Raw genomic sequence first — 56668 nt, forward strand, 5'->3', positions numbered from 1 at the left:
TCGGCATCGGGGTACTCGGGCTGCTGCGCCGCGGGCAGGTCTCGCCAGGTGTTGCCAGCGCTTGCGCTGGACTTAGCGTTCACGGTCACCTACACAACACTACGGGGTCGCGCGCGGCGTGCTCTCCCGGTGCCCAGCGATTGAGACGCGCCACGCTCGTGCCGAGACGGTCCGGCAGGCGGTGTGAGCTGCGGGTCGGCCGTCGGAGCAGGTGCTCTGGGGCGGTGGGCGGGCCGCGCCGTGGCGGACGCAGTCTAGGGGGATCACTGGACCGCCGCGGGGCCCGGCCGCGTCGGCCGTGTCGCCCTCGTAAAGGCGGCCGAAGCACGGACGCCGCGCGCGGACGCGTCGCGCTGTCGCCCGTCCCCCGGTGTCGGGTAATGTGCGGCGCATGTTCGCGCACTCGCACCAGACCTGGTGGTGGACCGCTCATCCGGCGGCCCACTGACTGCGCGTACGCAAGACTTCGCGAAGGCCGCCCGAGGGGCGGCCTTCGGCGTTTTCCGGGGTCGTTCCTCTCCGATGTGAGAAGGAACAGGACCGATGAACCTGCTCGACCTGCTGGACGATCCCCGCCCGTTCGCCCTGCTGTGCCGCCGTACCCCCGGCCGCTCCACCGAGGAGGCGGGCACGGTGGAGGTGCTGCTCGGACCCGTGGCCGAGTACGACCGGCTCGCCGACCTGCCCGACGAGGCCCTCGCGCTCATCCCCTTCCGCCAGATCCGTGAGCGCGGCTTCGACGTGCGCGACGACGGCACACCGCTCGCGGCACTGACCCCCGAGGAGAGGCACGAGCTGCCGCTGGAGCGGGCCCTGGCCCAGTTGCCGGAGCACGACGTGCGCGTCGAGGGCGGCGGCTTCGACGTCGGCGACGAGGAGTACGCCGGGATCGTCGGGCGCGTGCTGCGCGAGGAGATCGGACGCGGCGAGGGCTCGAACTTCGTCATCAGGCGTACGTACGAGGGGGAGATCCCGGGGTTCGGCAAGGCGGACGCGCTGGCCCTCTTCCGGCGGCTGCTGGTCGGCGAGCGGGGCGCGTACTGGACGTATGTCGTGCACACCGGGAACCGGACGCTGGTCGGGGCGAGCCCCGAGGTGCACGTGCGGATGTCCGGCGGGACCGTGGTGATGAACCCGATCAGCGGGACGTACCGCTACCCCGCGGGGGGACCCTCCGCCGAGGGTCTGCTCGGCTTCCTCGCCGACGGCAAGGAGATCGAGGAGCTCTCCATGGTCGTGGACGAGGAGCTCAAGATGATGTGCACGGTCGGCGACATGGGCGGGGTCGTGATCGGACCGCGGCTGAAGGAGATGTCCCATCTCGCGCACACCGAGTACGAGTTGCGGGGCCGGTCCTCGCTGGACGCGCGCGAGATCCTGAAGGAGACCATGTTCGCGGCGACGGTCACCGGGTCGCCGGTGCAGAACGCGTGCCGGGTGATCGAGCGGTACGAGCCCCTCGGCCGGGACGGTGTCGGACGCGGCTACTACGCGGGCGCGCTGGCCCTGCTCGGGCGGGACGCGGGCGGCGCCCAGACCCTCGACTCCCCCATCCTCATCCGGACAGCCGACATCGACGCGGGCGGGCGGCTGCGGGTGCCGGTGGGCGCCACGCTGGTCCGGGGCTCGGACCCGGCGGGCGAGGTCGCGGAGACGCACGCGAAGGCGGCGGGGGTGCTGGCCGCGCTGGGGGTCGTGGAGAGGAGCCCGCGCGCGCCGGGCGTACGGCCGAAGCTGGCCGACGATCCGCGGGTGCGGGCCGCGCTCGACGGCCGGCGGGCCTCGCTCGCGCCGTTCTGGCTGCGGATGCAGGAGCGGACCGGCTCCCTGGAGGGCCATGCCCTCGTGGTGGACGGGGAGGACACCTTCACCGCGATGCTCGCGCACGTGCTGCGGTCGTCGGGGCTGGAGGTGAGCGTGCGGCGGTACGACGAGCCGGGGCTGCGGGAGACGGTCCGCGCGCACGCGGGTCCGGTGGTGCTCGGTCCCGGCCCCGGTGACCCCTCCGACACGGACGACCCCAAGATGCGGTTCCTGCGCGGCCTCGCGTCCGAGGTGATCCGGGAGCACCGGCACGGAGTGCTCGGCGTGTGCCTGGGCCACGAGCTGATCGCGGCGGAGCTGGGCCTGGAGACGGTCCGCAAGGAGGTCCCGTACCAGGGCGCGCAGACCACGATCGATCTGTTCGGGCGGACGGAGACCGTCGGCTTCTACAACAGTTTCGTGGCGCGGTGCGACGACGAGGCGGCGGCGGAGCTGGCGGCGCACGGCGTCGAGGTCGCCCGAAGCGGTGCCGGGGAGGTGCACGCGCTGCGCGGGCCCGGGTTCGCTGGCGTCCAGTTCCACCCGGAGTCGGTGCTGACGCTGAACGGGACCGCCGTCGTGCGGGAGCTGATCGCTCAGCTGCGCGGCACCGGCACGCTGTCCGAGCGGCGGCCGGCTGTGTAATCGAGGACGCTGCGCACCGTGCTGTCGAGGATGTCGCACACCGGGCCGTCGATGATCCGGGCCGACGGCGTCCGCGGTGCGGTACGCCGAACGCCGCCACGGGTGGGACGTGGCGGCGCGTCGGGGGCGGTGCGGGTCAGCCGAAGAAGACGCCGACCTCCTCGTACAGCTTCGGGTCGACCGTCTTCAGCTTGGCCGTGGCCTCCGAGATCGGGACCCGGACGATGTCCGTGCCGCGCAGGGCGACCATCTTGCCGAAGTCGCCGTCGCGGACGGCCTCGATGGCGTGCAGACCGAAGCGGGTGGCGAGCCAGCGGTCGAAGGCACTGGGGGTACCGCCGCGCTGGACGTGGCCGAGGACCGTGGTGCGGGCCTCCTTGCCGGTGCGCCTCTCGATCTCCTTGGCCAGCCACTCCCCGACGCCGGAGAGCCGGACGTGGCCGAAGGAGTCGAGCGTGCCGTCCTTGAGCACCGCGTCGCCGTCCTTGGGCATGGCACCCTCGGCGACGACCACGATCGGCGCGTACGAGGCCTTGAAGCGTGACGTGACCCAGGCGCAGACCTGGTCGACGTCGAAGCGCTGTTCGGGGATGAGGATGACGTTCGCGCCGCCCGCGAGCCCGGAGTGGATGGCGATCCAGCCGGCGTGACGGCCCATCACCTCGACGACGAGGACGCGCATGTGCGACTCGGCGGTGGTGTGCAGGCGGTCGATCGCCTCCGTCGCGATGCCGACCGCCGTGTCGAAGCCGAACGTGTAGTCGGTGGCGGACAGGTCGTTGTCGATGGTCTTGGGGACACCGATGACATGGATGCCGTACTCGTCGTGGAGGCGCGCGGCCACGCCCAGGGTGTCCTCGCCGCCGATCGCGATGAGCGCCTCGACCTCCTGCTTGGCGAGGTTCTCCTTGATGCGCCGGATGCCGTTCTCCTGCTTGAGCGGATTCGTCCGCGAGGAGCCGAGGATGGTGCCGCCACGGGGCAGGATGCCGCGGACGGCGGGGATGTCGAGCCGGACGGTGTCGTTCTCGAGCGGTCCGCGCCAGCCGTCGCGGAAGCCGACGAAGTCGTAGTCGTACTCCTGCACGCCCTTGCGGACGATGCCCCGGATGACGGCGTTGAGTCCGGGGCAGTCGCCGCCTCCGGTCAGTACTCCGACCCGCATGGAAAAGTCCCTTCGCCGCGATTGCCTGAGGGGACTCACGTTAATAGTGATCCAGGTCACTTCGTCATGGGGCGGAAGGGCAATTCCATTGAAATGTGCGGGTGTTGATCACTCATCATTCACTCGATGGTGGACAACACCGTGTTTACGCCTCGTCAAGACCACGTTCTATGGCATAGCGAACCAGCTCCACCCGGTTGTGCAGCTGGAGCTTGCCCAGGGTGTTCTGCACATGGTTCTGGACCGTGCGGTGGGAGATGACCAGCCGCTCGGCGATCTGCTTGTAGCTCAGGCCCTTCGCCACCAGGCGGAGCACCTCGGTCTCGCGGTCGGTCAGCTGCGGGGCCTTGGGCTCGCCCGCTCCCGCGGCCGGCACCGGCTCGGAGGCGAGCCTGCGGTACTCGCCGAGGACCAGGCCCGCGAGCCCCGGGGTGAACACCGGGTCGCCGACCGCCGTACGGCGCACCGCGTCGGTCAGCTCCTCCGTGGACGCCGACTTCAGCAGATAGCCGGTCGCCCCGGACTTCACCGCCTCCAGGACGTCGGCGTGCTCACCGCTGGCCGACAGCACGAGGACGCGCAGCGCGGGGTTGGCTCCGACCAGCTCCTTGCAGACCTGGACACCGGGCTTGGCCGGCAGGTTCAGGTCGAGCACGAGAACGTCCGGGCCGACGGCCCGTGCACGCCGCACCGCCTGCTCGCCGTCGCCCGCCGTGGCCACCACGGCGAAACCGGCCGCGGCGAGATCACGGGCCACGGCGTCGCGCCACATGGGGTGGTCGTCCACCACCATGACCTTGATCGGGTCCTCGCCCACCTGCTGCTCCGCCTCCGTCGTGCCCGTCATGTCCGTCATCGCTGCTCCGCCTTCCCCCGTCAGACCCTCGGTCGGACCTTCGGTACCTTCAGCTCGACCTCGGTGCCCTGGCCCGGGACCGAGATCAGTTCGGCCGCGCCGCCCAGCTCGCGCAGCCGACCGCGGATCGACAGGGCCACGCCGAGCCGCCCCTCCCCCTCGGCCTGGGCGAGCCGCCCCTCCGGGATGCCCGGACCGTCGTCGCGCACGGTGACGATCACCGTGTCCGGCTCGTCCTCGACCAGGATCCACGCGCGGGCGCTCTCACCGACGTGCTTGCGCACATTGTCCAGGGCGGCGCCGACGGCCGCGGCCAGCTCCCGGGCGGCCACCGGGGGCAACGGCACCGGGGCGCCCGGCTCGGAGAGGGTCACGCGCGCGGTGGCGTACGGGGCGAGCAGCAGCCGCAGATCGACGGGGCTCCCGTCGTCGTCCGGCTCCTCGACGGCCCGTACGACCGCGCCGAGCGCGGCGTCCTCGGACACCCGCGAGACGGGCAGCAGACCGCCGGAGACCAGCGTGCGCAGCGCCACCTCCTGCTCGCCCGCCATCCGGCCCAGCTCCGCGGCCTCGCCGCCGAGGGCGCTGCCGCGCCGCTGCACCATGGCGAGAACCTGCAGGACCCCGTCGTGGATGTCCCGGGCGAGGCGCTCGCGTTCGCGGGTGGCGGCCTCGATCTCCAGGGCGCGGGCGAGGGTGAGCTCGGAGGCGCGGGCGACCTCGACGACGTAGCCGATGGCGATGGACGCGACCCAGACGAGGATCACGTTGTGGACGGTGTCGCGGGTGGGGGCGCCGCGCTCGACTAGGTTGGCGACCGCGACGAGCGTGGAGGCGAAGGCCGCCCAGCGCCAGCCGCCCTTGATGGCGAAGGCCAGGACGGAGCCCGCGGTCCATATCGACGGGAGCGTGGGGCCGCCGTCCACGATGCTGTGGTGGGTGACCGCGACCGGCGTGAGCAGGATGCCGGTGAGCGCCACGGCCAGGTCGACGGCGAGGAAGCGCTTGGTGCAGCTCGCCGCGTTCGCGACCCTGGGGAGGGTCGCCAGGGTCCAGACGAACAGGACGGCGTAGTAGCCGACGGCCACCCAGGGGTGGGCGAACCTGGCTGTCGCGGTGACGAAGAGCCCGATCGCGTACAGCATCGTCAGCACGCGGTACGCGGTGAGCGCACGCCACAGCGGCTGCTCGACCGACATCCTCATGACTCTCTCGCGCTTGGCCATGCCCCCCACCCCGCCGCCCCGACGAACGCGTCTAGGAGCCGGCCGCCCGTCCTTCTTCGGTCCCGGCCGCCTTCGCGGCCTCCCTCTGCGCCTGTTCGGCTTCCTTCTGCGCCTGCTTCTCGGCCTTCGCCGCGTCCGCGATCTGCCGCTTGGCGGCGGTCGCGTAGATGTCGACGTACTCCTGGCCGGAGAGCTTCATGATCTCGTACATGACCTCGTCGGTCACCGCGCGCAGCACGAAGCGGTCGTGCTCCATGCCCGCGTACCGGCCGAAGTCGAGCGGCTTGCCGATGCGGATGCCCGGGCGCATCAGCTTGGGCATCACCTTGCCCGGCGGCTGGATCTTCTCGGTGTCGATCATGGCGACCGGGATGACCGGGGCGCCGGTGGCGAGGGCCACGCGCGCGAGGCCGCCCGGCTTGCCGCGGTACAGGCGTCCGTCGGGCGAGCGCGTGCCCTCCGGATAGATGCCGAACAGCTCACCGCGCTCGATGACGTCGATACCGCTCTTGACCGCCGCCTCGCCCGCGCCGCGCCCGCCGGAGCGGTCCACCGGGAGCTGGCCCACGCCCTTGAAGAACGCGGCGGTCATCCTGCCCTTGACGCCGGGCGTCGTGAAGTACTCCGCCTTCGCGATGAAGGTCACCTTGCGGTCGAGGACCGCGGGCAGGAAGAACGAGTCCGAGAACGACAGATGATTGCTTGCCAGGATGGCGGGGCCCTCGGCGGGAATGTTCTCGAGGCCTTCCACCCAGGGCCTGAAGGCAAGCTTCAGCGGCCCTCCGATGGAAAACTTCATGGCGCCGTAGATCAACCGAATGCCTCCTGTGTCGTCGCTCAGACCTTATCCCGGGGGACTGTCAAAGGACCCGACGACCCTGGTCGGTGTCAGTGCGGTCGCGTACGGTGAAGTACGCCCGGATCTCCCGGGGTCGTGTTCCGCCTCCGTTCGGGTCGCCCGTCTTGTTCCGGTCCGCCCGCCTGCCTTGTCCCGTTCCGCCCGTCCTGACGAACAGGAGACCGAAGGTGCCGGTCCTTCCTGGAGCCGAGCCGTTCCGCCACGAGGGCGGAGAGGTCGGCGTCCTCCTCTGCCACGGTTTCACCGGGTCCCCCCAGTCACTGCGCCCCTGGGCCGAGTTCCTCGCCGAGCGCGGCCTGACCGTCGCGCTCCCGCTGCTGCCCGGACACGGCACGCGCTGGGAGGACATGCAGCTCACCGGCTGGCAGGACTGGTACGCGGAGGTGGACCGCGAACTGCGCGCCCTGCGGGAGCGCTGCACCAGGGTGTTCGTCTTCGGCCTCTCCCTGGGCGGCGCGCTGGCCCTGCGGCTGGCGGCGAAGCACGGGGACGAGGTGAGCGGCATCGTCGTCGTCAACCCGGCGAACAGGGTGCACGGGGCCGCCGCGTACGCCCTCCCCGTGCTCCGTCACTTCGTACCGACCGTGGGCGGCATCGCGAGCGACATCGCCAAGGAGGGCGTCACGGAACTGGGCTACGACCGGGTGCCCCTGCGGGCCGCGCACTCCATGCGGAACTTCTACCGGATCGTCGACGGGGAGCTGCCCCAGGTCACCCAGCCGCTCCTGCTGCTGCGCAGCCCGCAGGACCATGTGGTGCCGCCGGTGGACTCGGCCCGCGTGCTGAGCCGGGTGTCGTCCACGGACGTGACGGAGATCCTCCTGGAACAGAGCTACCACGTGGCGACGTTGGACCATGACGCGGACCGGGTCTTCGAGGAGAGCTACGCGTTCATCGGCCGGCTCGCGCCCGGCGTCGGCGAGCGGTCCGGCGCGGTTCAGGCGGGTCAGCAGGAAGGGACGGCCACTGGTGGCTGAGCAGGACGCGGAGCGCGGCGAGCCCGACGAGAAGGGCGTACCCGTCGGCGGGCCCCCGGGGGACGAACAGAGTGTGCCGTTCGACGAGGACGCCGCGTGGCAGGCGATCGTCGAGGGCTACGGCGAGGAGCCGAAGGATCCGCCCGGCGCGAAGCCGTTCAAGTCGGTCGAGGACCTGGCACTCCTCGATCCCGAGACGAACGGCACCTCCGCAGGCCGCGGGGGCAGGCCCGAGCAGCGCGACAAGGGCGACAAGAACGGCACGGACGACGCCGGCCGGACGGACGAGGACGGGGACCGGCCCTCCGCGGCCCAGGCTCTCGGCAGCTCGGTCTCCTTCGCGCCCGGCGTCGGCGGTCCGCGCGACTACAGCACGGCGGAACCCGCCGAGGAGGACTTCGACGAGGACGACGAGGGCCATTTCGTACCGCCCGAGCCGCCTCCGCTGCCGGCCGCCGACACCACGGCCAAGTTCGCGTGGCTCGCCGTCATCGGCGGTCCGATCGTGCTCCTGCTGGCCGTCCTGCTCGGCTGGGACATGACCTGGTGGCTCGCCACCGTGGGTATCGGCGGCTTCCTCGGCGGCTTCGCCACCCTGGTGATGCGCATGAACCCCGACGACGAGGACGAGGACGATCCCGGGCGGGGCGCGGTGGTCTGAGACAGTCCCGGCACGTGCGTCCCGGGGCGGCCGTCCCGGGACCGACGCGTCAGGGGCGGGCGCCTCAGGACCGACGCCTCAGGACCGACGGCTCGGGGCTGAGGCCTCGGAACCGAGGCCTCAGGACGCGGGCACTCTGAGGGCGGCCAGTACGGGCAGGTGGTCCGTGGCCGCCCTCAGGTCCGTCTCCGTCACGCCGGGATGGCCCAGTGGCACCCCGCATCCCAGGATCTCTACTCCCTTCGTCGCGAAGACCGCGTCGATACGGCGGTGGGGCGCGTCGCGGATCCAGGTGTGCTCGGCGCCCCAGGGGCGGGTCGCCCAGCCGTCCTGGAGGGATGCCGCGAGGCGCTCGAAGGTGCGGCCGTCCGGGCGGTCGTTGAGGTCGCCGCCCGCCACGGCGTGCGGGGTGCCGAGGGCGGCCAGGCGGTCCAGGAGCATGCCGCCCTGCTCGTGACGCTCGTCCGCGTCGAGCGACAGGTGGCAGCTCAGCACGCCCAGGCGGGCGCCGCCGAAGCGGACGACGGCCGTGGCGAAGCCCCGGCGGAACTGGCCGGGGGTGAGCGGGAGCAGGACGTCCTCGGTGCGTTCGACGGTGGCCCGCAGGGAGCACAGCAGTGCGGGGCCGGCCGCCGGGGCACCACCGGACAGGATCATCTGGCCGGAGGCCGCCGCGAGACGGGCCAGCTTCTTGCGCCAGCGGAAGAAGCGGGGGGCTTCCTGGATCAGGACCAGGTCCGGTGCGCAGGCGCTGATCACGCGCGCGAGGGCGTCGGTGTCGTCGCGCATCGAGCGGATGTTGTAGCTGAGCACCCGGATCACGGCGGAGCCGTCGGGTTCGGTGTGGGAGTGGGGCAGCGGGGTCGTCGCCATGCGGATCAAGATACGGGGGCGCTCCGCTGGGTGGGGCGGAAATCGCGGTCGGTTCGGATCTCGGCCGCGGGGGCGTCGTGGCTGGTCGCGCAGTTCCCCGCGCCCCTGCGGGGGCACGGCAGTGCGCCGCACGCAGCTGCGAGGAGTCCGGCCCGGCGCCGCCCGCGCACGAAAGATCCGCCGCACGACGGCGACCACCCCCGGCGGGGCGAATCGCGGTCGGGCCGGATCCCGGCCGCGGGGAGCGTCGCGGCTGGTCGCGCAGTTCCCCGCGCCCCTGCGAGGGCACGGCAGTGCGCCGCACGCAGCTGCGGGGGCACGGCAGCGCCCGCCGGCTTCGAGGGCGCGGCGGGCGATGTCGGGTGACTGGGTGTGGCGCGGGCGTCACATGATCGGGTCGGGCTCCCGAGCCAGGTCCGCCGCGCCCACGAGGCCGGCCTTGTTGCCGAGCTGGGCGGCGATCACATCGGCCACGGGGCGCCAGTTGCCTCCGACGAGCCAGCGCTTGTACGACTTGCGGATGGGGTCGAGGACCAGCTCACCCTCGTCCGACAGACCGCCGCCGACGATGAAGGCCGAAGGGTCGAAGAGCGAGGCGAGGTCGGCGAGACCGGCACCGGCCCAGCGGGCCAGCTCCCGGTAGGAGTCCACCGCCACCGGGTCGCCCTGCCGCGCCGCCACCGAGATGTGCTTGCCCTCGATGCCGTCGGGGTTGCCGTCGCCCAGCGCGAGCAGGATCTCCGCGTTCTCGGGCGTCGCGTTCGCCCGCTGCTTGGCGTAGCGGACGAGGGCGCGGCCGGAGGCGTACTGCTCCCAGCAGCCCTGCGAGCCGCAGCCGCACAGCAGACCGTCCGGCACCATCCGGATGTGGCCGAACTCGGCGGCGACGCCGAAGTGCCCGCGGCGCAGCTTGTTGCCGATGATGATGCCGCCGCCGAGGCCCGTGCCCAGCGTGATGCAGATGACGTTCCGGTGGCCCTTGCCCGCGCCGAACTTGTACTCGCCCCACGCCGCCGCGTTCGCGTCGTTCTCCACCACGACCGGCAGCCCCACGCGCGCCTCGACCTCGGCCTTGAGGGGCTCCTGCCGCCAGTCGATGTTGGGCGCGAAGTAGACCGTCGAGCGCTGGCGGTTCACGTATCCGGCCGCGCCGATGCCCACGCCGACGATGTCGTGTCCCGCGCGCGCGCCCTCGACCGCGGCGGCGATGGCGTCCACGATGGCCTGCGGCGTGGTGGGAGTCGGCACCTTGTGGGTCGAGAGGATGTTGCCTTCCTCGTCGACCACACCGGCCGCGATCTTCGTGCCGCCGATATCGACGCCGATGGTGAGTCCCATGAATCCCTCAGTTTCGGTCGAGCCCCGCTACGGCCAACCGTACCCGAGCGGCCTTTAGTCCAAGTCAATCCGCTCCCCCGGACCGGTGCCCTCGTCGCGAGGGCCGGTCTCCGGGGTCGTCCAGCGCCGTTCCTGTGCCTCGACGGCCGAGCGGTAGGCGGCGAGCAGCTCGGAGCCCGCGGCCGCGAGGTGGTCGAAGACGTCGGGGTTGCGCTCTATGACCGGTTCGACGGCCGCCTTGGCCTGCTGCACGACCTGGCTGACCATCTGCTGGGCGGTGCCGGAGGCGATCGCTCCGAACAGCGGTGAGTTCAGACCGGACAGCTTGTCGGCGACCGCGTCGACGAGTTTGCGCAGTTCCTCGGAGGCGGAACCCGGCGGAGGCCCGTACTGGGTGCGGCGGCGAGCCTTCTCCGCCGCGAGATCCTCGGCGCACGCCTTCGCCCAGGCGTCGGCGTCACTGACGCGCGCTTCGTCCACCGCCTCGTGCTGAGCGGCGTCGGACGTGGTGCGCTCTTCACTCATGGCGGACTCCTGCCTACGTTTCCTCCCTTCGACGTTACCCGAACAGGGGTACCCGGTTCACCGTGTGCGCGGCCACAGATCCGGGTCCGGCGCGAAACGGATCCTCAGCTCTCCCCCGCGCAGCGCCGCGCCGTCCACGGCGCAGCGGCGCAGCGCCGACGGCAGCGGCACGATCCGGCGGAACTGCCCCACGGTGACGACCAGTTCGTCACCCCTGCGGATCAGGTCCAGTTCCTCGCGTATCGCGCCGGGGAGCGGGATGTGCCACACGAGGACGCCGTCCTCGGCGAGGTGGTCGAGGACGGGCCACTCGACCGGGGTTGGCGTTTCGTTGACACCGGGCAGCGGGAGCGCGCCGAGGTCGTCGGTGCCGCGCGGGTCGCGGGCCAGGTGCGGGATCTCGTGGACGGCGTACGCCTCCCGCCACTCGTCGAGCGCCTTGCGCTGCTGGGCGGCGAGGGCCCCCAGCCAGGTGTCCGGGGTGGCGGCGGGCAGCACCCGGTTGGCGAGCAGCGTCTCGACGCGCAGGCCGCGCAGGGCGAGGCCGGTGACGGCGGTGCGGGCGGCGTCGGTGCCGGCCGGTCCGGGTTCGGCGACCACCCGTACGGTCGTGGTGGGGTCCTCGACGACCGACGCCACGGCGGCCAGCTCGACGTCCCAGCGTGCCGCCGTCTCGTACAGCCACTCGGCGGGCATCGGGACGCCGGCGAGGCGGCCGAGGACGGGCCGCAGGGCACGGGCGGCCTGGCGCTCCGCGGGGAGCAGGCGGCGCAGATAGCGGCGGAGCTCCTCGGGGAGCGCGAGCAGGGCGAGGGCCCGCGGGGTCGGGGGGAGGTCCACGACCAGGAGGTCGTAGGTGTCCGAGGTGGCCGCGTCGCGCAGGGCGCGCAGCAGGGCCAGCTCCTCCGCGCCGGGCAGCGGGGTGAGCTCCTCGGCGTCCAGTCGGGCGGCGCCGAGCAGATCGAGGGCGGCGGTCGCGCGGTCCTGGAAGGCGGTGAGGTCCTCGCGGAAGCGTTCCGTCGCGTCGGGACGCCAGGTGGTGAGGCCGGGGGCGGCTTCGACGGGCTCCGCGCCCGTGCGGGTGCCGAGCGCGGCTCCGGGGGTGTCGGTGCGGTCGGCGCTCAGCAGCAGGGTGCGGGTGCCCTCACCCGCGGCCTTCAGCGCGGTGGCCGCCGCGAGGGTCGTACGGCCGGTGCCGCCGGAGCCGGTGATCAGGATGGTGCGCATGGAAGGGAACGCTACCCGCGCCGGGCGTCCCCGCCGCCCCGCCCCGTCGCCCGTGCGCTCCCGGAGGCCCCGCGCCGACCCGCGGTCGGCGGGTGTGCGGACCCGGGTCGGTCCGGCCGCGGACCGGGTTCAGCCCGCGTCGCCCGACTCCACCCGCTTCTTCAGGCCCGCCAGGGCGCGGTCGATGATGACCTTCTCGGCCTTGCGCTTGATCATGCCCAGCATGGGGATCTTGACGTCGACCGTCAGCCGGTAGGTGACCTCGGTGGCGCCGGTGCCCGCGGGCTCGAGGAGGTACGAGCCGTCCAGGGAGCGCAGCATCTGGGACTTGACCAGGGTCCAGGAGACCTCGTGGTCACCGGTCCAGGTGTATCCCAGGGTCTGGTCGTCCTTGATGGCGCCGGCGTCCATGACGAGGCGTACCTGCTCGGCGCGGCCCTGCCCGTCCGTGCCGAGTACCTCGGCCTCCTTCACCTCGCCGGTCCAGTCCGGGTAGCGGGCGAAGTCGGCGATGACCGCCATGACGTCAGCCGGTGCCGCCTCGATCGTGATGCTCGAGCTGGTGTGTTCCGCCATCGCCGTGGCTCCTCCAGGTGCGGTCCGGTGAGGGAGGGTGGTGCGCACGTGTGTGCAGCGTGAAGGCTACCGCGCGTCGGCCGAACCATTGCCACCCCACCTGGCGTTCACCATTCCAGCGACCAGGGCCTTCCCGAACCGGCGAAGTGCCCGACGTTCACGCACTCCGTCGCGCCGATCCGCATCCGCGGGACGAGTGGCTGGTGGACGTGGCCGAAGAGCGCGTAGCGGGGGCGGGTACGGCGGATCGCGTCGAGCAGCGCACGGGACCCGCGTTCGAAGCGGCGCGCCACCGTGTCGTACACCAGATCGGGCACCTCCGGCGGGATGTGCGTGCACAGCACGTCGACCTCGCCGACCGCCTCGACCTTCGCCGCGTACTCCTCGTCGCTGATCTCGTAGGGCGTCCGCATGGGGGTGCGCAGGCCGCCGCCGACGAAGCCGAAGACCCGGCCGCCGATCTCCACCCGCTCGCCGTCGAGGACGGTGGTGCCGGGTCCGGCGTACTCCGCCCACAACGGAGGCATGTCGACATTGCCGTAGGTCGCGTACGTCGGTGTCGGGAACGCGGCGAACAGCTCGGCGTACTGCTTGCGCACCGCCTTCTCGATGACCCCGAGGCGGTCCATCCCCACACCGGCCCACAGCCGTGCCCCGAACTCCCGCGCCTCCGTGAAGCGCCGGGCGGTGCGCAGCTCGACCAGCCGGTCGGCGTTCTCCGTGCCGAAGAGGTCGGGGAAGATGCCCCGCGAGTGGTCGGCGTAGTCGAGGAAGAGCACCAGGTCACCGAGGCAGATCAGGGCGTCGGCACCGTCGCCGGCCCGGGCGAGGTCACGTGCGTTGCCGTGCACGTCACTCACCACATGAATGCGCGTCCTGCGGTTACCGCCTGGTGTGGGTGCCATGGCGATCAAGCGTAGGCCTGTGCGGCAAACGTGAACAGAGGCGGTCGGACCTGCGGTTACTGGCACGCCGAGAAGAGCGTGGACTACTGTGCGCGAAGGAACGCCAACCTGTGTGACGCAGGGAACATCTCGCCGGGACCCCCTATCGAAACAGCCGTACCGGTGGGTAACGTCCGGGCCGTCCAGTCGTACTCAGGATTTCAACAACGATCTTCCCGGGTACCTGCCCGAGCCTTGGACCGCACCGTCGCATCACACAGAGTCGTGGCGCCGGCGCCCTATGAGGAGCAGCAGTCTTGCGCGAGTTCAGCCTTCCGGCTTTGTACGAGGTCCCTGCGGACGGAAATCTGACCGACATCGTCCGCAGAAACGCCGCGCAGCATCCCGACGTCGCCGTCATCGCCCGCAAGGTGGGCGGCACGTGGACGGACGTCACCGCCACGGTGTTCCTCGCCGAGGTGCGGGCCGCGGCCAAGGGCCTGATCGCCTCGGGTGTGCAGCCCGGCGACCGGGTCGCCCTGATGTCCCGCACACGCTACGAGTGGACGCTGCTCGACTTCGCCATCTGGAGCGCGGGCGCCGTCACCGTGCCGGTGTACGAGACCAGCTCGGCGGAGCAGGTGCAGTGGATACTCGGCGACTCGGGCGCGACCGCCTGCATCGTCGAGCTGCCCACGCACGCGGCCTCCGTGGAATCGGTGCGCGAGCGGCTGCCCGCCCTCAAGCACGTCTGGCAGATAGAGGGCGGCGGGGTCGAGGAGCTGGGGCGTGCCGGCAGGGACGTCAGCGACGCGACCGTCGAGGAGCGCAGCTCGCTGGCCAAGGCCGACGACCCGGCGACCATCGTCTACACGAGCGGCACGACCGGTCGGCCGAAGGGCTGCGTGCTCACCCACCGTGCCTTCTTCGCGGAGTGCGGCAACATCGTGGAGCGGCTGCGTCCGCTGTTCCGCACGGGCGAGTGCTCCGTGCTGCTGTTCCTCCCCCTCGCCCATGTCTTCGGACGTCTCGTGCAGGTCGCGCCGATGATGGCGCCGATCAAGCTGGGCTGTGTCCCGGACATCAAGAACCTCACCGACGAGCTGGCCGCGTTCCGGCCGACGCTGATCCTCGGTGTGCCGCGCGTCTTCGAGAAGGTCTACAACTCGGCGCGCGCCAAGGCGCAGGCGGACGGCAAGGGCAAGATCTTCGACAAGGCCGCGGACACGGCGATCGCGTACAGCCGCGCGCTGGACACCCCGTCCGGCCCCTCGCTCGGCCTGAAGATCAAGTACAAGACCTTCGACAAGCTGGTCTACAGCAAGCTGCGTGCGGTGCTGGGCGGTCGCGGCGAGTACGCCATCTCCGGCGGCGCCCCGCTCGGCGAGCGGCTCGGGCACTTCTTCCGCGGCATCGGCTTCACGGTCCTGGAGGGCTACGGCCTGACCGAGTCCTGCGCGGCCACCGCCTTCAACCCCTGGGACCGGACGAAGATCGGCACGGTCGGGCAGCCGCTGCCGGGTTCCGTGATCCGCATCGCGGACGACGGCGAGGTGCTGCTGCACGGCGAGCACCTGTTCAAGGGGTACTGGAACAACGAGGCCGCCACAGCGGAGGCGCTGGCCGACGGCTGGTTCCACACGGGCGACATCGGCACCCTCGACGAGGACGGCTACCTCCGTATCACCGGCCGCAAGAAGGAGATCATCGTCACCGCGGGCGGCAAGAACGTCGCCCCTGCCGTGATCGAGGACCGCATCCGCGCGCACGCGCTGGTCGCGGAGTGCATGGTGGTCGGCGACGGGCGCCCGTTCGTCGGCGCGCTGGTCACCGTCGACGAGGAGTTCCTGGGCCGCTGGTGCGCGGAGCACGGCAAACCGGCGGGTTCCACCACGGCGTCGCTGCGCGACGACCCGGATCTCGTACGTGCGATCCAGGACGCGGTCGACGACGGCAACGCCGCGGTGTCGAAGGCGGAATCGGTGCGGAAGTTCCGCATTCTGTCCTCCCAGTTCAGCGAGGAGTCGGGCCACCTGACGCCGTCCCTGAAGCTCAAGCGCAACGTGGTGGCCAAGGACTACGCGGACGAGATCGAGGCGATCTACCGGGGCTGACCCCGGCACGTCCGGTTCAGGTGTACGGCTCTACGGCTCTCATGGCGCGGTGTCCTCGGCGAGGATCCGCGCCATGCCGCGTTCCGCGAGCGCGGTGATCGTCACGAACGGGTTGACCCCGATCGAGCCCGGTACCAGTGAGCCGTCGGTGACGTACAGGTGCGGATAGCCCTTCACCCGGCCGTAGTTGTCCGTCGCCCTGCCCAGCACGCAGCCGCCGAGCGGGTGATAGCAGAAGTCGTCGGCGAAGGTCTTGTTGTCGCCGAAGAGGTCGTAGCGGTAGATCGTCGCGTTGGCCGCGTTGATCCGGTCGAAGAGTTTCCTGGCCATGCTCACCGAGACCGCGCTCTGGGCCGCGGTCCAGCCGAGCTTCGCGGAGTCCGTGGTGGCGTCATAGGTGAAGGACGCCCGCTCCGGGTTCTTGGTGATCGCCAGGTAGAGGCTGATCCAGTGTTCCAACCCCATGGGCAGCGGGGCGATTTCGGCGAAGACGGGGTTGGAGGTGTTCGCCCAGTCGTCGATCCCCATGACGGGCATCGTGGCCTGGTTGGCCCCGACCGTGTCCCAGATGTGGTTGGCGCGGCCGGTCATGACGTTGCCGTTGGTCCCCCAGCCCGTGCCCACGCTGGCGTCCAGGGCGGGCAGGGCGCCCGTCTCCCGGGCCCGGACGAGGAGTTCGGTGGTGCCGAGGCTGCCGCCGCCCAGGAAGAGGTACGTGCAGCTGTACTGCTTGGTCTCCACCACCGCGCCGCTGGTGTCGATCCGGTCGGCGGTCAGGGTGTACGTACCGTCGGCGGCGCGCTGGACGGCCCGGACCCGTTCCAGGGTGTGGATGGTGACGTTGCCGGTGCCGAGCGCGGCGGCGAGGTACGTCTTGTCGAGGCTCTTCTTGCCGTAGTTGTTGCCGTAGATGACCTCGCCCGCGAGCGCCGACTTGGTGGCGGTGCCGGCCGCCTCCCGCTGCATGTAGGAGAAGTCGTAGACGTTCGGTACGAACGTGGTCTTCAGGCCTGCGTTCGTAGCGGCCTTGCGGGAGGTCCGGGTGAACTTGTACCACTCGGTGGACTCGAACCAGGTGGGGTCGACCGTGTTGACACCGAGCATGGTGCGGGCGCGCGGGAAGTAGGTGTTGTACATCTCGGTGGCGTCCACGCCGGGGAACTGCTCGGAGAAGTACGACTGCGGGGGTGTGACGGCCATGCCGCCGTTGACCAGCGAGCCGCCGCCGACGCCTCGGCCGACGTACACGGACATGTGGTCGTAGTGGACGCGGTCCAGGACTCCCGGGTACCGGCCGATGTCCTTGTTGACGAGGTCCAGCCACAGGAACGTGGCGAGCGGGGCCTCGGTGCGGGTGCGGAACCACATGGAGCGCTGGTCGGGGGCGCTGGTGGAACAGAAGACCTTGCCGTCGGAGCCGGCGGTGTTCCAGAGCCGTCCCATCTCGATGACGAGCGTGCGGATGCCGGCCTGGCCGAGGCGGAGGGCGGCCACGGCGGCGCCGTAGCCGGAACCGATCACGATCGCGGGGGCGTTGTCGACGGCGGCGGGTTCGGCGGCGTGGGCCGACTGGAGGCCGATGCGGGTGAGGCCGATGGCGGCGGCCGTCTGGAGGGCGGCCATGCCCAGGATTTGACGTCTTGTCAGGTGACGGTTTGTCATCTGATGACGAGTCAGGTTTTCTGTCATGTGCGCAGCATCGGCGGATTATTGGCTTCCGCCTAGGGGCTTCGCCCGGATTTCGAGGGGGTGGGGGTCGGTGTGCGTGGGGATGTGCGGGTGCGTCGGGGTTTTGCGCCGTTCCCCGCGCCCCTGAGAGGGGGTGGGGCCGCTGTGCCTGGGAATGCGCGGGAGCGCTGTGGCTGAGCGCGCCGTTCCCCGCGCCCCTGGGGAGTTGGTGGGGGCGACTGTGGATGTGTGCGGGTCCATGGGGGTTTTGCGCCGTTCCCCGCGCCCCTGAGAGGGGGCGGGGCCGCTGTGCCTGGGAATGTGCGGGAGCGCTGTGGCTGAGCGCGCCGTTCCCCGCGCCCCTGGGGAGTTGGTGGGGCCGGCGTGAAAACGTGTCGGGGGGTGGGCTACAGGAGGGCCTTGAGTTTTTCTGCCAGGAGGTCCCAGCGCCATTTCTCCTCGACCCACTCGCGGCCCCGTTCTCCCATGCGCCGGCGGAGTTCCGGGTCGGCGAGGAGGGTGATGATGCGGTCGGCCGAGTCGTCCGGGGAACCGCCGCGCACGACCCAGCCCGTCTCGCCGTCGAGGACCGCGTCGGGCGCGCCGCCCGAGTCACCGGCGACGACCGGCAGGCCGGTCGCGGACGCCTCAAGGTAGACAATGCCGAGGCCCTCGACGTCGAGGCCACCCCGGCGGGTGCGGCAGGGCATCGCGAAGACGTCCCCGGCGCCGTAGTGGGCCGGCAGCTCCGACCAGGGCACCGCTCCGGTGAAGCGGACGGCGTCGGCGACACCGGTCTCGTGCGCGAGCCCGCGCAACTCCTTCTCGTACGGCCCGCCGCCGACGATCAGCAGCACCGCGTCCGGCTCCGCCGCGAGAATGCGCGGCATGGCGAGGATGAGCGTGTCCTGCCCCTTGCGCGGGACCAGGCGGGAGACACAGACCACCACCGGGCGATCCGTGAGACCGAGCCGGGCACGGACCTCGGCGCCGCCCGAACCGGGGTGGAAGGTCTTCTCGTCGACGCCGGGCGGCAGCTGGACCATGCGCCCGGCCGCGTCCGGGCTCAGCGCGGCGGCGATCCGTGAGCGCGTGTACTCCCCCAGATACGTGATCGTGTCCGTGGAGTCGCCGATCCGCCGCAACAGCCCGCGCGCGGCCGGCAGTTGAGCCCAGCCGGCCTCGTGACCGTGCGTGGTGGCCACCAGCCGTCCGGCGCCCGCCCGGCGCAGCGCCGGCGCCATCAGGCCGAGCGGGGCCGCCGCCCCGAACCACACCGACGTACAACCGTGTTCGCGCAGCAGCCCGACGGCCCGGCGGGTGACGCCCGGCGTCGGCAGCAGCATCGTCGTGCGGTCGCGCACGACGGTGAAGGGCTGCTCGGCGTCGAAGGCCGCCGTCGCCTCGGCACCCTCCCGGCCGCGCTTCCAGGTGGAGGCGTAGACGACGAGCCGCTCGGGGTCCAGGCGCAGCGCCATGTTGTGCAGGAACGCCTGGATGCCGCCGGGGCGGGGCGGGAAGTCGTTGGTCACGATCAGGGTCTTGTGCATCGCGCCCGACAGTACCGAAACCCCCGTGCCCGTCCGCGTCCGGCACACACCCCCGCGCACGGCCCCGCTTCTTGGCTCTCGCACAGTCCGGCGCGCCATCATGTTTCCGCGCGGAACCGCGCGGGATCGGACGGACGAGGGCCAGGTGGGCATGACGGGCGCAAGGGGCGCGAGGTTCCCGTACGGACTGCTCGGAGCCTGGGGCCTGACCAGGCTGGTGCTGCTGCTCTTCGTCCTGAGGGTGTTCGTGCTGCCCGGCCCGGACGTCACCGGCGACGTCTCGGTGATCTACCGGGGCTGGTACGAGATCCTGCGCACCGGCACGTTCCCGCTCGACGACGTGACCTGGCAGTACCCGCCGGCCGCGTCGCTCGCGATCCTCTCCCCCGGGCTGCTGCCCTTCCTCGACTACCCGTCCGCCTTCTTCGTGCTGGCCCTCCTCGCCGACCTGGTGGTGTGCGCGCTGCTGCTGTACGCCGGTGTGCGCCCCGGCAGGACGCTCCGCGGCGCCTGGGTGTGGGTGGCCGGCCTCCCGCTGCTCGGACCGACCGTCTACGCCCGCTACGACGTGATGGTGACGGCCGTGGCGGTCGCGGCCCTGCTCGCGGGGGGCCGTCACCCGCGCGTGATGGGGGCTCTCGCGGGCTTCGGCGCACTGCTGAAGGTGTGGCCGGTCCTGCTGCTCGCCGGAGCCGTGAAGCGCCGCGCGTGGACCGCGGCGGCGGTGACCGGAGGCGGGATCGCCGTGCTGTTCTGGGCGGCGATGCCGGGCGCCTTCTCCTTCCTCGCCTTCCAGCGGGGCCGCGGCACCGAGGTGGAGTCGCTGGGCTCCCTGGTCTTCCACGTGGCCCGGCACTTCGGCTGGAGCGGTCAGGTGCTGCTCAACTACGGCTCGGTGGAGTTCCTGGGTCCGTACGTCGACGTGGTGAGCGCGGCGGCCCTCACGCTCAGCGCGGCCGCCCTGGGCTGGCTGCTGCTGTGGCGGCTGCGCAGCGGGCGCCTGCGGTCGCACACGCTCGCCGACGCCGCGTTCGTGGCGGTCCTGATGTTCACCGCCACCAGCCGGGTCATCAGCCCGCAGTACATGGTGTGGCTGGTCGGGATCGGCGCCGTCTGTCTCTGTTTCCGGGGCAGCCGGATGACGCCGCCGGTGGCGATGGTGCTGGGCGCGTGCGGTGCGACCGTGCTGGAGTTCCCGGTCTGGTTCTCGCACGTGGTGATCAGCGACTGGCTGGGCGTCACCCTGCTCTTCGCCCGCGACGGGCTGCTGGTGGCCGCCGCGCTGCTGGCCGCCCGCGAACTCTGGTGGGGCACGGTGACGCACCCGGCCCCGATCCTGCCCGCTCAGGCCGCCCGCACCAGGGAGCCCCTGAGCCCCTCCTGACGGCGGGCGCGGGCCAGCAGCAGCCCCGCGGCCGCGCACTGGACCGCCATGGACAGCGCCAGCGCCAGACAGATCCCGGGCAGCCCGAGCCCCGACAGCCCGAACGCGAGCGGCAGCTGGACCGCCGTGCCCAGCAGGGTCACCCGGAGCAGCAGCGGCGCTCCCCCGCTGCCCTCGAAGACCCCGCCGAGCGCGATGAAGCAGGCCATCAGCAGCAGGTACGGCCCCACGCAGCGCAGGAACAGCGCGCCCTGGTGGGCAACCTCGGGTCCGGCGCCGAAGGCCCGCATGATCCAGGGCGCGAGCGCCGACAGCAGACCCGCGGCCACCAGGCCCGCCGTCACGGAGACCGTGACGGCCTGCCGGCCGATGGCACCCCGCTCGTCCCCGCCGGTGCCGCGGATGTGCGCGGTGTGGATCGAGGCGGCCTGCCGCACCGAGTAGAACGCCATGGTCGCGACGTACATGACCTTGTACGCGACGGAGTACGCGGCCACGGCCGTCACCCCCAGCCGGGCCACGATCGCGACCAGGACCAGCGTCCCGCCCTGCCGCACGGTGAAGTCGGCGGACATCGGCAGCCCGGTCCGCAGGGTCCGGCGCAGCGCGGCAGCGGTGGCCTCGGAGGGCGCGGCGGCCCCGGCCTCACGCAGCAGCGTGTTCCCGCGCAGGGCACGCAGTCCCAGCGCGAGGGCCGCGCCGCGGCACAGGACGGTGGAGGCGGCGGCGCCCCGCACGCCGTACGCGTGGATGAGCAGCGGGTCGAGACCGAGGATCAGCCCGTTGGCGAGGAGGGCCAGGCGCATCGGGGTGCGGGTGTCGCCGGCGCCCTTCAGGATTCCGTCGACGAGGTTCTGCGCGAAGAAGACGGCGATGCCCGGCAGGGAGATCGCGAAGTAGCCGGCGGCCAGGGCCGGGGCGTGTCCGCCGCCGCCCAGCACCAGTCGGGCCAGCGGCTCACGCAGCAGGTATCCGCCGACGGCGACCACCGGGGTGACCACCGCGCACAGGGCGCCTCCCCCGCGTACGGCGGCGCGGACCGCGCCCGGATCCCCGGCCCCTCGGGCGTGCGCGACCAGGACGGTCGTACCGGAGGCGAAGACCAGGGCGACGCCGAGCAGCACGTTCTCGGTGGTGGTCGCGACGGCGACCGCGGCCACGGCGGGGCCGCCGAGGCGGGACACCCAGACGGTGTTGATGATCCCGGCGGCCACGGAGGCGAGCAACGAGAAGTAGACGGGGCGGGCGAGCGAGATGAGCTGCTTCCGGTGGGTGTTCATCCAGGACCCCCTCGATCCGAGTTACCTCGTTTCGAGGTAACTCGATAAGAGGTACCATGGGTTCTCGGACGATCGCAAGAAGGGACCGAACCGGATGCTGGAGCTGTCGATCCTGGGCTTCCTCGCCGAAGAACCGCTGCACGGCTACGAACTGAAGGAGCGCATCAAGGCGCTCAGCGGCCATGTGCGCCCCGTCAGTGACGGCGCGCTGTACCCGGCCATCACGCGCCTGGTGACAGCCGGCAAGGTCGACCAGCACACGGAGCCGGGCACCGGCGCGGCCCCGCGCCGCACCCTCTCCCTCACCGAGAAGGGCCGCGCGGACCTGCTGGAGCGACTGCGCCACCCCAAGCAGGCCGAGATCACCGACCACGTGCGCTTCAACACGCTGCTGGCGTTCCTGCGCCATCTCCCGGACCCCCGGGAGCAGGCCGCGGTCCTGCGGCGCCGACAGGCGTTCCTGGAGACGCCCGCGAGCTTCTTCTACAGCGAGGGCAGGCCCCTGCGCGCGGAGGAGACCGGCGACCCGTTCCGCGAGGGGATGCTGCGGGTGGCCCGGGCGACGGGCGAGGCGGAAAGGGCGTGGCTGACGGAGGCGATCACCCGCCTGGAGGGCTGAACGGGTCCGGGAGACCCCCTGTTCCGCAGCGGGAGACCCCCTGTTCCGCAGGACGTCCGGTCCGGGAGACATCCGGTCCGGGAGACCCCCGGTTCCGCAGGACGTCCGGTCCAGGCGGCGCCCGATCCGGACATCGGCCGGGTCCCGACGGCGGCCCCGTGCCCGACCGGGCCCCGCTCAGCCGAGCTGGGTCCGCAGATAGGTCCGCCACTGCTCGGTGAACTTCTCGGGCGTCGTGTGCAGCACGCCCCGCAGCGCGCCCTCCACGGCCCCCGCCCGCTTCCCGTGGTCGCCCACCGCCCGGTAGAACTCGTTCAGCCGCACCTCGCCCCAGCGGTCGGCGATCAGCCGGCAGGCCGTCCAGCCGCCCTCGTACGCCCGCGCCAGCCGCGCCGCGTCCCCGGCGAACCCGAAGTCCCCGTCGACCGGCAGCGCGGCCGGCAGGTGGCCGCCCAGCACCGCACGCTGCAGCTCCGGGGCGACCTGTGCCGTCGTACGCCCGCTGCCGCGATAACCGACCCAGTCCGCGTACCCCTCGGACAGCCACAGGGGCGTGGCGGCGGTCGTGTGGGCCCGGGTGGCGACGTGTGTCGTCTCGTGGGTCAGCACGACCTGCTTGCCCAGGTCGCCGAGCACGCCGTACGCCTCGGGGTTGACGATGATCCGGTCCGCGGGCGCCTTCGCCGAGCCGCCCGCCTCGCCGGTGGTGACCGCGGCGATCCCCCGGTAGCCGGAAGCCGACGCGCCGAGCAGCCCCGCCATGCCCTCCAGCGACTTCGGTACGAGGACGACGACGTGCCCCGCCCAGTCCGTGCCCCAGGCCTCGGACACGGCGGGCACCGCGCGGTCCGCGAGAGCCGCGTAGGCCCGCAGCCGCTCACCGGACTGCCCGACCCCCAGAACGAGGCTGTGCGCGCCCCGTACGGCCGTCACCGCGCCCTGCTCCCACAGTTGCCGGCCGGCCTTCTTCGAGGGCGCGTCGGAGGCGACCCGCCACCGCCCGTCGTCGTGGACCAGGCGCAGGGTGCGGTCGACCGTGACGGGAGCCCTGTCGTATCCCTCGACGCGATAGCGCAGCTCCGCGTCGGCGGTGGCCCGGTCCCCGGAACGGCGCAGATCGGTCAGGTGGTACGACCAGGCGGCCAACGGGACGGCGCGCAGCCACCGGAACTCGGTGACCGGGCCGGACGGTTCCTCGGTGGCGCGGTACGCCGCCTCGTCCCGGTCGAGGACCGCGGACGCCCGCCGGTCGAGGACCTGCTGCACCTCGGCGGCCGCGGTGTCCGGGGCCGGATGTCCGCCGCAGCCCACCAGCACGCCGAGCAGCAGCACCAGGGAACACCCCGCCCGCGACGCCCGCCCTCGACCTGCCACGTTCCCGATCGTACGGCGGTCCGGCGGCGCGGTCAGACCCGCGTCACGGACGAGATCGGCATCATGCCCACCGGGTCGTAGCGCACGGCGGCCCCGGGATAGGGCGCGTGGATCACCTGCCCGTTGCCCGCGTACATCGCCACATGACTCGCGTCCGACCGGTAGGTGACCAGGTCGCCGGGGAGGGCCTGGGAGAGCGGCACCTGGTGTCCGGCGTACCGCTGCTCCTGCGACGTGCGCGGCAGACCGACCCCGGCCCGCGCGTACGACCACTGCATGAGGCCCGAACAGTCGAAGCCGCCGGGCCCGTTGGCGCCCCACACGTACGGGCGGCCGAGCGCGGAGCGGGCCGCGGCGAGGGCCGCGGCGGCCCGGCCCGAGGAGGGCACGGCGCCTCCGAGGTCGGGGATGCCGGGGCGTCCGGAGCGCGAGGCCCGGTCGTAGGCGTCGCGCATGGCGTCGGGCAGCGAGTTGAGCAGCCGCCGCGCCTCGGTGAGTTTCCGCTCGACGGTCCGCTTGTGGTGGGCGACGGCCCTGCTGCTCCGCTCCAGCTCGGCGAGTTTCCCGGTCGCCTCCTTCCGCTCCTGGGCGAGATCGCGCATGGCGAGCTGGAGGTCCTTGAGTTCCTCCGCCTGGTGGGCGGTGATCCGGTCCAGCACGGCGGCCTTGTCGAGGTATTCGGCCGGGTTGTCGGAGAAGAGCAGCGCGAGGGAGGGGTCGAGGCCACCCGCGCGGTACTGGGCCACGGCGAGCGAACCGAGCGCGTCCCGCATCGTGTTGATGCGCTCCTGCTGGCGGGCGATCCGGTCCTGCGCCGTCCGCACCTCCTTGCGCAGCGAACCGGCGCGTTCGCCGGCCTTGTTGAATGCCTCGGTGGCCTTCTCCGCCTGGGTGTAGAGACGGTCCACCTCGGCCCGGGTGTCGTCCTGCGGTGCTGCGGCGGCCGGTACGGCACCGAGGGCTGCGGCGGCCACGGACATCACGGTGGCGGTGATGCCGGCGATGCCCGCGGCGCTTGCGCCCCGGTCGGACCCGGACGGTGCACGGCGGCGATGGGACCCCACGGTAGCCGCTCTCCCTTCCGCTGACGGTCCCCCGGAATCGGGGGAAACGCGGCAGACAGTAGCCGTGCGACTACGCAGCGGCCAAAGACCTCCGGGGGCGCGCAGCGCGGCGCCCCGCCGGAGACGCAGGTCACCGACGGGGCGTGGGGTCAGCGGGAGTTACCGCGATTCGCCCGTTTGGGCGGCTGGCCGGGGAGATTCCCGGAGCGGTTCGGAGGCCGGATCAGACCCGGACGCCGAACTGGAACGCTCCGCCGATGGTGCTCATCGACTCGTAGCGCACGACCGTGCCGGTACGCGGGGCGTGCAGCACCTGGCCGTTGCCCGCGTAGAGCCCGACGTGGTGCAGGTCGCCGAAGAAGAAGACCAGGTCACCGACCTGCAGATCGCTCTGCGAGTAGATGCGGGTGCCTATGGTGGCCTGCGATTCGGAGGTCCGGGGGATGGAGACACCGGCCTGGGCGTAGGACCAGGAGGTGAAACCGGAGCAGTCGAAGGAGCCGGGGCCGGTGGCGCCGTAGACGTACGGGGTGCCGATCTTGCTCTGTCCGGCGGAGAACGCGGCACCGGCGCGCCCGGAGGCTGCCTTGCCGGGGCTGCCGAGGACCGTGCGCTCGCTGGCGCGGGTGGCGCGCGACTGCGCCTCGTCGAGAGCCGCCTTCTCCTTGGCCGTCAGGGAGTTGAGGAGCTTCTGCGCGGAGGCGAGCTTGCCCTGGACTTCCTGCTTCTTCTTCTTGAGCTCGGCGCGGGTGTCGGAGAGGTCCTTGAGCTTCTCGGACGCTTCCTGGCGCTGCTGGGCGAGCTCGCGCTGCTTCTCCTGGACCTTCTTCAGCGCCTCGACCTGCTGACTGCTCAGCTGGTCCATCGCGGACGCCTTGTCCAGGTAGTCGTCCGGGTTCGAGGAGAGGAACAGCGCCACGGAGGGGTCGATGCCGCCGGTGCGGTACTGGGCGCTGGCCATCGAACCGAGGCCGTCGCGCAGCTCGTTGAGGTCCTGCTGGCCGCGGGCGACGTTGTCCTGCAGGGTGCTGATCTGCTTCTCCAGCTTGTCCTGCTTCTCCTTGGCCCCGTCGAGCTTCTCGGTGGCCTGCTCCGCCTGCTCGTAGAGGGCGTCGACCTTGGCCTTGACCTCGTCCTTGCTCGGCTTCTCGCTGGGCGCGGCGTTGGCGGCGTTGGCGCTGAGGGCCACGGCGGCCGCCGCGGCGGTGGTGAGCACGGTCACACGGGTGCGGCTCGGCTGCTTGGGTCGACGGTGGGACGCCACGAAGGCGAGCTCCTTCTTCCTCCAGCCGCCTGCCGAGACGCCGACGGGCGGTGCCCCTCCGCCGTCACTCCCAATGAGTGATCACCCGAGCGGAGGTTCGAGCCCAGACCCTAGTGACCTTCCTGTGATCAGTTCAAATCCAAACCTGAAAAATCTCGGTTACCGAGCGCATTCTTTGCACTCAACTCACCTGCAGTGATGCGTGATTGACGCTACGTTGTGTGAAGGTCTCGCCAAACGGGTCATCGCGCCCGGACGTCACACATGGGACGTACGAGCCCTTTGAGGCGTAGGCCGCAGATCGCCGACCAGGCGAAAACCACTTGATGAACCCGACGAAAGGCGCTCGACAGACCCCTCGGAAGGCGCTCGGCCGATCCCGCGGAAAGGCGCTCGACAGACGCTGCGGGAAGCCGCTCGGCTAACCCCGCGAAAGGCGCTTCAGGAGTACGACGGAGGCGACCGGCCGGGCGCCCGCCTTGGCGATCCCGTCGGCCACCTCACGGTCGGTGGAGACCACGATGACCGGCCGCCCCGGCGGCTCGGCGCGCACCAGCTGGCGGATCAACTCGTCCGCGGTGACGCCGGGTTTGGAGAACAGCACCCGTACCCCGCGCGGTGGCGCGAGCAGCACCGGCGCGGCCAGCTCCGCCCCGTCGAAGACACAGGTGACCTCGGCGCCGGTCTGCGCGGCGAGCTGGGAGAGCTGCCCCAGCAGCCGCAGCCGCTGCTTCTCCAGCGGCATCTGCGGATAGCCGGTCTTGGTGACGTTGTAGCCGTCGACCACCAGGTGCGCCTGCGGCAGCGCGAGCAGCTGGTCGAGGATCGCGGGATCGTTCTCGGACAGGGCGCGAGCGGCGATGTCCTTGGGGGTCATCCGTCCCGGTTCGACCGCGTCCACGGTCTCGGCGGGCCGTACGGACACCGGTGGCAGCGCGAGTTCGCGGCGCAGCCCCTGCGCCGCGTCCAGCACGGTGTCCAGCAGCAGCCGGACGCGCATGTCCTCGACGCTGCGCCCCTCGCGGGCCGCCTTACGGGTGGCCTCCAGGGCCGCCTCGGCCTCGGAGAGCCGTGTCTTGAGCCGCCGGCTCTCGCTCTCCGCGGCGGACACCTGGGCCTGCCCCTCGGCCCGCCCGGTGTCCATCTCGCCCTGCAGCTTGCGCAGCGCGGCCTCGCCCCGCTTGACGTCGCTGAGGGCACCGCGCAGCTTGCGGTGCAGCGACTCCGACTCCTTCTTCGCGGACTCCAGCTCGGCGCGCAGCCGTTCGGTCTCGGTCCGGGTGTGCGCCCGCGCCTCGGCGAGCTCCTCACGCAGTCGCTCCAGCTCCGCGCGGCTCTCCTCGTCGGCGCGCTCGGCGTCCGCCCGCAGAGCCTCCTCGCCCGCGGCGGTCACCAGCTTCACCCAGCCCGCGGGGCGCAGCACGTAGGCAGCGGCCGCCACGTCCAGCGGGTCCGCGGCCGGGGGCGGCGCACCCGAGTCGAGGGCGCCGACGAGCTCCGGCTGCGCCTCTCTGAGCTTCTCGGCGATACGCTGCCGGAAGAGCGGGTCGGTCTCCAGTGCGGCGGCCATCGCGTTGCCCGCGAACTTCGCCCGCCGGTTCGGGGCGAACCGCGCGTACTGCCGTAGCTGAACCGGCAGTTCGGCGATGGTCAGACCGCCGAACCCGTCGGAGACGATCTGTACGACACGGCGGCGCACGCCGTCGGGCAGCGGACGGTCGAGCACCTCGGCGGCGCCGTCGTCCGGCTCCCCGCCTGTGGTCTCCGCCATCCGTCACTCCATCGTCCGTGCGGGGCCCGCTCCCTCAGGAGCCGGCGCCCGGCCTGTCCACCAGTTCCACCTGATCCACCGCGTTGCACCAGCGACAGCGCACCGACTCGATGGTCTCACTGACCACCTCGCGCTCCTCCACGCTCGGCTCACCGCCCAGGTCGAGGTGCACGTACTCGACGACCTTGGACGAGCGGGTCACGTCGAAGCGCGTCAGATTGCCGCACAGGGTGCAGCGCCAGCGAGTCTCGGCGGTCGGAAGGGGAACCGTCATGTGGCAGTCGCTTTCCTTCTGGTGTCCGTGTGGCTCGTAACCCTACGGCCTGGCGGGTAGTCGACGCTCGGCCGTCCACAGCGGCGAGGCACTCTGTGTGCATCGGTCCGGTTACGTCATGCTCTGCAACATGATCGGCAACTGGAGGACGACGGTCGGCAGGACGGTGCGGGCCCAGTCCGCGCCCGTGGCGTACGGGCTGATCGTCCTGTGCTGTGTGATCTTCGTGATCGGCCCGGCGTCGGGGTTCAATCCGACGTACGGCACCGGTGACGAGCTGCTCGTCGCGCAGCGGGCCTACTTCCGGCGCTGGGGCGTGGTGCCCACCGACCTGCTCAGCGGGACTCCGGGCGCCCTGCTGACCCCCGCCACGGCCCTGTTCATCCACGGCAGCTGGCTCCACCTCCTGGGCAACATGCTCTTCTTCTACGTCTTCGGGGCCATGACCGAGGAACGCATGGGCCACTTCGAGTTCGCCCTCTTCTACGTCGGCTGCGGCTATCTCGCGCTGGTCGGCTACGCGGTCGCCAACTCCACCTCCGAACAGACCCTGGTCGGTGCCTCGGGAGCGATCTCCGCGGTCCTCGGAGCGTTCCTCTACCTTTTCCCCAAGGCCCGGGTGACCAGTCTCTTCCCGTTCCTCTTCTTCCTGCCGCTGCGCTTCCCCGCCTGGATCGTGCTGCCGTTCTGGGCGGCGCTGCAGTGGCTGGCGGCGGGCCGCAGCCCCTCGGGCCCCGGGGTCGCCTATCTGGCGCACCTGGTGGGCTTCTCGCTGGGCTTCCTCTACGCGTGGGTGCGCTTCCGGCGGCCGACTAGAGTGAAAGTCCCAGCAGCGGCCCCCGAGGGAGAAAACCAGCCGTGATCACCGCGATCGTGCTCATCAAGACCAGCGTGGACCGGATCCCCGAGATCGCCGAGTCGATCGCCGCGCTGGACAGTGTCAGCGAGGTCTTCTCCGTCACCGGCACGTACGACCTGATCGCCATGGTCCGGGTCAAGGCCCACGACGACCTGGCCGACGTCATCCCCGGCAGCATCAGCAAGATCCCGGGGGTCGAGGGCACCGACACGCACGTCGCGTTCCGCACGTACTCGCAGCACGACCTGGAGGCGGCGTTCGCGATCGGCCTGGACTCCTGACCGGCCTGGCTTCCTGACCGGCCTGGACTCCTGACCCCGCCCCCCACGCCGCTCCGTACCGCCGCGGGTCCTCCGCGGCCGCCGGGGTCAGACTGCGGGCACGCAGCGACCGCCCTCGGTCCGGTAGCGCCACTGCGCACCGTCCCGCACGAGCTCCTTCACGGCGCGCACGAAGCGCTCCACGTGCTCGTCCGGGGTGCCCGCCCCGAAGCTGACGCGGATCGCGTTGAGGGACTTCTCGCCGGGCGCGGCCTCGGGGGCCCCGCACTCGCCCTGGGTCTGCGGGTCGCTGCCGAGCAGCGTGCGCAGCAGCGGATGCGCGCAGAAGAGACCGTCACGCACCCCGATGCCGTACTCGGCGGAGAGCGCCGCCGCGAAGTGCGAGCTGTTCCAGCCCTCGACGACGAACGAGATGACGCCGACCCGCGGCGCGTCGTCGCCGAACAGGGACAGCACGCGCACGGCGGGCACCTCGGCGAGTCCCTCCCGGACCGTGCGGATCAGGTGCCGCTCGCGGGCGACGATCCGGTCGAAGCCCTCCTCGGTGAGCGCCTTGCACGCGGAGGCGATGGAGTAGGCGCCGATGACGTTGGGGGACCCGGCCTCGTGCCGTGCCGCGCTCTCGTGCCACTCGACGTCGACGCCACCGTCCGCGCGCCGGGCGACCTTGCGGCTGGCGCCGCCGCCGGCGAGGTAGGGCTCGGCCTCCCGCAGCCAGTCGGAGCGGCCGGCCAGGACACCGGAACCGAAGGGCGCGTACAGCTTGTGCCCGGAGAAGACGACCCAGTCGACGTCGAGGTCACGGACGGACACCGGGTGGTGCGGGGCGAGCTGGGCGGCGTCCAGGACGATCCGGGCGCCGTGGGCGTGCGCCGCCGCGGCGAGCTCGCGCACCGGCCACAGCTCTCCGGTGACGTTGGAGGCGCCGGTGACGCAGACGAGGGCCGGTCCGTGGGGGTCGCGGTCGGCGAGGGCGCGCTCCAGGACCGCGACGGCCTGCCGCGGGGTGCGGGGCGCGTCGAGGTACGTGACCCGCGCGTCCTGCCACGGCAGCAGCGAGGCGTGGTGCTCGGTCTCGAAGACGAAGACCTGGCAGTCGGCCGGAAGGGTGGCGGCGAGCAGGTTGAGCGAGTCGGTCGTCGACCGGGTGAAGACGACCTGGTCGTCCTCGCGGCAGTCGAGGAACTCCGCGACGGTCCCGCGGGCGTTCTCGAAGAGGTCGGTGGACAGCTGGGAGAGGTAGCCGGCTCCGCGGTGCACGCTGCCGTAGTACGGGGCGTACGCGGCGACGTCGTCCCAGACGCGCTGGAGGGCCGGGGCGCTGGCGGCGTAGTCGAGGGCGGCGTAGGTGACCTCGCCACCGGTGACGAGCGGGACGGTCACATCACGGCCCAGAACGGGCAGCGGGGCACAAACGGACTGGTCGGCGGCAGCGGTGGAGACAGACATGGCGCACTCCTGTGAGAGGCAGGCGGAAGCACCGCGCGAGCGGGGGCGTACGGAGGTACGCGCGCGCGGCTCGGCGCAGGTGAGGGTGAAAAGGGGTGTGCGGAGGCGGGGCTCTACGCCCTAGCGCATTCGCTTGCTCACAGAAGGCTCCCTCGAACGACCAGGACCCCTGGGATTCTCGAGGGGTCCGCGCTTGCCGTAGACCTCGCTGCCTACGGCCTGGTCTTCACCCGGGGCACCCCGCCACGGACGGAGGGTTGCCGGACAGCCGGCCGGGGCCTCATGGCTGTCGCTCATGACCTGATACCGCATCCTGCCACACGATCTTCCGGACGCAACCCCGGCGTCCATATGGCGGAACGACCTCGCCCTCGAACTCCGGACGCCCCGACCCCCTCAGGGGCGCGGGGAACTGCGCGACCAGCCCCCACCCACCCGCACCCGGAAAACCACCACGCTCGGGGTCCGGGACAAAGCCCCGCGGACGGAACACACAGAGACGACGTGGGCGGGCGGGGCCCGGCCAAAAGGCCGCGCCCCCGCCGGCCCCCGCCCAGGAGTCACGCGTTGGTGGCCGTCACCCAGCGGTCGAGCGCGGCGCGCGCCGCGCCGGAGTCGATGGCCCGAGCCGTCCTCACCATCGCGGCACGGAGCTGGTCCACCAGGGACGCGTCCGTCGGGGACAACGCCACCAGCGCCGCCGCCGCGTTCAGGACCACGGCGTCCCGTACGGGCCCCCTCTCGCCGTCCAGGACACGGCGGGCGACCTCCGCGTTGTAGGAGGCGTCGGCACCCCGCAGGGCCTCCACGGGCACGAGGTCGAGCCCGACGTCCCGCGGATCGAACCGCTCCTCGGTCACCTTGCCGTCCCGCACGACCCAGACCTTCGACGTCGCCGTGGTGGTCAGCTCGTCCAGCCCGTCGTCACCTCGGAAGACCAGCGAGGAGTTGCCGCGCTCGGCGAAGACGCCGGCCATGATCGGCGCCATCCGGGCGTCGGCGACACCGACCGCCTGCGCCCTCACCCGCGCGGGGTTGGTCAGCGGACCCAGGAAGTTGAAGACCGTCCGGATCCCCAGCTGTCCGCGCGCCGCAGCCACATGACGCAGCGCCGGATGGAACTTCACCGCGAAGCAGAAGGTGATCCCGGCCTCCTCGGCCACCTCGGCCACCCGCTTCGGCGTCAGTTCCAGATTGACGCCCAGCTTTCCCAGCACGTCCGAGGCACCGGACGCCGAGGACGCGGCCCGGTTGCCGTGCTTGACGACCTTCGTGCCGGTACCGGCCACCACGATCGACGACATCGTGGAGATGTTCACCGTCTTCGCGCCGTCACCGCCCGTACCGACGATGTCGACGGTCTCCCCCGGCACCTCGATCACCTTGGCGTGCTCGTACATCGTGCGGACCAGGCCGGTGATCTCCTCGACCGTCTCGCCCTTGGCCCGCAGCGCCACCACGAAGCCGGCGATCTGGGCGTCCGTCGCCTCGCCGCTCATGATCCGGTCCATCGCCCAGGCCGTGTCGTCCGCGCTCTGGTCCCGGCCGTCGAGCAGGCCGTTCAGCACCGCGGGCCAGGAACGGCCCGCCGCGATGTCGCCTCCAGCGGGGGTCACAGCACTCATATGCCGCTCCTGGGTTCGTAGACAGGTACAAGCAGGGTCCACCCTATCCAGCCCAGGCACGGCGAAGAGCCCCCGTCCATGGGACGGGGGCTCCTGCCGTGGCGATCAGTGGGACCGGTGAGGACCGGTCGGAGGATCAGTGGTGGCCGTGGCCGCTCGTGATCTCCTCGTACTCCTCGACCGTGGGCTTGGGGATCTGGCTGTGCTCCCCGTAGAAGCCCTTGCTGAGCTTGGCACGCAGCCGCTGCGCGCCGTTCACCTTGCGCTCGACACCGTTCTCGTCGACCACCGGGCCGATCTCGGCGGGCTGGTACTGCTCGTGCGCGGTGAGCGTGTGCAGGGCCTCCTGGCCGAGCGGCTCGTGCACCTCGATGAACTCACCGTGCGGCAGGCGCTTGATGATGCCCGACTCGCGGCCGTGCAGCACCTTCTCCTTGTCGCGGCGCTGGAGACCGAGGCAGATCCGCTTGGTGGCGATGAAGACGAGCACCGGCACGACGAAGAACGCGATCCGGACGAACCAGGTGATCGAGTTGATCGACAGGTGGAAGTGCGTGGCCCAGATGTCGTTGCCGCCACCGACCAGCAGGACGAAGTACCAGCTGATCCAGGCCGCGCCGAAGGCGGTACGGGTCGGGACGTTGCGCGGGCGGTCCAGGATGTGGTGCTCGCGCTTGTCGCCGGTGACCCAGGACTCGATGAACGGGTAGACCGCGATCGCGACCAGGACCAGCGGGAAGACCACCAGCGGGATGAACACACCCAGGACGAGCGTGTGACCCCAGAAGTTGATCTCCCAGCCCGGCATGACACGGATCAGACCCTCGGAGAAGCCCATGTACCAGTCGGGCTGGGCGCCCGTGGACACCATGTCCGGACGGTAGGGGCCCATGGACCAGATCGGGTTGATCGAGGCGATCGCCGCGATGGCCGCGATGACACCGAAGACCAGGAAGAAGAAGCCTCCGGCCTTGGCCATGTAGACCGGCAGCAGCGGCATGCCGACGACGTTCCTGTTCGTCTTTCCGGGGCCCGCGAACTGCGTGTGCTTGTGGTAGAAGACCAGGATCAGGTGGCCGACGACCAGGCCGAGCATGATGCCCGGCAGCAGCAGCACGTGCACGGAGTAGAAGCGGGCCACGAAGTCGCCGCCCGGGAACTGACCGCCGAAGAGGAAGAACGAGAGGTACGTGCCGACGATCGGCACGGACAGGACCGCGCCCTCCATGAAGCGGACACCGGTGCCGGAGAGCAGGTCGTCCGGGAGCGAGTAACCGGTGAAGCCGGTGAACATGCCCAGGACGAACAGCAGGAAGCCGAACAGCCAGTTGACCTCACGCGGCTTGCGGAACGCACCCGTGAAGAACACGCGCATCATGTGCACGAACATGCCGGCGAGGAAGATCAGCGCCGCCCAGTGGTGGATCTGCCGGATCAGCAGACCACCGCGCACCTCGAAGGAGATGTGCATGGTCGAGTTGAACGCCTCGGACATCAGCTGACCCTGCAGCGGGACGTAGCTGCCGTGGTACTCCACCTCGTTCATCGACGGGTGGAAGAACAGCGTCAGATACACACCCGTGAGGATGATGATGAGGAAGCTGTACAGGCAGATCTCACCCAGCATGAACGACCAGTGGTCGGGGAAGATCTTGCGCATGTTGGCCTTGGCCAGGGAGTAGATCCCCAAGCGGCCGTCGGCCCAGTCGGCCACCCGCTCACCGGCGGGCGCCTTCTCGCGCGAGCGCGAGTCGGAGGTGGTGGTAGTGCTCATCCGCGCTCCCAGAAGGCAGGACCGACGGGCTCGTCGAAGTCGCCGAGCGCCTCGAGGTAGCCCTCGTCGTTCACACCGATGCGCAGCTGCGGCAGGGCATGACCGGCCGGGCCGAAGATCACTCGGGCACCGTCGGAGAGGTCGAAGGTGGACTGGTGGCAGGGGCAGAGCACGTGGTGCGTCTGCTGCTCGTACAGGGAGATCGGGCAGCCGACGTGGGTGCAGATCTTCGAGTACGCCACGATGCCCTCGTGCGACCAGGCGAGCTCGCGCTTGTCCTTGATGTTGTCCGGCTGGAGCCGGACGATCATCACGGCGGCCTTCGCGATCTCCTGCTGGAAGTCCTCGTCCTTCTCCTCCAGGCCCTCGGGCTTGACGAAGGTGAGCGAGCCGACGGCGATGTCGGAGGGACGCAGCGGCTCGTTCGTGTTCATGTTGACGAGCAGCTTGCCCTTGGACCAGATCGTGTGGCGCAGCTTGGTGCCCGGCAGCGGACCGAGGTCGCGCAGCAGCATGACGCCGGAGAGCGGGAACAGGGCCAGCGCGCCGAACATCGTGGTGCGGATCAGCTTGCGGCGGCCGAGCGCGGACTCCTTGGCACCCTGCTTGAAGTCGGCCAGGACCTTGGCCTTGACCTCGGGCTCCGCCTCGATCGGGTGACGCTCGTCGGCGATCTCCACGTCGGACATCAGGGTGCGGGCCCAGTGGACCGCGCCCGCGCCGATCGAGAAGAGCGCCACACCGAGCGTCATGCCCAGCGCGAAGTTCAGCGCGCTGATGTGCCCGAGCGGGAAGACGAAGATCGACTTGTCGTTCGGGATCGTCACGTACGAGGCGATGAAGGCCACCGTGGCCAGCATCGACAGCGTGAACAGCATCGCGACGACGCGCTCGGACCGCTTGGCGGCCCGCTCGTCGATGTCCTGGATGCGGTGCTCGTGGGGCGGCAGTCCCGGGTCCGCGAACGGGTTGTCCTCGTTCGCGACGGCTACTGCGCCGTGACCGTGCTCGTCGGCCCGCTCAGCGGGCAGGTTCTCTTCTGGAATGTCTTGGCTACTCATGACTTCTTGGCCTTTGCGGTCCGAGCGGCGACCCAGACGGCGACGGCGACCAGCGCGCCAAGACCGAAGATCCAGCCGAAGAGGCCTTCACTGACCGGCCCGAGGCCGCCCAGCTCGAGACCACCAGGGCTCTCGGTGTTGTCACCGTTGACCGCGTCGAGGTACGCGATGATGTCCTTCTTGTTCTTCTCCGACAGCGTGGTGTCGGGGAAGGAGGGCATGTTCTGCGGGCCGGTCTGCATGGCCTCGTAGATGTGCTTGGGGTCGACACCCTCGAGGCTCGGCGCGAACTTGCCGTGCGTCAGCGCGCCGCCCTTGCCGGTGAAGTTGTGGCACTGCGCGCAGTTGGTGCGGAACAGCTCGCCACCCTTGGCGATGTCCGCGCCCTCCGGGCTGACCTGGCTCTTCGTCGGGACCGTGGGACCAGCGCCCAGCGAGGCGATGTACGCCGCGAGCTGGTCGATCTCGGCCTGCGAGTAGATGACCTTCTTGCGCGGGATCTGCGCGCCCGGCTGCTGGGCCGGCATGCGGCCGGTGCCGACCTGGAAGTCGACCGCCGCGGCGCCGACCCCCACCAGGCTCGGCCCGTCGGAGGAGCCCTGACCGCCGGTTCCGTGGCAGCTTGCGCAGCCCACGGAGAAGAGCTTCTTGCCCTCGTCGATGGCAAGGGACTGGGCGGTGGTGTCGGCCTGCGCCTTGCTCGCGGGTGCGAACGCGGCGTACAGCCCCCCGGTGGCCGCCAGCGCGAGGAGTAGGACGACGACCGCCGCCAGCGGATGGCGTCGTCGTGCGGAGAGCTTTTTCACGGATTACCCCGGTGTCAGGATCTTCTGCGTCGATGCTTCTGGATGTTTCGGGCTGCGGGCCCGATTACTTGATCATGTAGATCGTGGCGAAGAGGCCGATCCAGACGACATCGACGAAGTGCCAGTAGTAGGACACGACGATGGCGGCGGTCGCCTGCTCGTGAGTGAACCTCTTGGCCGCGTAGGTGCGGCCGAGGACCAGCAGGAAGGCGATGAGGCCGCCCGTCACGTGCAGGCCGTGGAAGCCGGTGGTCAGGTAGAACACCGAGCCGTACGGGTCGGAGGAGAGCGAGAGCCCGTCCTTCTTGACCAGTTCGGTGTACTCGAAGATCTGACCACCGATGAAGATCGCACCCATCACGAACGTGACGGTGAACCACATCCGGAGCTTCTTCACGTCCCCGCGCTCGGCGGCGAACACGCCGAGCTGGCAGGTCAGGGAGGAGAGCACCAGGATCGTGGTGTTCGAGGCCGAGAACGGGAAGTTGAGATGGCCGGCCATCTCCTTCCAGTGATCCGGTCCGGTCACCGATCGCAGGGTGAAGTACATCGCGAAGAGGGCCGCGAAGAACATCAGCTCGGAACTCAGCCAGATGATGGTTCCGACGCTGGTGAGGTTCGGTCGATTGACCGACGGGTGCGCGTGCCCGGTTTCTACTGTCGTTGCTGTCGCCACGACCGACATTATGTCGGTCGCTTATCCCGCCCTCACCCCGGGGGGTGCCGTTCGGGGTGTCTGTGGGGTGTGTCCAGCCCGTATGGCCCATCGAAGCCCTGTCCGAACCGGTGTTGACGAGGTGTTTGAAGGAGTAGCATCCGCGCCATCGGTACCAGGAGTTCCCGACCAATGCGGTGCTTCTCAGATGCGTGGAGGAACAATGCAGCCGACCGCCACGGTGCTGGTCTACAGTGACGACTCCAACACCCGGGGGCAGGTGCGGCTGGCGACAGGCCGCAGACCGGCCTCCGACGTTCCCCAGGTCGAGTTCATCGAGTGCGCGACGCCCGCCGCCGTCCTGAAGGAGCTGGACAGGGGCGGCATCGACGTCTGTGTGCTCGACGGCGAGGCGGTCCCGATGGGTGGCATGGGAGTCTGCCGGCAGATCAAGGACGAGATCTTCAACTGCCCGCCCGTGCTTGTGCTCATCGGGCGCCCCCAGGACGCCTGGCTGGCCACCTGGAGCCGCGCGGACGCCGCGGTGACCCTGCCGGTCGACCCGGTGGAGTTCGCCGCCTCGCTGGCCTCGCTCCTGCGCCGCAAGGCCCTGCTCGGCGCCTGAGGTCCCGGCCTGCGGCCCGCCGCGGCGGCTGCGGGCCGCCTGGGGCCCGGCACGCCTCTTCCCGCGCCCTGGACGGGGCGCGGGACCGCGGCGCCGTCTCACACGGACTCGGGACGCAGACGCGCCTTCTCCGCCACCGGCGGGCCGTCGGGGGTACCGCCCACCAGGGCACTGCCGCTGCGCCAGTTCGCCCAGGAGACGTTCCAGTCGCCGAAACCGTTGTCGAACGCCGCCATCTGGGCCCCGTTGGAGTTGACGACCTTCACGATGTCGCCCACGCGCACGTGGTTGAAGAACCACGCCGCGTTGCTGGTGCTCATGCCGGTGCAGCCGTGGCTGACGTTGGCGTACCCCTGGGAGCCCACGGACCAGGGCGCCGCGTGCACGTACTCGCCGCTCCAGGTGACACGGGTCGCGTAGTACACGGGCAGGTCGTAGGAGTCGGAGGAACCCTCGGCGATACCGACGGTGGTACCGCGCATCCGTACGACGTACTCCTTGCTCAGCACCACCTTGACGCCGTTGCGCGTCTCGAAGCCGGGCTTGCCGGTCGTGATGGGGATCTTGTTGATCGGCGCGCCGTTCTTGTACACCGTCATGATGTGCGTGGCGGCGTCCGTGAGGGCGACGAGCTGGTCGCCGGTGGTGAACGTCAGGGGCTTCGCGTCGCCGCCCCAGAGCCCCGCGCCGACCTTGACGCCCTTGAGGTTGCTGTGCGCCTGGATGGTGGCGTGGGCGGGCCAGTACTCCTTGGGGCGGTAGTGCAGGGTCTTGTCGTCCACCCAGTGCCAGGCGCCCTCCGTGGCGGGCGTCGAGTCCACCCGCAGGGCCCGCTCGACGATCGTGCGGGCGGCCTTGTCCTTGACGGGGGCGCTGAGTTGGGCGGTCACGGGCTGTCCGACGCCGTACTCGCCCGCGTCGGGCCCGAAGGTGACGCCGAGTGTCTTCTTGGCCTTGGGCGTGATGGTGTCGAAGCCGATGGACTTGCGGCCCTGTGCGCCGTCCTCGTCCTCCGTGCTCACCTGCACCGTGTAGTGGGCGCCCGCCGCCAGCGCCGAGGTGCTGTGCCAACGGGTGCCGTCGGCGGCCAGCTCACCCGACACGTACCGGCCCGTCGCGTCCGTGGCCGTCACATCGGTGATGCGCTCGTCGTCATCATTGACGGTGATTTCGAGCGGCTTGTCCGGGTCCACCTTGCTGCTGTCGCCTTCGACCGGACCGTTGAAGGAGATCAGGCCCGCCGCGTCGTACGGCTTGGCCGCCAGTGGATGACTGTCTGAGCCGCAGGCGGTGGTGGCCGCGCCGAAGGCAACCACCAGCGTGGCGCAGCTGACGACCGTGCGGATTCGCGGTGAGTGGTTCATGGGTTCCACGCTATGAATGGCCGGCCGCGACGGCACGGCGGGTGAGCCGACCGGGGGACATGAGGCGTGACACGCCGAGGAGCCCGGACCCTCCTGACGGAGTGTCCTGGCTCCCTGGTGTAAAGGCGTGTCCCGCGCGGGGCGCGGATCGCGTGTCCTACTGGGTGCGGTCCGGGCCGTGGTAGAACTCGAAGACCCAGCCCCACAGGCCGATCAGCAGGAGCGGGGCCGAGAAGTACAGCAGCCACCAGCCGAAGACGACGCCCATGAAGGCGAGCGCGCCACCGATACCGAGCGAGAGCGGCTGCCAGCTGTGCGGGGCGAAGAACCCCACTTCACCGGCCTCGTCCGCGACGTCGGCCTCCTTGTTGTCCTGCGCCAACTGGTCGACCCGCCGGGCCGTGAAGGCCAGGTAGTAGCCGATCATGACGCTCAGGCCGAAGCCCAGGAAGAGCGCCGTGGTGCCGGCCGGCTCCTTCGACCACAGGCCGTACACGATGGCCATGATCAGGATGAAGACGGCCAGCCAGAGGAACATCTTGCCTTGGACCTTCACTTGCCGGCCTCCTTGCCGCCAGCCAGGGCCGCCGAACCGTGACCGGCGTTCTCGAGCTGGTCGAGAGCGGCGATCTCCGGGTGGTGCAGGTCGAACGCCGGGGATTCACTGCGGATCCGCGGCAGGGTGAGGAAGTTGTGGCGCGGCGGCGGGCAGGACGTGGCCCACTCGAGCGAACGGCCGTAACCCCACGGGTCGTCGACCTCGACCTTCTTGCCGTACTTGGCGGTCTTCCACACGTTGTAGAGGAACGGCAGGATCGACAGTCCGAGCAGGAACGAGGAGATCGTCGAGACCGTGTTGAGGGCGGTGAAGCCGTCGGCCGCGAGATAGTCCGCGTAACGGCGCGGCATGCCCTCGGCGCCCAGCCAGTGCTGGACCAGGAACGTGCCGTGGAAGCCCACGAACAGCGTCCAGAAGGTGATCTTGCCGAGCCGCTCGTCGAGCATCTTGCCCGTCATCTTCGGCCACCAGAAGTGGAAGCCGGAGAACATCGCGAACACCACGGTGCCGAACACGACGTAGTGGAAGTGCGCCACCACGAAGTACGAGTCGGAGACGTGGAAGTCCATCGGCGGCGAGGCCAGGATGACGCCGGTCAGACCGCCGAAGGTGAACGTGATGAGGAAGCCGGTGGCCCACAGCATCGGTGTCTCGAAGGACAGCGAGCCCTTCCACATCGTTCCGATCCAGTTGAAGAACTTCACGCCTGTCGGTACGGCGATGAGGAACGTCATGAAGGAGAAGAACGGGAGCAGCACGCCACCGGTGACGTACATGTGGTGCGCCCACACGGTCACGGACAGACCCGCGATCGCGATGGTCGCGCCGATCAGGCCCATGTAACCGAACATCGGCTTGCGCGAGAACACCGGGATGACCTCGGAAATGATTCCGAAGAACGGCAGCGCGATGATGTACACCTCTGGATGGCCGAAGAACCAGAAGAGGTGTTGCCAGAGCAACGCTCCGCCGTTTGCCGCATCGAAGACATGTGCCCCGAATTTTCGATCCGCCTCCAGGGCGAACAGAGCCGCCGCCAGGACGGGGAAGGCCAGCAGCACCAGAACCGCGGTGAGCAGCACGTTCCACACGAAGATCGGCATCCGGAACATCGTCATGCCGGGAGCGCGCATGCAGATGATCGTGGTGATGAAGTTGACCGCACCGAGGATCGTGCCGAAGCCGGAGAAGGCCAGACCCATGATCCACATGTCGGCGCCGACGCCCGGAGAACGGACCGCGTCCGACAGCGGCGAGTACGCGAACCAGCCGAAGTCGGCCGCGCCCTGCGGAGTGAGGAAGCCGCCGACGGCGATCGTCGAGCCGAAGAGGTACAGCCAGTACGCGAACATGTTCAGCCGCGGGAACGCCACGTCGGGCGCGCCGATCTGCAGCGGCATGATCCAGTTCGTGAAACCGGCGAACAGCGGCGTCGCGAACATCAGCAGCATGATCGTGCCGTGCATCGTGAACGCCTGGTTGAACTGCTCGTTCGACATGATCTGCAGACCGGGACGCGCCAGCTCGGCGCGCATGAGCAGCGCCATGACGCCGCCGATGCAGAAGAACGCGAACGACGTGACCAGATAGAGCGTGCCGATCGTCTTGTGGTCAGTGGTGGTGAGCCACTTGATCACGACGTTGCCCGGCTGCTTGCGCCGCACCGGCAGCTCGTTCTCGTACGAGTCGTCGGCTTCCGCGGCACCCTGGGGTTCGTTGAGGATGCTCACAGGTTGTTCGTCTCCCGGTTCTTCTCGTGACCCGTCTGCTCAATGCCGGCCGGGATGTAACCGGTCTGCCCCTCTGCCGCGAGCTGCTTGAGGTGGGCCTCGTAGCGCTCCGGCGAGACGACCTTCACGTTGAAGAGCATCCGGGAGTGGTCGACGCCGCACAGCTCGGCGCACTTGCCCAGGTAGGTGCCCTCCCTGTTGGGGGTCACCTGGAAGGAGTTGGTGTGGCCCGGGATGACGTCCTGCTTCATGAGGAACGGCACCACCCAGAAGGAGTGGATGACGTCACGCGAAGTGAGGACGAAGCGGACCGTCTTGCCCTTGGGGAGCCAGAGGGTCGGACCGGGGTTGTTCGTCTGCGGGTTCCGCTCACTCGGAGTGCCGGCCTCGTAGACACCGCCGGCGTTCACCGGGAAGTCCTTCTTGAACCGGTCCGGAATGGCGTCCAGGTTCTTGTCGGTCTTCGCGTCACCGGTGACACCGGGGACGTTCTCGATGTAGTTGAAGCCCCAGCTCCACTGGTAGCCGACCACGTTGACCGTGAGGTCGGGCTTCTTGTCGAGGCTGAGGAGCTTCGTCTCGTCGCGGGCGGTGAAGTAGAACAGCACCGAGACGATGATGAGCGGGACCACCGTGTACAACGCCTCGATCGGCATGTTGTACCGGGTCTGCGGGGGAACTTCGACCTTGGTGCGGCTGCGCCGATGGAAGACGACGCTCCACAGGATCAGACCCCAGACCAGCACGCCCGTGGCGAGCGCGGCCGCCCACGAGCCCTGCCAGAGGGAGAGGATCCGCGGAGCCTCCTCCGTGACCGGGGTGGGCATACCAAGGCGGGGAAAGTCCTTGTATGTGCAACCGGTGGCGGTCGCCAGGACCAGGCCCGCAGTCATTGCCTGCAGCAGCTTCCGCCGCATCGGGCGCCGCGGCGAGCGGTCGGAGCCGTTGGGACTCACGTAGCGCCTTCCCGAGAGTCTCGCCCGCGCTGGTTGGCTACGGCCCTTCTCGCTGGTCGCTCGCCGCCCTGGCACACGGGCAGGGGTTTGGATGTTTATGCGGACCAAACCCTACTGGACGCTATTTGAGGTCGCGCGGGGAGGGTGCCCAACGCGCCGCCGGGTCAGCCGAAGGGGGTGGGTTGCCCTGCTCCGGGCTACTTCTGACGGAGGTTTGGGGCGCTCAGGAGCCCGGGACACGGGACATCGCGGCGGCCGCGTGCCCGTCGTGGCCCGTCGCGCCGTTCCTCGCGCCCCCCTCGGGGCGCCGCTGCGACCGGAGCTTTAGCGTTGGCGTGTGGCCTACTTCGACGCTGCTTCCGCCGCCCCTCTCCATCCCGTCGCCCGACAGGCCCTGGAGGCCTCGCTCGACGAGGGCTGGGCCGACCCGTCCCGCCTCTACCGCGAGGGACGACGGGCCCGGCTCCTGCTCGACGCGGCCCGCGAGGCGGCCGCCGACGCGGTGGGCTGCCGTCCGGACGAACTGGTCTTCACCAGCTCGGGCACCCGGGCGGTGCACTCCGGCATCGAGGGCGCACTGGCGGGCCGTCGACGCGTCGGAAGCCACCTGATCGTGTCAGCTGTCGAACATTCGTCGGTACTCCATTCGGCGGAGGTCCACGAGACGGCGGGCGGCACCGTGACCCGCGTCCCGGTCGACCGTACGGGCGCGGTGTCCCCCGCCGCGTACGCCGACGCCCTGCGCCCCGGCACCGCGCTCGCCTGTCTGCAGTCCGCCAACCACGAGGTGGGGACGGAACAGCCGGTGGCTGCGGTCGCGCGGGCGTGCCGGGCGGCGGGGGTGCCGCTGCTGGTCGACGCGGCGCAGTCGCTGGGCTGGGGGCGGGTCGAGGGGGACTGGTCCCTGCTGACGGCAAGTGCCCACAAATGGGGCGGCCCTTCGGGGGTCGGACTTCTCGTCGTACGCAAGGGAGTGCGGTTCGCCCCTCAAGGACCCCTGGACGAACGGGAGTCGGGGCGGGCGGCCGGCTTCGAGAACATCCCGGCCGTGGTGGCCGCGGCGGCCGCGCTGCGTGCCGTGCGCGCGCAGGCGGCCGTGGAGGCGGCGCGGCTGCGGGAACTGACGGACCGGATCCGGACGCGGGTCCCGGACTTGGTCACGGACGTGGAGGTGGTCGGCGACCCGGTCGGCCGGCTGCCGGGGATCGTCACCTTCTCCTGTCTCTACGTCGACGGGGAGTCGCTCCTGCACGAACTGGACCGGGCGGGCTTCTCGGTCTCCTCCGGTTCGTCGTGCACGAGCAGCACGCTCACCCCCAGCCACGTCCTGAAGGCGATGGGCGTGCTGAGCGAGGGCAACGTCCGGGTGTCGCTGCCGCCGGGCACGCCGTCCGAGGACATCGACCGGTTCCTTTCGGTCCTTCCGGCGGCGGTCTCCGCGGTGCGCGAGAAGCTCGGCGCTCCGACGGCCCCCCGGACGGCGTCCGCCCCTTCCGGTTCGCTCGTCCTGGACGCGCTCGGCAAGCTCTGTCCGATCCCGGTCATCGAACTGGCCGGGGTCATCGGCGACGTGCCCCTCGGCGGCACCGTCCGCGTCCTCGCGGACGACGAGGCGGCCCGCCTGGACATCCCGGCGTGGTGCGAGATGCGGGGTCAGGAGTACGTCGGAGAGGAGCCGGCGGACCGGGGCTCGGTGTACGTGGTCCGCCGGGTGTCCTGACCCCGCTGCCGGGCCCGGCCTAGACCAGGTGGGCCCTGACCTCCTGGGCGGCGTCGTCGCCGTACGCCTTGGTGAAGCGGTCCATGAAGTGGGCGCGGCGCAGCTGGTACTCCTGGGTGCCGACCGTCTCGATCACCAGGGTGGCGAGCATGCAGCCGACCTGGGCGGCGCGCTCCAGGGAGACACCCCAGGCGAGCCCGGACAGGAAGCCCGCGCGGAACGCGTCGCCGACGCCCGTCGGGTCGGCCTTGCGCTCCTCGTCCGGGCAGCCGACCTCCACCGGCTCCTCGCCGACGCGCTCGATGCGGACGCCCCGCGCGCCGAGGGTGGTCACCCGGTGGCCGACCTTGGAGAGGATCTCGGAGTCGCTCCAGCCGGTCTTCGACTCGATGAGCCCCTTCTCGTACTCGTTCGAGAAGAGGTAGGTCGCCCCGTCCAGCAGTATCCGGATCTCGTCGCCGTTCATCCGGGCGATCTGCTGCGAGAAGTCGGCCGCGAAGGGGATCGAGCGGGACCGGCACTCCTCGGTGTGCCGCAGCATCGCCTCGGGGTCGTCCGCCCCGATGAGGACGAGGTCGAGTCCGTCGACCCGGTCCGCGACCGCCTTCAGCTCGATCAGCCGGGCCTCGCTCATCGCACCCGTGTAGAACGAGCCGATCTGGTTGTGGTCGGCGTCCGTGGTGCACACGAAGCGCGCGGTGTGCAGCACCTCGGAGATCCGCACGGAGCCGGTGTCGACGCCGTGGCGGTCCAGCCACGCGCGGTATTCGTCGAAGTCGGAGCCCGCGGCCCCGACCAGGATCGGCCTGGTGCCCAGCTGACCCATACCGAAGGCGATGTTCGCTCCGACGCCGCCCCTGCGCACGTCGAGGTTGTCGACGAGGAAGGACAGGGAGACCGTGTGCAGCTGGTCCGCGACCAGCTGGTCGGCGAAACGGCCGGGGAAGGTCATGAGGTGGTCGGTGGCGATGGAGCCGGTGACTGCGATACGCACGGCGAGGACACGCTCCTGCGAAGGGAGAGGGTTGACAGTTCACGCTACCCGGTCGGCGCCTGACCTCAGAAGCGGTCAAAACTACCCGATAGTAGGTCTTTCTTCGTAACGCTCCCGGTGCATACGGTTCCGTTATGACGAACCTCAAGGTCCACGGCTCCGCTCCGCTCGACCTGGAAGGCGACCTGGCGTCACTGCGCGACGACTGCGCCCGGACCGCCAGGCACTGGGCGGCGCCGGCCCCGGTCACCGTCCCGCCCGTGTCCCCGTCCCGCATCCACGGGGTGCGCGTGCCGCCCGCCTCGGCCCGCCTGCTGGACGCGATGTCCGACTACGGCGACTGACCCCGCGTCCCACGGCGACTGACTCCGCGTCTCCTACGGCGTCCGCGCGGGCGCCGTGAGCGGGCGGCCGGGCGGCGCCCGCAGGGAACCGTGCGCTCCCCCGCTGCGTCCCATCGCCGTCCCCCGTAAAGGGGATGCGGTGTACGACCCTTCAGCGCCCGCTCCGGGAGTCCCCGGCCGGGCCGGGTCGTCGCGGACAGCAGTGGAGCCGAAGGAGCGATGCGGTGAGCACCGAGCGACCCGACCACGAAGCGACCGACCCCGCCGAGGACGGTGCCGGGACGGCGAAGCCACGCCGTCGGCATTCCCCGGTGGCCGTCGCCTCGGTCGCGGCCGCCGTTCTGCTCGTCGGGGGCGGCGGGGCGTACATGGCCACGACCGCCTTCGACGGCGGCGGACACAGCGGCGCCGAGTCCCCGGGCGGCGACGGCACTCCCCCGCCGCTCGCCCTCGACGGCGGCACCGGAGGCGGTGGCACGGGTGGTGTCGCGCCGGGTGAGCCCGACCCCTACGGCACGGTCTACCGGGCGGACGGAAAGCTGCCCGACGGCCCGGACTCCGCGCCCGTCTACGCGGCGAAGGGCTCGGTCACCGCGGCCGAGGTGACCCGCCTCGCCGAGGCCCTGGGGCTCACCGGCACCCCGCGGCTCGTCGGCGACACCTGGCAGGCCGGTGGGGGCGGGGACGGCTCCGGCCCGAGTCTCCAGGTGAACCGGCGGGCGCCCGGCACCTGGACGTTCAGCCGTTACGCACCCGGTACCGACAACTGCAAGGGCGCCGTGTGCACCAGCGACCCCGGCTCACCGAGCAGTCACGCGGTGAGCGAGGCCGCCGCGAAGAAGGCCGCCGCCCCCGTGCTGAAGGCGCTCGGTGAGAACGACGCGAAGCTCGACGCGAGCGCGCTCATGGGCGCCGTGCGGGTGGTGAACGCGGACCCCGAGGTCGGCGGCCTGCCCACCCACGGCTGGACCACCGGCGTCCAGGTCGACAAGGAAGGCCAGGTGGTGGGCGGCAACGGCCTGCTGAAGACGCCGGAGCGCGGGGACACGTACCCCGTCATCAGCGCGCGCGGGACGCTGGACCTGATGAACGGTCCGGATTCGGCCCCGGCGCCCGGCGGTGCCCGCAACGGGCCCGGCGGCTGCGCGAGCGCCGTGCCGTTGAAGGACCGGGACGAGAAGCCGTGCGCCGCGTCGACCGCGCTGCCGCGGCGGGATTCGGTGACCGTCGAGAAGGCCACGTTCGGGCTGGCGTCGCACTTCGTGGACGGGCACCAGACGCTGGTGCCGTCCTGGCTGTTCGAGGTACGGCCGAAGGGGGCGACCGCCTCCCTCACCGTGACGCATCCGGCCGTCGACCCGAAGTACCTGGCCGCGCCGGAGACCCCCGGGGCGCCGAGCCCACGGCCGACCGGCGAGCCGGCGTCCCGGGACGTCACGGTGCAGGGGTACACCGCCGACGGCAAGGACCTGACGGTGAGCTTCACCGGCGGGGTGTGCGCCGACTACGCCGTCTCGGCGAGCGAGAACGCGGACAAGGTGACGGTCAAGGTCACCGAGACCCCCTGGCAGGGCAAGGTCTGCATCCTGATCGCCAAGGTCTACGAGAAGACGGTGCGCCTGGACGAGCCGCTCGGCGGCCGGAAGGTCGTGGGGTCGGACGGCGGGGAGATCCGGGAGGGCAAGACACCGGGCGCTTCGACGATGACGCCGACGAAACCGACGGCACCCAGGGCGCCGAGGGTGCCGCACACCCCGGAGCCGCTGGCGCGGTAGGGCGGAACGGCCCGCGCGGACGCGGGCACGGACGCGCGAAGGCGGCGTCCCCCTCGGAGGGGGACGCCGCCTTCGTCCGTGTCCAGCAGTCGGCCGGGGCCCAGCGAAGGAGCCGGAGGGCCTAGCTGAAGGAGTCGCCGCAGGCGCAGGACCCGGTCGCGTTCGGGTTGTCGATCGTGAAGCCCTGCTTCTCGATGGTGTCCACGAAGTCGATCGAGGCGCCGCCCAGGTACGGGGCGCTCATGCGGTCGGTGACGACCTTGACGCCGCCGAAGTCCTTGACGACATCGCCGTCGAGGGAGCGCTCGTCGAAGAAGAGCTGGTAGCGCAGGCCGGAGCAGCCGCCGGGCTGAACGGCGACACGCAGTGCCAGATCGTCGCGGCCTTCCTGGTCGAGCAGGGCCTTGACCTTGCCCGCGGCGGCGTCGGACAGGATGATGCCGTCGCTCACGGTGGTGGTCTCGTCCGATACGGACATCTGCTTCTCTCCCGGGTTGTTCGGAGACTGCTTGCCGACGATTGCAACCGCCGGGGCCGCGGATTCATTCCGGGCCGAGAGTCTGTCTTCTGGGTTCTCTCTGTTCCCTCCTCATGCTCGCACACACGCGAGAACGCGCACAGCGGCCTCCGGGGAAGCTCAGGGATTCACGTCACATGGACACGACGGGCATCGTCAACATGACGTGAAGCGGTTATGATAGATAGCGTCATTTAGACGAAAAGGCTTGTCCCGCATGTCCCGCCGGGTCGTTCGTGAACCGGCGAGCCGCAGAACAGAAAGGGTGCGTGTCGTGACCACCGCCCAGACCCAGGAGCTCGACGTACAGCCGACGCCCCTCGCCCTGCTGTTGCTCGGCCGTGAGGCCGACCCGAGGAGCGAGCGCGGCGTCGAGTGCCCCGGCGACCTGCCCTCGCCGTCCGACCCGGACCTGGTGGAACGCGCACGAGCGGCCAAGGAGAAGCTCGGGAACAAGGTCTTCGTGCTCGGCCACCACTACCAGCGCGACGAGGTCATCCAGTTCGCGGACGTCACGGGCGACTCCTTCAAGCTGGCCCGGGACGCGGCCGCGCGCCCCGAAGCCGAGTACATCGTCTTCTGCGGTGTGCACTTCATGGCGGAGTCCGCGGACATCCTCACCTCCGACGACCAGAAGGTGGTCCTGCCCGACCTCGCCGCCGGCTGCTCCATGGCCGACATGGCCACGGCCGAACAGGTCGCCGAGTGCTGGGACGTGCTGACCGAGGCCGGGGTGGCCGAGCAGGTCGTACCCGTCTCGTACATGAACTCGTCCGCCGACATCAAGGCGTTCACCGGCAGGCACGGCGGCACGATCTGCACGTCGTCCAACGCCCAGCGGGCCCTGGAGTGGGCCTTCGAGCAGGGCGAGAAGGTCCTCTTCCTCCCCGACCAGCACCTCGGCCGCAACACCGCCGTCCGTGACATGGGGATGTCCCTGGAGGACTGCGTCCTCTACAACCCGCACAAGCCGAACGGTGGCCTGACCGCCCAGCAGTTGCGCGACGCGAAGATGATCCTGTGGCGCGGTCACTGCTCGGTGCACGGCCGCTTCAGCCTGGACTCGGTGAACGACGTGCGCGAGCGCATCCCCGGCGTGAACGTGCTCGTCCACCCGGAGTGCAAGCACGAGGTCGTCGAGGCGGCGGACTACGTCGGCTCCACGGAGTACATCATCAAGGCCCTGGAGGCGGCCCCGGCCGGCTCGAAGTGGGCGATCGGCACGGAGCTGAATCTCGTACGCCGGCTCGCGAACCGTTTCGCCCCCGAGGGCAAGGAGATCGTCTTCCTCGACAAGACGGTCTGCTTCTGCTCGACCATGAACCGTATCGACCTCCCCCACCTGGTGTGGACCCTGGAGTCGCTGGCCGAGGGCAACCTGGTCAACCGCATCGAGGTGGACCGGGAGACGGAACGGTTCGCCAAGCTGGCGCTGGAGCGGATGCTGGCGCTGCCGTAGCCGCGCCCGGCCGGCCCGTACGGCCCGGTGAACGGCTCGGGCCCGCCCGGACACCATCGGTGTCGGGCGGGCCCGAGTCGTTTCCGGGCCCCGAGGACCCCCGAGGCCCCCGAGGCCCCTTGGGCCCCTTGGGACCGAGAGGCGTCAGCCCCTCGGCCCCTCAGGCCCTCAGACCTGCGCCGGTTCCGGCTCGTCGTCCGGGACGGACGGCGCCTGCGGCGGGGTGCCGGCCTTCTTCAGCCGCTTCTGCGCCTTCTTCCCCGCTCGCCGCTCCTTGCGGAGTTCGAGCATCGCGTAGAGCGTCGGGACCAGCAGGAGCGTCAGCACGGTCGAGCTGATCAGGCCGCCGATGACGACCACGGCCAGCGGCTGGGCGATGAAGCCGCCCTCACCCGTGACACCCAGCGCCATCGGGAGCAGGGCGAAGATCGTCGCAAGGGCCGTCATGAGGATCGGGCGGAGACGGTGACGGCCACCCTCCACCACGGCCTCGACCACTCCGTAGCCCTGTCCGCGGTACTGGTTGATCAGGTCGATCAGCACGATCGCGTTCGTCACCACGATGCCGATGAGCATCAGCATGCCGATCATCGCCGGGACGCCCATCGGGGTGCCGGTGACGACCAGCAGGCCGATCGCGCCCGTCGCCGCGAATGGGATCGAGACGAGCAGGATCAGCGGCTGCACCAGGGAGCGGAAGGTCGCGACCAGCAGCATGAAGACGATCGCGATCGCCGCCAGCATCGCCAGGCCGAGGTTCTTGAACGCGTCGTCCTGGTTCTGCGAGACCCCGCCGATCTCGGCGGTCGCCCCGGCCGGCAGCTTGAGCGCGTTCAGCTTCGTGGTGAGGGCCGAGCTGACCGCGCCCGTGTTGTCCCCGGTCGGCTTCGCCGTGATCGTGGCGGCCCGCTGGCCGTCGATCCGGGTCATCGAGACCGGGCCGTCCACCAGCTTCACGTCCGCGATGTCACCGAGCTTCACCGCGCCGAGACGCAGGTCCCGGAGCCCGGCCAGCGACTCGGCCGGCTTCGCCGACCTGATGACGACGTCCCGCTCGCTGTCGTCCAGGATCGCCTTGCCGCTGGTGGTACCGCGCACCGCCTCGGCGACGGCGGCACCGAGCGTGGTGTCGTCGAACCCGGCCGCCGCCGCCTTGGAGTTGGCCTTGACCGAGATGCGCGGCACGCTCTGCGCCAGGTCGCTGGTCACGTCCGTGACGTCGTCGAGCTTCGCGACCGCGGCGCGGACCTGCTCCGCCGCCTTGCGCAGGACGTCCGCGTCGGCCGCCTTCACGACCACGCTGAGGTCCTGGTTGCCGAAGCCGTCGCCGGCCGCGACCGTCGTCGTACCGATGCCGGAGAGCTTGCCGAGTCCGTCCTCGATGCGGTTCTGGACGTCGGTGGCCGACGCCGAGTCGTCCAGCATGACCTGGTACGAGGCCTGGTTGGTGTCCGTGCCGCCACCGAACGCGGCCATGAACCCGGACGAGCCGACCGTGACCTGGTAGTCTTTGACTCCCTTGACGCCGCCGAGCAGCCGCTCGACCTTCTTCGCCTGCGCGTCGGTCGCCGCCAGGCTGGTGCCCGGCTTCAGCTCCTGCTTGAGGGTGAGGACCTTCTGCTCGCCCTGGTCGAAGAAGTTCGTCTTCAGCAGCGGCGCCATGCCGAAGGTGCCGACTAGGACGACCGCCGCGATCACCAGGCTGGTCAGGCGGCGGCGGGTGGCGAAGCGCAGGACGGGGACGTAGAAGCGCTGCAGACGGCTGCGCGCCTCCTTCTCCTCGGCCGTACGGCGTGCCTCGGCGGCGTCCGCCGGCATGTCCTTCGGGGGCCGCAGGAACCAGTACGACAGGACCGGGACGACCGTCAGGGAGACGATCAGGGACGCCAGCAGCGCCGCCGTGACGGTCAGGCTGAAGGAGCCGAACAGCTCTCCCACCATGCCGCCGGTGAGGCCGATGGGCAGGAAGACGGCGACCGTGGTGAGGGTCGAGGACGTGACCGCGCCCGCCACCTCGCGTACCGCCTTGAGGATGGCCTCCTCGCGCTCCTCGCCGTAGCCGAGGTGCCGCTTGATGTTCTCCAGGACGACGATCGAGTCGTCGACGACCCGGCCGATCGCGATGGTGAGCGCGCCGAGCGTGAGCATGTTGAGCGACAGGTCACGGGTCCAGAGCACGATCAGCGCCAGCACCACCGACAGCGGGATGGACACCGCGGTGACGAGCGTCGAACGGATCGACGCCAGGAAGACCAGGATGACCAGGACCGCGAAGAGCAGGCCCAGCCCGCCCTCGGTGGTCAGACCCTTGATCGACTTCGACACGGCCGGACCCTGGTCGCTGACGACGGTGATCGTCGACCCGGTGCCCAGGTCCTTGCGCATGCCGGGCAGCTTGTCCTTGACGGCGTCGGAGATGGCGACCGCGCTGCCGTCGTGGTCCATGGTGACGTTCACGGCGAGGCTCGGCCGGCCGTCCGTGCGGGTGAGGGAGTCGGCCTTCGACGGCTCCTGCTCGACCTTCGCGACGGAGGAGAGCCGTACCGGCTTCCTGCCCTGGCCGCCGGTGACCATCAGGTCCTGGATCTGCCGCAGCGAGGTGAAGCCGCCGCCGACCTGGACGGTCCGGTTGTTGCCGTCCTCGTCGAAGGAGCCGGCCGGGACGGTCGTGCCGCCCGCCTGCAGGGCCTGGCCGAGAGCGCCCGGGGTGAGCCCTGCGTCCGCCATCTTTCCGTCGTCCGGCACCACGGTGACCTGGAGGTCCCGTACGCCGTCCACCGTCACCTGGCCGACGCCGTCGATGCTCTTGAGGTCCGGCACGACCGTGCGGTCGAGCTGGTCGGACAGGGCCTGCTGGTCCTTGTCGGACGTGACGGCGAGCACCACGGTCGGGATGTCGTCCGTCGAACCGGCGATGACCTGCGGGTCGACGGAGTCCGGGAGCTGGACGCGGGCACGGTTCACGGCCTGCTGGACATCGGCGACGAGCTGCTTGGTGTCGTTGCCGTAGTCGAAGGACGCCCTGATCACGGCGTTGCCCTCGCTGGCGGTGGAGGTGACACCGGTGATGCCGTCGACGCCTTCGAGGGTGTCCTCGATGGGCTCGACGACCTGCTTCTCGACCACATCGGGAGACGCACCCTGGTACGGCGCGAGCACGGACACCATGGGCAGTTCGATGGTGGGCAGCAGCTGCTGCTTGAGCTGGGGGATCGCGATCGCTCCGAACGCGAGCGCGACGATCGACATCAGCCCGATGAGGGCCCGTTGCGCGAGGCTGAATCTGGACAGCCAGGACATGGGTGGGGGATCTCTTTTCCGTGGCGTGAGCGGGTGGCTTGTGACGGTTTGGACGGCTGGGGTGACGACGGGTGTGACGGCAGGACGGCGGGAGAGCGCGTACGTACCTCTTGACGGGCCCGTGCGGCGGCTGCGCCGCACAGGTGAGCGCTCTCCTGCCACCATGAGCCATCGGCCGGCGCCGATCCGTCGCCCCTGGGTCTATTTCCTTATGCGGAACCTACTGCGGGCGCAGTACGGACCGGTGAAGTTCACTCCACCCTTGGACGTACCAGTCCCGACTCGTACGCGATGACGACGAGCTGCGCCCGGTCGCGGGCGCCGAGTTTCGCCATGGCCCGGTTGACATGCGTCTTCACCGTCAGCGGGCTGACCTCCAGCCGCTCGGCGATCTCGTCGTTGGAGTGGCCCCCCGCCACCTGGACGAGCACCTCGCGCTCGCGCACGGTGAGCGCGTTCAGCCGCTCTGCGCGGCCCGGGTCGCGCTCCTCGTCCGCGCCGTCGCCCTGCGCGAGGAACTTGGCGATCAGGCCCTTGGTGGCCGCCGGGGACAGCAGCGCCTCGCCGCCCGCCGCGATCCGGATGGCGTTCAGCAGCTCGTCCGGTTCGGCGCCCTTGCCGAGGAACCCGGAGGCCCCGGCCCGCAGCGACTGGACCACGTACTCGTCGACCTCGAAGGTCGTCAGCATGACCACCCGTACCTGCGCCAGCCCGGGATCCGCGCTGATCAGCCGGGTGGCGGCGAGCCCGTCGGTCCCCGGCATCCGGATGTCCATCAGCACCACGTCGGCGCGCGCCTCCCTGGCGAGCCGCACCGCCTCGGCGCCGTCGGACGCCTCTCCCACGACCTCCATGTCGGGCTCCGAGTCGACGAGGACGCGGAACGCGCTGCGCAGCAGCGCCTGGTCGTCGGCGAGCAGGACACGGATGGTCATGCGGGGTCCCCCAGGGCAGGCGTGCGGGTCTTGACCGGAAGGATCGCATGCACGCGGAAGCCGCCTCCGTATCGGGGACCGGCCGAGCAGGTACCGCCGAGCGCGCCGACCCGCTCACGCATCCCGAGCAGCCCGTGCCCGCCGCCCTCCTCCGGGCCGTCGTCCTGCCCGGGCCCGTTGTCGAGGACGGTCACTTCCATGTTCGGGCCCACGCGTACGACGCTGACCTCGGCCTTCGCCTCGGGGCCCGCGTGCTTCTGCACATTGGTGAGCGCTTCCTGGATGACCCGGTAGGCGGCGAGGTCGACCGCCGCGGGGAGGGTGGTGCCGTGGTCGGCGCGGGCCACTTCGACGGGGAGCCCCGCGTTGCGGAAGGTGTCGGCGAGCTCGTCGAGGCGGGCGAGGCCCGGGGCGGGTTCGGTGGGCGCCTCGGGGTCACCGGACTGGCGCAGCAGGCCCACGGTGGCGCGCAGCTCGTTGAGGGCGGAGCGGCTGGCCTCCCGTACGTGGGCCAGCGCTTCCTTGGCCTGGTCCGGGCGCTTGTCCATCACATGGGCGGCGACTCCGGCCTGCACGTTGACGAGGGCGATGTGGTGGGCGACGACGTCGTGCAGATCGCGGGCGATGCGCAGCCGCTCCTCGGCGACGCGGCGCCGGGCCTCCTCCTCGCGGGTGCGTTCCGCGCGCTCGGCGCGTTCGCGGATGGCGTGGACGAAGGCGCGGCGGCTGCGGACGGCGTCGCCCGCGGCGGCGGCCATGCCCGTCCAGGCGAAGATGCCGAGGTTCTCCTGCGCGTACCAGGGCAGGGGGCCGGCGAGCATCGCGCAGGCGGTCAGCACGGTCATCGTGAGCAGGCCGACCCGCCAGGTGGTGGGGCGGTCCGTGGTCGACGCGACGGTGTACAGGGCGACGACGGCGGACATCACCACGGGGGTACGGGGGTCGCTCGCGACCAGTTCCACGACGGACAGTGCGCCGGTGGCGGCGAGGACCGGGAGGGGGGCACGGCGGCGGAACACCAGGGCCGCCGCGCCGAGCACCATCAGGGTGAGGCTCAGGGCACTGGGGGTGCGGGCGCCCCAGCTCGCTCCGTGGCCGCCGTGCGGGTCCACGAAGGAGCTGGCCATCATGGTCACGAGGACGCCGGTCGCCAGGGCGGCGTCCAGGGCCATGGGGTGCGCGCGGAGTCTGCACCTCGTGCGCTCTAGGGTGCTCACTTCGTTTACGGTACGGGGCCCTTGCGGGGGGCGGAACGGTTGTCACCCCGCCCTGGGTTGTCGGGCCCCGGCGCCCGTTTACCTGGGGGCTGCCGCCGTCAGACCCCCGCATCGCCCGAAGGGCTCGTCCTCGAACGCCGGACGGGCTGAAATGCAGACGCCGGGCGTCAGCCTTTGAGGGCACCCCCCAGGTACGGGAAAGCCCCCGCTCAGCCGGGGATCAGCCCGTCCCCGTCGAGCATCTCGCGGACCTCCGCGAGCGTGGCGTCCGGGGACGGAAGGATCAGTCCCGAGGGTTCCAGCGCATCGTCGGGGAGCGGAGCGCCCAGACGATGGACCGCGTCGAGGAGGGCGGTCAGGGTGCGCCGGAAGCCGGCCTCGTCACCGCCCTCCACCTCGGCGAGCAGCTCGTCGTCCAGCTTGTTCAGCTCGGTGAGGTGGCTGTCGTCCAGCCTCACCTGCCCCTCCCCCATGATCCGCACGATCATGTCGCCCTCCTAAGGCGTGGGACCCGGTCGGTCGCCGCTGCTGCTACTGCTTGTCGAAGCGGGGGGTGTCCTGCGGCTGGGACCGGTTCTGGCCCTGGTCCGAGGTGCCGCCCTCGATCGCCTGCTGCGAGGAGCCGCCGGCCAGCTCGGCCTTCATGCGCTGCAGTTCCAGCTCCACATCCGTACCACCGGAGAGCCGGTCCAGCTCGCTCTGGATGTCGTCCTTGGCGAGCCCGGACTGGTCGTCGAGGGCGCCGGAGGCGAGCAACTCGTCGATGGCACCCGCGCGGGCCTGCAGCTGCGCGGTCTTGTCCTCGGCGCGCTGGATGGCCATCCCGACGTCGCCCATCTCCTCGGAGATGCCGGAGAAGGCCTCGCCGATCCGGGTCTGCGCCTGGGCCGCGGTGTACGTGGCCTTGATGGTCTCCTTCTTGGTGCGGAAGGCGTCGACCTTGGCCTGCAGACGCTGGGCCGCGAGGGTGAGCTTCTCCTCCTCGCCCTGGAGGGTCTGGTGCTGGGTCTCCAGGTCCGTCACCTGCTGCTGGAGCGCGGCTCGGCGGGAGAGCGCCTCGCGGGCCAGGTCCTCCCGGCCGAGCGCGAGCGCCTTGCGGCCCTGGTCCTCCAGCTTGGTGGACTGGCTCTGGAGCTGGTTGAGCTGCAGTTCCAGACGCTTGCGGGAGGTCGCGACGTCGGCGACGCCACGGCGCACCTTCTGGAGCAGCTCCAGCTGCTTCTGGTACGAGTAATCGAGGGTTTCGCGCGGGTCCTCGGCCCGGTCAAGGGCCTTGTTCGCCTTCGCGCGGAAGATCATCCCCATACGCTTCATGACACCGCTCATGGGCTTCGCGCGCCCCCTTCTGACGGACTCCAGCTCCAGGTACTGCAACAGAACCCACAGTACGGGCCCTGCATCCATTACCGCACTGTTCGGGGACGGATGCGCTCATCCCCAAGGACGACTGCGTACGGTGCCGCTCCGGCGTAGGGAGTAGGTGGAACCCGGGGTGCCCCCCCGCGTCCCCTTCGCGTCCCCCCGCGAACAACGTCCCCTGTGTCCCCCTACAGACGCACGGCGTTGCCGGATCGTTCCCCACTCGATCGACGTCCATGCCGCCGCACCCCGTACCCTTGGGTTTTGTGTTCCGTAGCCGTGCCAAGGAAGAGAAGGCCCCCGCCGACAAGGCGCAGGTGACCGACTCCAAGCAGACCCGTCACCCGCAGGCCCCCAAGGGCCGCCCCACGCCGAAGCGCAGTGAGGCCCAGACCCAGCGTCGCAGCGTCGCCCAGACGCCGTCGACGCGCAAGGAGGCCGCCAAGCGTCAGCGTGACGATCGCCGTGTCCAGCTGGAGAAGCAGCGCCAGGCGCTGGCCAGCGGGGACCAGCGCTATCTGCCCGCCCGTGACAAGGGGCAGGTGCGGAAGTTCGCGCGCGACTTCGTGGACTCGCGTTTCTGCATCGCGGAGTTCTTCCTGCCGATGGCCGTGGTCATCCTCGTCCTGAGCATGGTGCGGGTGGGCTCGCTGCAGAACATCGCGCTGCTGCTGTGGCTGGTCGTGATCGTGATGATCGTGGTCGACTCGATCGGCATCGCGATCCGTCTGAAGAAGCAGCTCGCCACGCGCTTCCCGGACCTGCCCAAGAAGGGCGCGGTTCCCTACGCGCTGATGCGCACCCTCCAGATGCGTCGACTCCGGCTGCCGAAGCCGCAGGTCAAGCGCGGAGAGCGGCCCTGAGCGCGACATCCTTCTCCGGAGACGCGGCGAATGCCTGGCTGAGCAAGCTGGGCGGGCTGCGTGATGTCGTACGGCAGGAGCTGGTGGCCCGGCAGCTCGACGAGCAGATAGCCGGGCGGTTCCCGGTCGGACAGCGGCTGCGGGTGCTCGACGTCGGGATGGGCCAGGGCACGCAGGCGCTGCGGCTGGCCCGCGCCGGGCATCAGGTGACCGGCCTGGAGCAGGACGGCCGGATGCTCTCCGTGGCCCGCCAGGCGCTGGCCGCCGAGCCCGAGGGCATCCAGGGCCGGGTCCGGCTGATCGAGGGCGACGGCCGGGACACGGGGGTCCACTTCCTGCCCGGCAGTTTCGACGTGGTGCTGTGTCACGGTGTGCTGATGTACGTCGAGGAGCCGGATCCGCTGGTCGCGGGGCTGGCGCGGATGCTGGCCCCGGGCGGGCTGCTCTCGCTGCTGGTGCGCAAC

General features: G+C 70.8%; 52 protein-coding genes and 1 riboswitch (2 of these 53 only partly in view). Of the genes, 16 read left to right on the plus strand and 36 right to left on the minus strand.

Going from position 1 to position 56668, the window contains the following annotated elements:
• Positions 1-89: the start of a class II 3-deoxy-7-phosphoheptulonate synthase gene (locus OHB41_RS14935; RefSeq protein WP_266698605.1), read on the minus strand. It extends 1264 nt beyond the left edge of the window; 89 of the gene's 1353 nt are visible here — the first part of the coding sequence; the start codon lies at positions 87-89; its stop codon lies off the left edge, out of view.
• A 302-nt stretch (positions 90-391) separates the two neighbouring features.
• Here OHB41_RS14935 and OHB41_RS52310 point away from each other — a divergent pair, with 302 nt between their 5' ends.
• Together OHB41_RS52310 and OHB41_RS14940 are read left to right on the plus strand one after the other, a co-directional pair.
• Entirely contained in the window at positions 392-448 is a 57-nt protein-coding gene (locus OHB41_RS52310; RefSeq protein WP_148014101.1) for a trp operon leader peptide, read from the plus strand.
• A gap of 95 nt (positions 449-543) precedes the next feature.
• Positions 544-2448 (plus strand): anthranilate synthase family protein, encoded by a 1905-nt coding sequence (locus OHB41_RS14940; protein ID WP_266698607.1) that lies wholly within the window; start codon positions 544-546, stop codon positions 2446-2448.
• 136 nt (positions 2449-2584) lie between these two features.
• On the opposite strand, the gene OHB41_RS14945 is transcribed toward OHB41_RS14940, so the two are convergent.
• From OHB41_RS14945 to OHB41_RS14960, 4 genes are all read right to left on the minus strand, one after another.
• Positions 2585-3613, minus strand: a complete 1029-nt coding sequence (locus tag OHB41_RS14945) for a 6-phosphofructokinase (protein WP_266698609.1) — start codon at positions 3611-3613, stop codon at positions 2585-2587.
• Positions 3614-3758: 145 nt separating this feature from the next.
• Positions 3759-4460, minus strand: coding sequence for a response regulator (locus OHB41_RS14950; RefSeq protein WP_451290352.1), 702 nt, complete (start codon positions 4458-4460; stop codon positions 3759-3761).
• A 29-nt stretch (positions 4461-4489) separates the two neighbouring features.
• Positions 4490-5695 (minus strand): MacS family sensor histidine kinase, encoded by a 1206-nt coding sequence (gene macS / locus OHB41_RS14955; protein ID WP_266698611.1) that lies wholly within the window; start codon positions 5693-5695, stop codon positions 4490-4492.
• A gap of 31 nt (positions 5696-5726) precedes the next feature.
• Positions 5727-6506: a lysophospholipid acyltransferase family protein gene (locus OHB41_RS14960; RefSeq protein ID WP_451290354.1), complete on the minus strand. Its 780-nt coding sequence runs from the start codon at positions 6504-6506 to the stop codon at positions 5727-5729.
• 215 nt (positions 6507-6721) lie between these two features.
• Between OHB41_RS14960 and OHB41_RS14965 the strand changes: the two genes are divergently transcribed.
• Together OHB41_RS14965 and OHB41_RS14970 are read left to right on the plus strand one after the other, a co-directional pair.
• Positions 6722-7531 carry an alpha/beta hydrolase gene (locus tag OHB41_RS14965; protein ID WP_266698613.1) on the plus strand — a complete coding sequence of 270 codons (810 nt, stop codon included), beginning with the start codon at positions 6722-6724 and terminating at the stop codon, positions 7529-7531.
• The gene (locus OHB41_RS14970) at positions 7524-8192 is read left to right on the plus strand and encodes a hypothetical protein (RefSeq protein ID WP_266698614.1); all 669 of its coding nucleotides are present in this window, start codon (positions 7524-7526) and stop codon (positions 8190-8192) included. Before OHB41_RS14965 ends, OHB41_RS14970 begins: the two co-directional genes overlap by 8 nt.
• 120 nt (positions 8193-8312) lie before the next feature.
• Here the strand turns inward: OHB41_RS14970 and OHB41_RS14975 are convergent, their stop codons facing one another.
• From OHB41_RS14975 to OHB41_RS15000, 6 genes are all read right to left on the minus strand, one after another.
• Positions 8313-9065 carry an endonuclease/exonuclease/phosphatase family protein gene (locus OHB41_RS14975; protein ID WP_266698615.1) on the minus strand — a complete coding sequence of 251 codons (753 nt, stop codon included), beginning with the start codon at positions 9063-9065 and terminating at the stop codon, positions 8313-8315.
• Positions 9066-9449: 384 nt separating this feature from the next.
• Complete coding sequence (locus OHB41_RS14980; protein WP_266698616.1) at positions 9450-10403, minus strand: ROK family glucokinase; 954 nt, start codon at positions 10401-10403, stop codon at positions 9450-9452.
• A gap of 54 nt (positions 10404-10457) precedes the next feature.
• Complete coding sequence (locus tag OHB41_RS14985; protein ID WP_266698617.1) at positions 10458-10928, minus strand: DUF5304 domain-containing protein; 471 nt, start codon at positions 10926-10928, stop codon at positions 10458-10460.
• 57 nt (positions 10929-10985) lie between these two features.
• Positions 10986-12155, minus strand: coding sequence for an ArsA family ATPase (locus tag OHB41_RS14990; RefSeq protein ID WP_266698618.1), 1170 nt, complete (start codon positions 12153-12155; stop codon positions 10986-10988).
• A gap of 129 nt (positions 12156-12284) precedes the next feature.
• Positions 12285-12731 (minus strand): SRPBCC family protein, encoded by a 447-nt coding sequence (locus OHB41_RS14995; RefSeq protein WP_266698619.1) that lies wholly within the window; start codon positions 12729-12731, stop codon positions 12285-12287.
• Positions 12732-12838: 107 nt separating this feature from the next.
• Complete coding sequence (locus OHB41_RS15000) at positions 12839-13636, minus strand: metallophosphoesterase family protein (RefSeq protein ID WP_266698620.1); 798 nt, start codon at positions 13634-13636, stop codon at positions 12839-12841.
• Positions 13637-13932: 296 nt separating this feature from the next.
• Between OHB41_RS15000 and OHB41_RS15005 the strand changes: the two genes are divergently transcribed.
• Positions 13933-15729 carry an AMP-dependent synthetase/ligase gene (locus OHB41_RS15005; RefSeq protein ID WP_266698621.1) on the plus strand — a complete coding sequence of 599 codons (1797 nt, stop codon included), beginning with the start codon at positions 13933-13935 and terminating at the stop codon, positions 15727-15729.
• 39 nt (positions 15730-15768) lie between these two features.
• Here OHB41_RS15005 and OHB41_RS15010 read toward each other — a convergent pair whose 3' ends face one another.
• Complete coding sequence (locus OHB41_RS15010; RefSeq protein ID WP_266698622.1) at positions 15769-17352, minus strand: GMC oxidoreductase; 1584 nt, start codon at positions 17350-17352, stop codon at positions 15769-15771.
• A 452-nt stretch (positions 17353-17804) separates the two neighbouring features.
• Positions 17805-18947, minus strand: a complete 1143-nt coding sequence (locus OHB41_RS15015; protein WP_266698623.1) for a glycosyltransferase family 4 protein — start codon at positions 18945-18947, stop codon at positions 17805-17807.
• Positions 18948-19098: 151 nt separating this feature from the next.
• Here OHB41_RS15015 and OHB41_RS15020 point away from each other — a divergent pair, with 151 nt between their 5' ends.
• Positions 19099-20331, plus strand: coding sequence for a glycosyltransferase family 87 protein (locus OHB41_RS15020; protein ID WP_266698624.1), 1233 nt, complete (start codon positions 19099-19101; stop codon positions 20329-20331).
• Here the strand turns inward: OHB41_RS15020 and OHB41_RS15025 are convergent.
• Positions 20292-21611: an MATE family efflux transporter gene (locus OHB41_RS15025; protein WP_266698625.1), complete on the minus strand. Its 1320-nt coding sequence runs from the start codon at positions 21609-21611 to the stop codon at positions 20292-20294. The two genes, OHB41_RS15020 and OHB41_RS15025, sit on opposite strands and share 40 nt — an antisense overlap.
• Before the next feature lie 94 nt (positions 21612-21705).
• On the opposite strand from OHB41_RS15025, the gene OHB41_RS15030 reads away from it, so the two are divergent.
• Complete coding sequence (locus tag OHB41_RS15030) at positions 21706-22230, plus strand: PadR family transcriptional regulator (RefSeq protein ID WP_266698626.1); 525 nt, start codon at positions 21706-21708, stop codon at positions 22228-22230.
• Between the two features lie 177 nt (positions 22231-22407).
• Here the strand turns inward: OHB41_RS15030 and OHB41_RS15035 are convergent, their stop codons facing one another.
• The 5 genes from OHB41_RS15035 to OHB41_RS15055 form a co-directional block, all read right to left on the minus strand.
• Positions 22408-23604 (minus strand): hypothetical protein, encoded by a 1197-nt coding sequence (locus OHB41_RS15035; RefSeq protein ID WP_266698627.1) that lies wholly within the window; start codon positions 23602-23604, stop codon positions 22408-22410.
• 32 nt (positions 23605-23636) lie between these two features.
• Positions 23637-24668: a C40 family peptidase gene (locus OHB41_RS15040; protein WP_266698628.1), complete on the minus strand. Its 1032-nt coding sequence runs from the start codon at positions 24666-24668 to the stop codon at positions 23637-23639.
• Positions 24669-24891: 223 nt separating this feature from the next.
• The gene (locus tag OHB41_RS15045; protein ID WP_266698629.1) at positions 24892-25932 is read right to left on the minus strand and encodes a C40 family peptidase; all 1041 of its coding nucleotides are present in this window, start codon (positions 25930-25932) and stop codon (positions 24892-24894) included.
• 421 nt (positions 25933-26353) lie between these two features.
• Positions 26354-27703 carry an NYN domain-containing protein gene (locus OHB41_RS15050; protein ID WP_266698630.1) on the minus strand — a complete coding sequence of 450 codons (1350 nt, stop codon included), beginning with the start codon at positions 27701-27703 and terminating at the stop codon, positions 26354-26356.
• A gap of 34 nt (positions 27704-27737) precedes the next feature.
• Positions 27738-27977 carry a hypothetical protein gene (locus OHB41_RS15055; RefSeq protein ID WP_266698631.1) on the minus strand — a complete coding sequence of 80 codons (240 nt, stop codon included), beginning with the start codon at positions 27975-27977 and terminating at the stop codon, positions 27738-27740.
• A 130-nt stretch (positions 27978-28107) separates the two neighbouring features.
• Here OHB41_RS15055 and OHB41_RS15060 point away from each other — a divergent pair, with 130 nt between their 5' ends.
• On the plus strand, positions 28108-28839 hold the full coding sequence (locus OHB41_RS15060; protein WP_266698632.1) for a rhomboid family intramembrane serine protease: 732 nt from the start codon (positions 28108-28110) through the stop codon (positions 28837-28839).
• Positions 28836-29117, plus strand: coding sequence for an Lrp/AsnC family transcriptional regulator (locus OHB41_RS15065; protein WP_148013620.1), 282 nt, complete (start codon positions 28836-28838; stop codon positions 29115-29117). The genes OHB41_RS15060 and OHB41_RS15065 overlap by 4 nt, the downstream gene beginning before the upstream one ends.
• A gap of 87 nt (positions 29118-29204) precedes the next feature.
• Here the strand turns inward: OHB41_RS15065 and OHB41_RS15070 are convergent, their stop codons facing one another.
• From OHB41_RS15070 to ctaE, 6 genes are all read right to left on the minus strand, one after another.
• Complete coding sequence (locus OHB41_RS15070; RefSeq protein WP_266698633.1) at positions 29205-30566, minus strand: aminotransferase class V-fold PLP-dependent enzyme; 1362 nt, start codon at positions 30564-30566, stop codon at positions 29205-29207.
• Between the two features lie 184 nt (positions 30567-30750).
• A riboswitch (SAM riboswitch) is annotated at positions 30751-30867 on the minus strand.
• Positions 30868-31126: 259 nt separating this feature from the next.
• Positions 31127-32191, minus strand: a complete 1065-nt coding sequence (gene trpD / locus OHB41_RS15075) for an anthranilate phosphoribosyltransferase (RefSeq protein WP_266698634.1) — start codon at positions 32189-32191, stop codon at positions 31127-31129.
• A 136-nt stretch (positions 32192-32327) separates the two neighbouring features.
• Positions 32328-33965 carry a cytochrome bc1 complex cytochrome b subunit gene (gene qcrB / locus OHB41_RS15080; RefSeq protein WP_266698635.1) on the minus strand — a complete coding sequence of 546 codons (1638 nt, stop codon included), beginning with the start codon at positions 33963-33965 and terminating at the stop codon, positions 32328-32330.
• Entirely contained in the window at positions 33962-35026 is a 1065-nt protein-coding gene (qcrA, locus tag OHB41_RS15085) for a cytochrome bc1 complex Rieske iron-sulfur subunit (protein ID WP_266698636.1), read from the minus strand. The genes qcrB and qcrA overlap by 4 nt, the downstream gene beginning before the upstream one ends.
• Positions 35023-35832, minus strand: a complete 810-nt coding sequence (qcrC, locus tag OHB41_RS15090) for a cytochrome bc1 complex diheme cytochrome c subunit (protein WP_266698637.1) — start codon at positions 35830-35832, stop codon at positions 35023-35025. The genes qcrA and qcrC overlap by 4 nt, the downstream gene beginning before the upstream one ends.
• Before the next feature lie 64 nt (positions 35833-35896).
• Positions 35897-36517 carry an aa3-type cytochrome oxidase subunit III gene (gene ctaE, locus OHB41_RS15095; RefSeq protein WP_168527748.1) on the minus strand — a complete coding sequence of 207 codons (621 nt, stop codon included), beginning with the start codon at positions 36515-36517 and terminating at the stop codon, positions 35897-35899.
• A 193-nt stretch (positions 36518-36710) separates the two neighbouring features.
• On the opposite strand from ctaE, the gene OHB41_RS15100 reads away from it, so the two are divergent.
• Positions 36711-37112: a response regulator gene (locus tag OHB41_RS15100; RefSeq protein WP_266698638.1), complete on the plus strand. Its 402-nt coding sequence runs from the start codon at positions 36711-36713 to the stop codon at positions 37110-37112.
• Positions 37113-37210: 98 nt separating this feature from the next.
• On the opposite strand, the gene OHB41_RS15105 is transcribed toward OHB41_RS15100, so the two are convergent.
• The 4 genes from OHB41_RS15105 to ctaC all read right to left on the minus strand — a co-directional run bounded on the left by OHB41_RS15105 (position 37211) and on the right by ctaC (position 41721).
• A complete protein-coding gene (locus OHB41_RS15105) occupies positions 37211-38476 on the minus strand; it encodes a L,D-transpeptidase (RefSeq protein WP_266698639.1) in 1266 nt (421 codons plus the stop codon).
• Positions 38477-38633: 157 nt separating this feature from the next.
• Positions 38634-39032, minus strand: coding sequence for a cytochrome c oxidase subunit 4 (ctaF, locus tag OHB41_RS15110; RefSeq protein WP_266698640.1), 399 nt, complete (start codon positions 39030-39032; stop codon positions 38634-38636).
• Positions 39029-40765, minus strand: a complete 1737-nt coding sequence (gene ctaD, locus OHB41_RS15115; RefSeq protein WP_266698641.1) for an aa3-type cytochrome oxidase subunit I — start codon at positions 40763-40765, stop codon at positions 39029-39031. The genes ctaF and ctaD overlap by 4 nt, the downstream gene beginning before the upstream one ends.
• The gene (gene ctaC, locus OHB41_RS15120) at positions 40762-41721 is read right to left on the minus strand and encodes an aa3-type cytochrome oxidase subunit II (RefSeq protein ID WP_266698642.1); all 960 of its coding nucleotides are present in this window, start codon (positions 41719-41721) and stop codon (positions 40762-40764) included. The genes ctaD and ctaC overlap by 4 nt, the downstream gene beginning before the upstream one ends.
• Before the next feature lie 337 nt (positions 41722-42058).
• On the opposite strand from ctaC, the gene OHB41_RS15125 reads away from it, so the two are divergent.
• Complete coding sequence (locus OHB41_RS15125; RefSeq protein WP_266698643.1) at positions 42059-43441, plus strand: cysteine desulfurase/sulfurtransferase TusA family protein; 1383 nt, start codon at positions 42059-42061, stop codon at positions 43439-43441.
• A 19-nt stretch (positions 43442-43460) separates the two neighbouring features.
• Here OHB41_RS15125 and OHB41_RS15130 read toward each other — a convergent pair whose 3' ends face one another.
• Complete coding sequence (locus OHB41_RS15130) at positions 43461-44435, minus strand: carbohydrate kinase family protein (RefSeq protein ID WP_266698644.1); 975 nt, start codon at positions 44433-44435, stop codon at positions 43461-43463.
• Between the two features lie 134 nt (positions 44436-44569).
• Here OHB41_RS15130 and OHB41_RS15135 point away from each other — a divergent pair, with 134 nt between their 5' ends.
• Both OHB41_RS15135 and OHB41_RS15140 read left to right on the plus strand, forming a co-directional pair.
• Positions 44570-44779, plus strand: coding sequence for a hypothetical protein (locus OHB41_RS15135; protein WP_266698645.1), 210 nt, complete (start codon positions 44570-44572; stop codon positions 44777-44779).
• 224 nt (positions 44780-45003) lie between these two features.
• Positions 45004-46554: a hypothetical protein gene (locus OHB41_RS15140; RefSeq protein ID WP_266698646.1), complete on the plus strand. Its 1551-nt coding sequence runs from the start codon at positions 45004-45006 to the stop codon at positions 46552-46554.
• Positions 46555-46675: 121 nt separating this feature from the next.
• Here the strand turns inward: OHB41_RS15140 and OHB41_RS15145 are convergent, their stop codons facing one another.
• Positions 46676-47032 carry a HesB/IscA family protein gene (locus OHB41_RS15145; protein WP_101405588.1) on the minus strand — a complete coding sequence of 119 codons (357 nt, stop codon included), beginning with the start codon at positions 47030-47032 and terminating at the stop codon, positions 46676-46678.
• A gap of 313 nt (positions 47033-47345) precedes the next feature.
• Between OHB41_RS15145 and nadA the strand changes: the two genes are divergently transcribed.
• Positions 47346-48530, plus strand: a complete 1185-nt coding sequence (gene nadA, locus OHB41_RS15150) for a quinolinate synthase NadA (RefSeq protein WP_266698647.1) — start codon at positions 47346-47348, stop codon at positions 48528-48530.
• A 168-nt stretch (positions 48531-48698) separates the two neighbouring features.
• On the opposite strand, the gene OHB41_RS15155 is transcribed toward nadA, so the two are convergent.
• The 5 genes from OHB41_RS15155 to OHB41_RS15175 all read right to left on the minus strand — a co-directional run bounded on the left by OHB41_RS15155 (position 48699) and on the right by OHB41_RS15175 (position 55308).
• A complete protein-coding gene (locus tag OHB41_RS15155; protein ID WP_266698648.1) occupies positions 48699-51830 on the minus strand; it encodes an efflux RND transporter permease subunit in 3132 nt (1043 codons plus the stop codon).
• 251 nt (positions 51831-52081) lie between these two features.
• A complete protein-coding gene (locus OHB41_RS15160; RefSeq protein ID WP_266698649.1) occupies positions 52082-52765 on the minus strand; it encodes a response regulator in 684 nt (227 codons plus the stop codon).
• Positions 52762-53982 (minus strand): sensor histidine kinase, encoded by a 1221-nt coding sequence (locus OHB41_RS15165; RefSeq protein WP_266698650.1) that lies wholly within the window; start codon positions 53980-53982, stop codon positions 52762-52764. Before OHB41_RS15165 ends, OHB41_RS15160 begins: the two co-directional genes overlap by 4 nt.
• Positions 53983-54191: 209 nt before the next feature.
• A complete protein-coding gene (gene pspAA / locus OHB41_RS15170; RefSeq protein ID WP_266698651.1) occupies positions 54192-54470 on the minus strand; it encodes a PspA-associated protein PspAA in 279 nt (92 codons plus the stop codon).
• 43 nt (positions 54471-54513) lie between these two features.
• The gene (locus OHB41_RS15175; RefSeq protein WP_266705876.1) at positions 54514-55308 is read right to left on the minus strand and encodes a PspA/IM30 family protein; all 795 of its coding nucleotides are present in this window, start codon (positions 55306-55308) and stop codon (positions 54514-54516) included.
• A gap of 269 nt (positions 55309-55577) precedes the next feature.
• Between OHB41_RS15175 and OHB41_RS15180 the strand changes: the two genes are divergently transcribed.
• Both OHB41_RS15180 and OHB41_RS15185 read left to right on the plus strand, forming a co-directional pair.
• Entirely contained in the window at positions 55578-56204 is a 627-nt protein-coding gene (locus OHB41_RS15180; RefSeq protein ID WP_266698652.1) for a DUF3043 domain-containing protein, read from the plus strand.
• Between the two features lie 83 nt (positions 56205-56287).
• Positions 56288-56668 carry the 5' portion of a class I SAM-dependent methyltransferase gene (locus OHB41_RS15185; protein WP_266698653.1) on the plus strand. Its footprint extends 321 nt past the window's final position, so 381 of the gene's 702 nt are visible here — the first part of the coding sequence; the start codon lies at positions 56288-56290; its stop codon lies off the right edge, out of view.

This window comes from Streptomyces sp. NBC_01571, assembly GCF_026339875.1.
GTDB lineage: Bacteria > Actinomycetota > Actinomycetes > Streptomycetales > Streptomycetaceae > Streptomyces.

Bases quoted from the DNA above. Each gene is read 5' to 3' on its own strand.
- OHB41_RS14940 (WP_266698607.1), top strand. From the start codon at position 544: ATGAACCTGCTCGACCTGCTGGACGATCCCCGCCCGTTCGCCCTGCTG.
- OHB41_RS14945 (WP_266698609.1), bottom strand. From the start codon at position 3,613: ATGCGGGTCGGAGTACTGACCGGAGGCGGCGACTGCCCCGGACTCAAC.
- OHB41_RS14950 (WP_451290352.1), bottom strand. From the start codon at position 4,460: ATGACGGGCACGACGGAGGCGGAGCAGCAGGTGGGCGAGGACCCGATC.
- macS (WP_266698611.1), bottom strand. From the start codon at position 5,695: ATGGCCAAGCGCGAGAGAGTCATGAGGATGTCGGTCGAGCAGCCGCTG.
- OHB41_RS14975 (WP_266698615.1), bottom strand. From the start codon at position 9,065: ATGGCGACGACCCCGCTGCCCCACTCCCACACCGAACCCGACGGCTCC.
- OHB41_RS14980 (WP_266698616.1), bottom strand. From the start codon at position 10,403: ATGGGACTCACCATCGGCGTCGATATCGGCGGCACGAAGATCGCGGCC.
- OHB41_RS14985 (WP_266698617.1), bottom strand. From the start codon at position 10,928: ATGAGTGAAGAGCGCACCACGTCCGACGCCGCTCAGCACGAGGCGGTG.
- OHB41_RS14990 (WP_266698618.1), bottom strand. From the start codon at position 12,155: ATGCGCACCATCCTGATCACCGGCTCCGGCGGCACCGGCCGTACGACC.
- OHB41_RS14995 (WP_266698619.1), bottom strand. From the start codon at position 12,731: ATGGCGGAACACACCAGCTCGAGCATCACGATCGAGGCGGCACCGGCT.
- OHB41_RS15000 (WP_266698620.1), bottom strand. From the start codon at position 13,636: ATGGCACCCACACCAGGCGGTAACCGCAGGACGCGCATTCATGTGGTG.
- OHB41_RS15010 (WP_266698622.1), bottom strand. From the start codon at position 17,352: ATGGCCGCCCTCCAGACGGCCGCCGCCATCGGCCTCACCCGCATCGGC.
- OHB41_RS15015 (WP_266698623.1), bottom strand. From the start codon at position 18,947: ATGCACAAGACCCTGATCGTGACCAACGACTTCCCGCCCCGCCCCGGC.
- OHB41_RS15020 (WP_266698624.1), top strand. From the start codon at position 19,099: ATGACGGGCGCAAGGGGCGCGAGGTTCCCGTACGGACTGCTCGGAGCC.
- OHB41_RS15025 (WP_266698625.1), bottom strand. From the start codon at position 21,611: ATGAACACCCACCGGAAGCAGCTCATCTCGCTCGCCCGCCCCGTCTAC.
- OHB41_RS15030 (WP_266698626.1), top strand. From the start codon at position 21,706: ATGCTGGAGCTGTCGATCCTGGGCTTCCTCGCCGAAGAACCGCTGCAC.
- OHB41_RS15050 (WP_266698630.1), bottom strand. From the start codon at position 27,703: ATGGCGGAGACCACAGGCGGGGAGCCGGACGACGGCGCCGCCGAGGTG.
- OHB41_RS15055 (WP_266698631.1), bottom strand. From the start codon at position 27,977: ATGACGGTTCCCCTTCCGACCGCCGAGACTCGCTGGCGCTGCACCCTG.
- OHB41_RS15060 (WP_266698632.1), top strand. From the start codon at position 28,108: ATGATCGGCAACTGGAGGACGACGGTCGGCAGGACGGTGCGGGCCCAG.
- OHB41_RS15070 (WP_266698633.1), bottom strand. From the start codon at position 30,566: ATGTCTGTCTCCACCGCTGCCGCCGACCAGTCCGTTTGTGCCCCGCTG.
- trpD (WP_266698634.1), bottom strand. From the start codon at position 32,191: ATGAGTGCTGTGACCCCCGCTGGAGGCGACATCGCGGCGGGCCGTTCC.
- qcrB (WP_266698635.1), bottom strand. From the start codon at position 33,965: ATGAGCACTACCACCACCTCCGACTCGCGCTCGCGCGAGAAGGCGCCC.
- qcrA (WP_266698636.1), bottom strand. From the start codon at position 35,026: ATGAGTAGCCAAGACATTCCAGAAGAGAACCTGCCCGCTGAGCGGGCC.
- ctaE (WP_168527748.1), bottom strand. From the start codon at position 36,517: ATGTCGGTCGTGGCGACAGCAACGACAGTAGAAACCGGGCACGCGCAC.
- OHB41_RS15100 (WP_266698638.1), top strand. From the start codon at position 36,711: ATGCAGCCGACCGCCACGGTGCTGGTCTACAGTGACGACTCCAACACC.
- OHB41_RS15105 (WP_266698639.1), bottom strand. From the start codon at position 38,476: ATGAACCACTCACCGCGAATCCGCACGGTCGTCAGCTGCGCCACGCTG.
- OHB41_RS15135 (WP_266698645.1), top strand. From the start codon at position 44,570: ATGACGAACCTCAAGGTCCACGGCTCCGCTCCGCTCGACCTGGAAGGC.
- OHB41_RS15145 (WP_101405588.1), bottom strand. From the start codon at position 47,032: ATGTCCGTATCGGACGAGACCACCACCGTGAGCGACGGCATCATCCTG.
- OHB41_RS15155 (WP_266698648.1), bottom strand. From the start codon at position 51,830: ATGTCCTGGCTGTCCAGATTCAGCCTCGCGCAACGGGCCCTCATCGGG.
- OHB41_RS15160 (WP_266698649.1), bottom strand. From the start codon at position 52,765: ATGACCATCCGTGTCCTGCTCGCCGACGACCAGGCGCTGCTGCGCAGC.
- pspAA (WP_266698651.1), bottom strand. From the start codon at position 54,470: ATGATCGTGCGGATCATGGGGGAGGGGCAGGTGAGGCTGGACGACAGC.
- OHB41_RS15175 (WP_266705876.1), bottom strand. From the start codon at position 55,308: ATGAGCGGTGTCATGAAGCGTATGGGGATGATCTTCCGCGCGAAGGCG.
- OHB41_RS15180 (WP_266698652.1), top strand. From the start codon at position 55,578: ATGCCGCCGCACCCCGTACCCTTGGGTTTTGTGTTCCGTAGCCGTGCC.